This window comes from Mycolicibacter heraklionensis (assembly GCF_019645815.1).
GTDB classification, from domain to species: domain Bacteria; phylum Actinomycetota; class Actinomycetes; order Mycobacteriales; family Mycobacteriaceae; genus Mycobacterium; species Mycobacterium heraklionense.
In genome coordinates this window covers 3605457-3661252 of record NZ_CP080997.1, presented here as the reverse complement: position 1 = coordinate 3661252, position 55796 = coordinate 3605457, and the positions used below count along the sequence as shown (strand labels likewise).

Here is a 55796-nt window from a genome sequence, read left to right as displayed (position 1 = left end):
GCCAGGCGTGGGACCAGGCGCTCTCCGCGCCCGGTCCGGTGGTGCTGGAAGTCGTGGTGGACCCCGACATCCCGCCGGTGCCGCCGCACATCGAGAAGATGATCGCCAAGAACACTGCCAAAGCGATCCTCAAAGACCCGGACCGCGTCAGCGTGGTCACCAAGGGCGCGAAGCAGAAGATGCATGAGTTCACCGAATCGGCCAGGCAGTCGGTGCGCGACATCCGTAGCAAGAACGGCGGGTAGGCGCCGATGACCACCTTGGGCGTGCCCGGCACGCTGCGCCGCCGGCTGCCGAAACTGGACGGTGTATATGTGCCGCAAGAGGATTCGCATCTTCTCATCGAGACCATCGAACGCACCGGGTTGGCCCGCGGGGCCCGTGTGCTGGACCTGTGCACCGGCAGCGGCGTGGCGGCCATCGCGGCCGCCGAGCTGGGCGCCGACAGTGTCACCGCGTTCGATATCTGCCCGCGGGCGGTGCGCTGCTCTCGGCACAACGCGCGTGCCGCCGGCGTGGACATCACGATCCGGCAGGGACCGTGGAGTGGCGCGTTACGGTGCGCCCCTTTCGACCTCGTGGTGGCCAATCCGCCCTATGTGCCCTCGCCGCGAAACGGTGGACCCATCCCGTCCGCGGGCGGTCCGGAGTGGTCGTGGAACGGTGGCGTGGACGGGCGAGTTGTGCTGGATCCGCTGTGCCGGTCGGCAGCGGCGCTGATGCACAGGGGCGGTTCCCTGCTGCTGGTGCAATCCGCTCTCGCCGACGTCGCGCACTCCTTGCAGACCCTGCGGGAATCGGGTCTGTCTGCTGAGGTCGCTGCCGTCCGAAGCGTCCCGTTCGGCCCGGTGCTCTCGGCGCGCGCCGAGTGGCTGGAATCCACCGGCTTGGTGCCACCGGGCTGCCGCGTGGAACAGCTGGTGGTGATCAGGGCGGACAAGCCATGACCGGGCGGCAGCCGACGGTGGTGCAGCCCGTCCGCAACGGCCCGGTCTTGATCGCCGGACCGGTGCGCATCGAGACACCCGAGGGCGTTGTCGAATCAGATCGCTTCATGGTGGCGGTCTGCGCCTGCGGGCGCAGCCGCAATTACCCGCTGTGCGATACCAGTCACCGGTGCGCTACTCGCCGGTCTCGTAGTCGTCCTCGGGAAGCGGCACGCTGATCGCCTGATCGATCACATCGGCCGGGTTGGCGTCGACCTCGGCGATATTCTCCACGGCGGCGGGGTCCAGACCTTCGTCGTCGTCATCGGCCCCTATCCACTGTTCCGCGAGGTCTGCCTCTGGAATGGCTTCGGTCGACGGTAGCCCGTCAGGGTTGGTCATCACGACCCCTTTCGTTTCCGCGCTCGCGGCGCGCCCGAGGCCGCCCGGTCGGCGCGCTGGGCGGCCAACAGGGCATAGTCCGACTTCAGCTGGGTGTTGTCCGACCTTAGCCGAGTGTTGTCGGATTGCAGCTTGCTGTTGTCGGACTCCAATCGGGCGTTGCGCGCTTCCAGGCCGAGGATCTGTCCGATACCTGCCACATTGATGCCGATGTCTACCAGCTCGGTGATTCGTCGCAGCCGGGCGAGATCGTCATCGCTGTAGCGACGCGTCCCGCCCGCGGTGCGCGCCGGGGTCAGCAGACCGCGGCTCTCGTAGAGCCGCAAGGTCTGCGGACCGACACCGGACAACTCGGCAGCCACCGAGATGCCGTATACCCCAAGCCCGGATCGGCCATCCATTTCGTCGACCACTGCGCATCGCTTCCCGCTCGTCGGAAATTCCTCGTGCACCTCTTGCACGAACCTACCACGAGTGCTATATAAAAATCTATGTCGGCAGACATAGATGATCTGCCACAGATCTAGGAGGTGGAGATGATGTTGATGCGTACCGACCCGTTCCGGGATCTCGACCGCTGGACCCAGCAGGTGCTGGGCACCGCGGCACGGCCGGCGGTCATGCCGATGGACGCCTGGCGTGACGGCGACCAGTTCATCGTCGAGTTCGACCTGCCCGGGGTCGCGGAGGACTCCCTGGATCTCGATGTCGAACGCAATGTGCTGACGGTGCACGCCGAACGTCCGGGGCTTGATCAAAGCCGCGAGATGGTGTCCGCGGAACGGCCGCGCGGCGTGTTCAGCCGCCAGTTGTTCCTCGGCGACAATCTCGACGCCGACCAGATCCAGGCCAGCTATCAAGACGGCGTGCTGCGGCTGACCATCCCGGTCGCCGAGAAGGCAAAGCCGCGGCGCATCAAGGTCGCCGGCAGCCACGGCGAGCGGGCCATCAACTCCTGATTGCGAGGGGCCGGGCGGCGGCCTGCTACCCGGTGAAGGAGGTGAGCAACATGACCACCGACACGCTGGCCGCGGAGGTGCTCGACGAGGCGGAGAGCATCGTGCGCGCCGAATGGCTGCGCCTGTTAACCGCCGGGGCACCCGGAAACTGCACCGCGGCACCCACCGAAATGCCCGTCGCCCGGCCTCGTCCCCCGAAGCTCGCCCTTCGTGGCGCCCCTCCTGATCGGCATGATGCGCCACTACCAGCCAGTCGCCGGCATCGTTCGGCCACGCGGCGGCGCAACAGGCGAGTGTGGCCGACGCAGCGGTCTCCTCCGTGATGCCGCTGCCGACTTGGTCAAGCAGTTGCCGACGAGGGAGGTGATGGCCTTACGCGATTAACACCAGCGGACGGTGACTCTCGTGCGTCGCTCACGGCTATCCGACCATCGTGAGCGCGTCGACGCAGCCCGGTTCTGCGCGCGCATCGCCACCGATGTGGCAGCGAAATGACGTGGGCCGCGCACGATGTCACCGCAGGGTTCGACGGGGCCCTGCTGCCGTCAACGCTCTCTCTCCGGCAGCAGGCCTCGCCGGCCGAACGGCAAGTCGATCAGGTACGACCAACCCCTGCTTGGCCCTTGGTGGCGTTATGAGCAAGAGTCCCGACCCCTACGCAGTGCTGGGTGTGACAGCGGCGGCCACGCCGGCTGAGATCAGCCATGCCTTCCGCGCCAAGTTGCGCACGCTCCATCCCGACGCCGGCAATGCGGGCCGTCCGCCGACCGCCGACGCGGAGGAGCAGTTACAGCAGCTGCTGGGCGCCTATGCCCGGCTGCGCCAGGGTAGCCGCCACCAGGCCGGCGACGAGCGGCCTCCGCCGGCATCGTCCAACGCGAATCGACAGGGGCCGGTACAGGTCCCGGTCACCTACCGCGACGAGCCCGCACCGACACCACGGAAAGACCTGTGGGCCGGCCCGGTGCGCCGGCATCGCTGACAGCTATGGCCCGGGCGCGATCGCCACGCCTGGACGCTCAAGCGTCAGGTGGTCTCGATCTGGACGTTAACGAAGTCGAGGAGGGCGACCAACCGGCGCACTACTGCTCGATCGCTGCGCAGCACGGCCTTTCGGCCGTGGGCGGCACAATAGCGGTCGAGCAGGCAGAGCTGACGGTGCCCGACGAACTCCAGTTCCCGCGCGTCGATCTCAAGGGTGTCGTGCGACAACAGCGGCAGAACCCGCCGCAGGGTGGTGACGAACAGCGGCTCGCTCGCGGCGTCGAGGTTGCCCGCCAACGCGATCGCGTTGCGCCCAGCAGGCTGGGCGTACAGCTGGAATGGCACCGAACTGGGGCCGGCCGCCGGGTGAAGGCACACCAACCCGGCTGCGGCGTCACCGAGTTCGGCGACGTCGTAACCGCACATCGCCGCGACAGGCAGCGTGGCGATCCGGCGGTCTCCGAGGAACTCCAGTGCGGCCTGCGCTTCGCGCTGTGCGGGTGTGCGAACCACCGGCGTTGTATCGATGACGACCCGCAGCCCGTTGTAGCCCGCAGCGACGGCCCCGACTGCGGCCGCCGCGTAGCGCTCGGTCATGCGCTCGGCGTCGACGACGTCGCCCCGGAACAAGAAGTGCTCGGGAACCGTCTTGACGTGCACCTCGCCCGCATCACCGCCGAGCCCGGCAGCAGCCAGGCTGGCTCGCATGGTCACCGGATCGTCCTCTCCGACGTAGGTGACCCGCTGTCCCAGGTTCAAGCCGTCCGCGATGTACTCGGCCGCACGGTACAGGAATTCGCTCCGATCCCGGTATTCCCAACCCACGTGGCCGAATTCACCCGAGGGGTCCGCTCGATAGCCGGCCATCACGCTGACTTCCTCATCCGTAGGTGCGCCTGCACCGTGGTTCCGGAGGCTGTGGTGTGGATGCGCACCAGATCAGCGGTTGCGTTGACCACGAACAATCCGCAACCGTGATCGCCAAGTCCGAGGATCGGCCGCCGCCCGGCCAGCCGGTCGGTCAAGCGGCCGGAGTCACTTACCTGGCAGATCAATTGGTCCTCCGCCTCCCACAGCAGCAGGGTGCACGGTTCCCGTCCGTGCTGCAGGCTGTTGGACGCCAGCTCATTGACTATCAACTGCAGGTCCGCGATCTCGGCGGCGGCGAAACCGAACCAGCGTGCGTACTTGGCGGCGAATTGGCGGGCTCCGGCCAGGTCGGTAAGTCGGTGCAGGGTACAGCTTGCCGCCGTCGGGATGCTGGGCAGCGGTTCGTTGTAGCGCACCCAGGCGGCATCGGGAGCGAAGCCCGCGCTGGTGCGGTCCGGTTGCCCGACGTGGCCCAGCCATGGATGGGTGATCTCGGCGTCGACGAGGATATCTGAGTCCAGATGTGTTGCGTCGTAAGGGCAGAGAATGGTCAGACCCCGGCCGGTGAACGCCTCATTGACCAGGGCCTCATGCTGAACGCAGGCCGGATACTCCAGCTCCGACCGGCCGCTCCAGACCGGTTCGCCGACCATTCGCACCGGCCCCGATGGATGCCGGGCCGCGAAAGTGCCCAGCACGCCGCCCAATATGTGGGTCGGGTTGCGTCCGACTTGGCTCATGTCGGCCAGCGTCACGAATTCGACTGCGTCGTTGGGGAGTGCGGCGCGCAGCAGCGAGAGGTTGGGTTCAGGTACGGCCACCAAGACCGGGAGACCGTCGGCGACGCCCTCGGCGACGAATGGCACCAGGTAATCCAGATATTCCTGCGGCGACCGGTAGAACAGCGCGATATGCCTGAAGGAACCGCGATCAGCGTCGGCAGCGACGGTCATCGCATTGTTCGCGGCGTGCTTCGGTTGCGCTCACTACCTGATCAATACCAGTAGCGCCGCCCCGCGACCGGACGACCGACCGCGCCCAGAATCCAGAGTGCCGCGCCGACAACCAGCAGAATGACGCCGACCGTCCATAGGACGTTGATCTTGAAGATGAGCGCCAGAATAATCAGGACCACTCCGAGGGCAATCATCACCAATCCCTTCTCTCACACAATCAAACCAACCGCACCCAACGAAGAGGGCTGCGGCAGATGGCAATCGGACACGACCGGGTTGAGCCCGAAGTAGTTCAAGGGACCCGCCAGCGTAGTGACGGCGATGGTTCCGGCATTTGCGCAACTGGTTTGGCTGCCGTGGAAATAGTCACGCTGCCATGCGGCGAAAACACCTATCAGCAGCCAGAGCAGCACAATGGTTCCGGCCAATCCGCCGATTCGCATCCGTCCTCCATTCATCTGTACCCCGATCAGTTCCCCGTTCCACCGCTGTCGAAACCTGGCACCAAAAGCGCGCGTCGGGCGATGTTTGACCGCGGTGGCGGCAGGGTACTGCCGGGTTTTGGGGATGAAACGTCGGCGAGCGGAACGGAAATGCGCAGATGATGTTGCTGGAGACAGGCGGGTCCGGTGCGCGGGCAGGTAGTCACGCGGAGTGGATCGGCGAAGCCGGCGATATCGTCGATCGGATGCTGCGTAACGTCGCGCATGGTCGCTTCGAAAGGTCGCTATCGGCGATGACGGCGTTCGCCGCGGTTGTCACGACCGCCGAGATCTATCTCGAGCACTACAAGGCCGGCTTCGGTAACAAGTGGATGTGGAGCCCGGTTCTGGTCACGCCACCGGTGGTGGTCGCCGGGATCGGCGGGGTGTTCTCCCGCCGCTGGGCCAAACGCTGGCTGCCGTTGACCGCAGGCGTATACGCCGCCAATGGGCTGCTGGGGGAGTACCTGCATGCCCGCGGGGTGGCCCGCAAGCCCGGCGGCTGGAAGATGGCGTCCTACAACGTTCCGATGGGTCCGCCGATCGCAGCGCCCGGCTTGATGGCGATGGTCGGCGGGATGGGCTTGCTGGCCGCGGTGCTGCGCCGCGAACGCTGAGGCGCCGGCAGCCATGGCCGACACCTCCCGACCCGACCACCTGCCGAATCTCCGGGCCGATCGCCAACCCCCGCACCCGTCCTGGTTGCCCCGGCAACGTCGCGGTGTCACCCCGCAGATGATCGGGCGCTACCCGGACTTCGACGTGCTCGCGTCGAAAGACAGCTGGGACGAGGCCACCAGGAAGGTGGTGCTGGCCCGGCTGGAACCGCCGGGGCCGCTGCGGTTCTTCAGCGCCACCGAGGAACCCACCCTGCGGGCGTTCTGTGACATCGTGCTGGCCCAAGATGATGAACCGCGAGTGCCCGTTGCCGAGTTCGTCGATGCCAAACTGGCCGACGGTCAGCTCGACGGCTATCAATACGCCGACATGCCCGATGACCGGGAGACCTGGCGTCTGGTGCTGCGCGGCTTGGACGAGGCCGCCGGGCAGCGGTACGGCAAGGCATCGTTCGCCGCAGCCGAAGTCCCGACCCAACTGGCACTGGTCGACCAGTTCTCCCGAGGCCGGCTGCAGGGCGGCGCCTGGGTACAGCTGAACGAGATGCGGGCATGGTCGGTGTGCATGCGGATGGCGTTGTCCGCGTTCTACTCCCATCCCTGGGCGTGGAACGAGATCGGGTTCGGCGGTCCGGCCTATCCACGCGGCTTCATGCGGCTGGGTGGCCCGAGCGGGCCGGCGGCGGCGCGCGAACCGTTCGAAACCCGCGGTGCCATCGACAAGGACCCGGTGGAACTGGTGCTGGAAGAGGACTCGTAGTGGGCGACTTCTGGCGGGGCCTGCTCAAAGGATCGCTGGGCCCGCCCGACAATGACTCGCGGTTCCTGCTGGACGTGCAGTCGCGGGAGCTGCCCGGTGAGAAGACGATGCGCCGGTATGCGACCGATGACGAGGTTGACCTGGTCGTCGTCGGGGCCGGGGCCGGGGGATCGGTGCTGGCGCAACGACTGGCGCGGGCCGGCTGGCGCACCGTGATCATCGAGGCGGGCCCGTTCTGGCATCCCGACAGCGACTGGGTCTCCGACGAAGCCGGATCGCATCCGCTGTACTGGACGCAGAAGCGCATCATCGGCGGCGACGACCCGATCGAGTTGGGCAAGAACAATTCCGGCCGCGGCGTCGGTGGCTCGATGGTGCACTACGCCGGCTACTGCCCACGCTTTCACCCCAGCGACTTGCGCACATTCAGCCTCGACCGTGTCGGGGCGGACTGGCCGATCGACTATGAGGACATCCGACGTCACTACGAAGTGCTCGAGGCCGAACTGCCGGTAGCCGGACAGAACTGGCCATGGGGATATCCGCACCGCTACCCGTCGTCGCCGCACCCGATCTCCGCTGCCGCGTCCAAGCTGTGGGAGGGCGCGCGCAATCTGGGGATCGAGATGCGGGTGGGCCCGGTCGGAATCGTCAACGGCACCTTCGGAAACCGGCCGCACTGTATCTACCGCGGCTACTGCCTGCAGGGCTGCAAGGTCAATGCCAAGGCCAGTCCGTACGTCACCCACCTGCCCGACGCCCTGGCACACGGTGTGGAGATCCGTGCGGACTGCATGGCCGCCCGCATCGAACTCGATGACGCCGGAGCGGCGCGCGGCGTCGTCTACCACGACAACAACGGCGCCGAGCACCTGCAGCGCGCGAGGGTCGTGGCGGTTGCCGGCTACTCGATCGAAACCCCACGGCTGCTGCTCAATTCGACCAGTACCCGGTTTCCGCACGGGTTGGGAAACAACTCCGATCAGGTGGGCCGTTACGTCATGGTTCAAGGCGCGGCCCAGACCGCGGGCCGGTGGCCCGAGGAACTGCGGATGTACAAGGCTCCGCCGCCGCAGGTGAGCAGCGAAGAGTTCTACGAAACCGACACGGCTCGCGGATTCGCCCGCGGCTTCTCCATCCAGACCGTGTCGCCGCTGCCGATCGGCTGGTCAGAGCACGTGCTCGCCGACGGGCACTGGGGCCGGGCGATGCGTGAATACATGCGCGACTACAACCATTGGAGCACGATCGGCGTGCTCAACGAACTGCTTCCCCTGCCGGACAACCGGATCACCCTGGCCGACGAAGTCGACGGCAACGGGATCCCAGTGGCCCGAATGGATTACACCCGCTGCGACAACGACAAAGCGAACATGGCCTACTCGACCCAGGTGATCACCGACATTCTGCACGCGGCAGGCGCGCAGGACGTGCTGACCATCCAGCGCTACGCCCACCTGATCGGCGGTGCTCGGATGGGTACCGCACCGGAGAACTCCGTCGTCGATGCCGACCATCGGGTGTGGGGGGTGCCCAACCTGTTCATCTCCGACGGCTCGGTCTGCCCAACGCAGGGGTCGGCCAACCCGGCGCTGACCATCATGGCGCTGGCTTCCCGGCTCGCCGAACGGCTTGCCGGAAAGCGCATCTCGCAGAAGGGAGTCCAGCCATGACTCACACCGTCGTTGTCACGGGAGCCAGCGCCGGGATCGGCCGCGCCGTCGCGCAGCTGTACGGCAAACGGGGAGCCAACGTCGCCCTGCTCGCGCGCGGTGAAGCAGGGCTGCGGGGCGCGGCGCGTGATGTCGAAGACGCCGGTGGCACCGCCCTGGCCATTCCCACCGACGTCGCCGACTACGACGCGGTGGCGGCCGCCGCCGACCGTGCCGAAGCCGAACTCGGCCCGATCGACACGTGGATCAACGTCGCCTTCGCATCGGTCTTCGCGCCGTTCACCGAGATCGGACCCGCGGAGTTCAAACGAGTCACCGAAGTCTGCTACCTCGGCTTCGTCTACGGCACCATGGTTGCGTTGGCGCGGATGAAGCCCCGCGACCACGGCACCGTCGTGCAGGTGGGCTCGGCGCTGGGGGAGCGGTCAATCCCGCTGCAGTCGGCGTATTGCGGTGCGAAACACGCTGTCAACGGTTTCACCGAATCGGTGCGCTGCGAGCTGCTGCACGACGGTTCGAAGGTGAACGTCACGCTGGTGCAGATGCCGGCGGTCAATACGCCGCAGTTCTCCTGGGTGCTGTCCCGGTTACCCCGCCACCCGCAGCCGGTGCCACCGATCTATCAGCCGCAGCTGGTTGCCCGGGCGGTGCTGCGGGCCGCCGACCATCCCCGGCGCAAGCAGTACTGGGTGGGTGAAAGCACCGTCGCCACCCTGCTGGCCCAGCGATTCGCCGCACCGCTGCTGGACCGCTACTTGGCCCGTACCGGCTACGACTCGCAGCAGACCGGTGAGCGCGTCGACGGCGACAAGCCGTACAACCTTTGGCAACCGCTCGACGAACGGCCGGGCAGCGATCACGGAGCGCGCGGCGAGTTCGACGACTCCTCACACGCACACAGCCCGCAGATCTGGGCGTCCCGACACGCCGGACTGGTGGCCGGGGCCGCCACCGCGCTGGGGGTGGCAGGAGCCGGGGTGCTGGCCGCACGTCGTCCGCGTTGATCCCGACGCCTGAGTAAGACGCCCGGTGGTGCGGCGTCTAGGAACGGTTTCGGGCGGGTATTCGGCCGACGAAGACGAGGAAAGGATGTCGGCGATGACTGAAAGAAAAGGCCAGAAGGCCGAGGCGGACGTCGAATCCGACACCCACCAGGCGTGGTCGCGTGCCGGCAAGGGCGAAGATGGCAGCTACGTGGGGCGTACCAGTCCCGATGATGCAATCGATGTCGGAGAAACCGGCGCCGAAGCCAGGGGCGGTGACACGTAGGGGTTTGACATCAAGGCCCGATGGCTAACCTGCGCCCATTATGACTTCAGATACTGCAGGTGCCGGAATCGTCGTCGGTGTCGATGGGTCGTCGGGATCGAGGGCCGCTGTGCGGTGGGGAGCCCGGGAAGCGAAACGCCGTGCGTTACCGCTGACCCTGGTACACGCGGCCTCAACCCAGTTGTCCCCGCTGATGGCCCAGTGGATCGTGTTCGGCCAGCACGAATTGCCGCACCGGCGTGTGCAGCGGATCGTCGATGACGCCGTCGAAGTCGCCACCGACAGCGCTTCAGACGGCACGCCTTCGCGGCCGAACACCAAAGTGGAGTTCACCGACCCGGTCGACGCGCTGGAGGAGTTATCCCGGCAAGCCGATCTGGTTGTCGTCGGGTCGAGCAGCCGAAGACGGTTGCGGCACCTGCTTTTCGGCTCGGTCGGCTCGGCACTGACGCCGCGCTGCCACTGCCCGCTGGCCGTCCTGCAGGATGACGACCTCGAGGCGGCGCAGCCCGTGGGCGCCGAGGCGCCGGCCGACCCGACGGGATGGTGACTGGTTCGTCAGCGCCAGGTCAGCTCGCGTACGGCTGCCGAAATGGTTGCTGAGCCGCTACATCGGGTAACCAACCCGGATTGCATTCGCTGATTGGAGGTCTCATGCCCAAGACGACGAAGAGCGGCACCGCCAAACGCGGCGAGTTGCCCAGCACACTGCAGCGCTCCAGCGCCAAGGCGCAACGCACCTTCGCCAAAGCGCACGACGCCGCCGCCAAGGAATACGGCAGCGAACAGCGTGCGCACCGGGTCGCCTACGCCGCGCTCAAGCACAGTTTCGAAAAGGTCGGGGATCATTGGGAGCCCAAGAAGAAGCGCGGCCCCTCGGACAAGCGCGCGGCCGGCGGCGGCCCGAACAATTCCGGACCGTCCGCAGAGGGCGTCGATGCCAACGCCAGCAAGCAGCATCTGCTCGATGTCGCCCGCCGGCTGGACATTCACGGTCGATCGACGATGCGCAAATCCGAACTGGTCACGGCGATCAAGAAGCACAACCGCCGTGTCCGCGGTAAGTAGCCGGCTGACGGGGTTCATCGGCGAGACGCTGTCGTGGTGGTTGGCCACCGGCGCGGTGTGGGTGGTGACGCTCACGACGCGGACCGCCCAGGAGTTGGTTGCGGCGGCAGTGTGCACGCTGCCCTGTGCTGCGGCTGCCCACGCAGCACGGCGGGCCAACCGCGGTCGTTGGCGGTTTCGGCTTGGGTGGCTGCGCTGGGCGCCGGCCGTTGCCGGCGAGTTGCCGGCCCAGACGGCTCAAGTGTGGGCCTACATCCTGATCCCGTCACGGCGTCCTCAATCGGCGGTCGGCTCGGTGGTGTTGCCCGAGGAGCCGGCATCGGTCGCGGCCGCGCGCCGCACCGCTGCGAGCTTGGCGTTGGCCACCACGCCGGGAACCGTCGTGCTCGATGCGGCCGCGCGGACGGTGCGGGTACACCGGGCCGGGCAGCGTCCGGGCGCGCTGGAGCAGGCGGTGCGGCGGTGAGTGCGGGCGAGCTGGCCGCGCTGGCGCTGCTGGCCGGGGTGTTCGTGCCGGGCGTCTGGATGGCCGCTCGGGGCGCGGCCCGCCGGCGTCTGGTCGGCCTGGAATTCGCCGGTGTCGGCGCGGTCGCCACCCTGATGGTGCTGGCCGTCTCGTGGCGTCAGGACTGGACCCTGATCGTTGCACTGGTGTTGGCGCTGATCACCTTTCCCGGGACCCTGGTCTACACCCGGCTGCTGGCGAGCGAACCGTGATCGCCTGGCTGCTGGTCATCGCCGGCATATCGGTCATGGCCTGCTGCGCGGTCGCTGCCGCGGCCGTCGATGGTGTGTTGGACCGCCTGCACCTGCTGAGCGTGACCACCTCGGTCGGCTTCCCACTGACCGGGCTGGGCCTGATAGCGCAGCGCGGCTTCACCGAGGCCTCGGCGATGGTCTTGCTCATCAGTGTGCTGGTGTTGCTGACCGCGCCGGTGATGTCGGCAGCCACCGCCCGGCTGACCGCCCAGGACGCCGGGGTGGTGAAAGCCCACTCGCCATCATGACCACCCTGGTCCTGGTCTCGCTCACGACGGTCGGCATCACCGGAACCGTCGTCGCGCTGACCGGCGACCCGCAGCGGCAGGCGATCGTGCTGTCGGTGTTCGGCCTGGCCCTCACAATCTTGTTCGTACTGCTGCAGGCGCCCGACGTGGCGTTGTCCCAGTTGCTCATCGGCGGTGTGGTGGTGCCGTTGATGGTCATGCTGACCGTCCGGACGGTGCAGCGTCGACACCGGGAGATCAGCCGGTGAACCGCGCATGGCGCACGGCGCTGTTCCTCGCCGGCGCGGCCGGGTTGGGTGTGCTGCTGTGGCTGGGATTCGCCGAGCTGCCTGCGTTCGGCCAGGCGCATCACGGGTATCGGGATCTTGCGGTGCGGGCCGCCTTTTCGCACGCCACCGCCAACGTGGTGGCCTCGGTGAACTTCGACCAGCGTGCCCTGGACACGCTCGGCGAGGAGACCATCCTGGTCGCGTCGGTGACCGGTGTGATGGCCCTGCTGCGGCCCGCTGTCGAGGAGCGTGAGTATCACGACTCAGATGGCGTCCAAGGCCGCAGCACCGCCCTGGACGCCACCCGATTCGTCGGATACCTGCTGCTGCCGGTGACCCTGGCGGTGGGCATCGATGTGGTGGTGCACGGGCATCTGACCCCGGGCGGGGGTTTCCAGGGCGGCGTACTGCTGGCCGCGGGTCTGCATCTGCTCTATGTCACCGGAAGCTTCCGGGCGCTGGACCGGTTGCGCCCGGTCAACGTCTTCGACGTGGCCGAGGCACTGGGCGCAGCGGCGTTCGCCGGTATCGGCGTCACCGGCTTGATCACCGGCGGAGCATTCCTGCTCAACGTGGTACCGACCGGCACCCGGGGGCAGTTGCTGTCCGCGGGGACGGTGCCGCTGCTCAACGCGGCGGTCGGCATCGCGGTGGCGTGCGGCATGACCGTGCTGCTGGCGCAGTTCCTGGCTCAGGAGATCACTGTCGCTCCGCGACGGGAGAAGTCGTGAGCAGCTACATATACGGCGTGGCGGGCTGGCTGGTGCTGATCGGATCGTTCGGAATCGTCCGTAGCCACAACCTGATTCACGCGGTGGTGTGCTTGTCGGTGGCGCAGGCCGGTACTTACCTGCTGCTGTTGACGGTCGGTTACCAGCGTGGCGCGGCGCCGCCGATCTTCGTCGATTCGCCCGGACCGGCTGCAGTGGTCGACCCGGTGGTGCAGGCGATGACACTCACCGACATCGTCATTCAGGCCACCGTCACCGCGCTGCTGCTGGCGCTGGCCATCCAGGTCCACAAACGCCACCACACCCTGGACCCGGACCAGTTGTCGGCACTGCGGGGCTGAATCGCCGTGCCGGCCACCACCGCCGCCCTGCTGCCGCTGCTGGTCGCGGCACCGATCCTGTCGGCTTGCCTGCTGCTGGCGCTGCACGGCCGGGTGTCCCGCCCGGCGGCCAATGCGCTGGTGCTGGCCGTGTCGGCGGCCTCCACTGCGGCGGCCGGCGCCGTGCTGATCGCGGCATCCGGCCGCACGATGGTGGCCTGGATCGGCGACTGGCGCCCGCACGCCGGCCTGGCGGTCGGTATCGCTTTGGCCGCGGACCCATTCTCGGCGGGACTGGCGGTCCTGGTGGGTTCGCTGACCGTCTGCGCGGCCCTGCACAGTCGCCGCGGCCTCGACGAGGCCGGTACCCGCTTCGACGCGCTGCTGTTGATCTTCCTGGCGGCGATGAACGGCTTCGTGCTGGCGGCGGACCTGTTCAACCTGTTCGTGTTCTTCGAGCTGATGGGTGCGGTCGGCTACGCACTGACCGGAATCAAGATCGAGGACCGGTCGGCGATCCAGGGCGCGCTCAACTTCGGCATCATCCAGTCGCTCAGTGCCTGCCTGACGCTGATCGGCATCACCGTGCTCTACGGGCGCGTCGGCCAGTTGGGGATGGCCCAGCTCGGTGCGGCGCTGCGCGGCCCGCCCGACGCCCTGGTGGTGGCCGCCTTCGTGCTGGTGTCGGCCGCGCTGTTGGTCAAGGCCGCCATCGTGCCGCTGCACTTCTGGCTGGCCGACGCGCACGCCGTGGCACCGGCCGGGGTGTGCGTGTTGTTCTCCGGGGTCATGGTCGAACTGGGTCTCTACGGGCTGTGGCGGGTGTATTGGGAAGTGTTCGCGGGTGCGCTGCCGCCGGCGGTGGTCAGCCGGGTGTTCGTGGTGGCAGGTGCGCTGACCGCCGGTGTCGGCGCGGTGATGTGCCTGCTGCAGCGGCACCTCAAGCGGCTGCTGGCCTATTCCACCGTCGGCCACCTGGGGTTGTCGCTGGTGGCCACCGCGACGCTGACCTCCCACGGCATAGCGGGCGCTGCGGTGTACCTGATCGGCCACGCCGGGGCCAAGTCGGCGTTGTTTCTGATCGTGGGAGTCCTGTTGGACCGCCACCACAGTGTCGACGAATGGGAGTTGGCCGGACGCGGCCGGGGTCAGCCCCTGCTGGCGGCCTGCTTCGGCACCGCGGCCGTCGCGCTGGCCGGCCTGCCGCCGTTCGGCACGGCACTGGGCAAGTCCCTGTGCGAGGAAGCCGTCGGCAGCGGCTGGGGATCGGCGCTGTTCCTTGGGGTTTCGGCGTTCACCGGCGGTGCCGTGCTGCGGGCCGGCGTCCGGTGCTTCACCGGCATCGGCGGACGAACCGAGCCGTCCGACGACCCGCGCCGGACCCGAGGCGACGAGGAGCCCGATACCCGGCTGCGGCGTACTCCGCCCAGCATGTACCTGGCGATCGGACTGCTGCTGGCCGGTTGCCTGGCCGCCGGCGTACTGCCCGGGGTCGCGCACGGGGCGCAGAGCGCCGCAACACGTTTCGTCGACGCCGGCGCCGCGACCGCGGCGTCCATGCCGGGCTGGTCGGTGGCCGGAGCCGCAATGAGCGCCGTCGGTGCGCTCGCGGCGGCCGGGGTGGCGGCCGCCGGACTGTTCCGCTGGACTCCAGCGGTGCACCGAACTGCCACCACTGTTGCCGCACCGCTGTTCAGTGCGCTGCGTGCCGCGCACTCCGGACACATCGGCGACTACGTGGCATGGATGTTCACCGCGCTCGCCGCGCTCGCCGCCGCAATCGGATTACCGCTGACCTGATACACGGCATAGGGCGCCCGGATCAGCGGGCGGGCCACATTGCGCACCGCGACACCACCGGCGGTGCGGCCCTTCTCGATTCCGGCGTGGGCGTGACCGTGCACGGCCAGGTCGGCGCCGGCGTCGTCGATGGCCTCGGCCAGCAGACACGATCCCAGAAAGGGGTAGATCTCCGGGGGCTCGCCGTACAGGGTGTCGGCGACAGGGGAGTAGTGCAGCAGCGCGATCCGATAGTCCGTGCGCAGCGCACGCAGGCCGTCGCGCAGCTGGTCGGATGCGGCCTGGGTGGCGCCGACGAAGGCCTTCATCTCCGGTTCCCCGAAGGCGGTGGCACATCGGCCGGCGAAACCGCCGCCGAAGCCCTTCACACCGGCGACACCGACCCGCTGCCGCTGCACCTCGACGGTGTGGGTCTCGCCTTCCAGGACGGCGATCCCGGCGTCGCGCAGCGCCGCGGTGATCTCGTGCTGCTGATTCTGGTGATAGTCGTGGTTGCCGAGCACGCACACCACCGGCACCGGGCAGTCCATCAGTTCCTCGGCGACCACCCGGCCCTCGGCGGCGGACCCGTGACGGGTCAGGTCGCCGGCCACCAGCAGCATGTCGGCCCGGGTGTCGAGACCGTGCCAGTGCAGGGTGCCGCGCGAGTCCTCGCCCAGATGAATGTCTCCGACGGCCGCTACCCGAATCACCCGGTCACCTGCTCTGCGGGTTCGACCAGCTGCACCACCTCGATGTCGTTGATGACGTTGCGCGGACCGACGAGGCGACGCACCGCCGACTCGATCGTCGCTCTGCGTTGCGGGCCGTTGACCGACCCGGTCAAACACACCGAGTCGTCGTCGATGTCGATCCCGATGCCCAGCTCTCCGATCTCCGGGTCCTCCGCGAGCGTCCGGCGTACGACGGCGACCAGATGGGCGGGCGGCTGGTGCTGCGCGGGGTGATCGTCGTCGACGATGGACAGCCCACGCAGCAACTGCCAGAACGCCTCGGCGAACGGCGAATTCCGCAGACGCCGGCGCACCTGCGGCCAGTCCACCTGTTCCCGCAGGATTCGCGCGACGATCAGGAGCTCGGCGAAATCGCAGCGGTGGCAGTCCAGCACCGCAAGCTTCTGCACCATCAGGTCGGTGGCGGTGATGACTCGGGCGATCACCGAGCCGACCTGAACCGGCGGCGCGCCGGAAATGGTCTCGGCACTCACGGGAATCTCGCCGAGATGATGGATCAGGTCCACCAGCACCTCGCCGTCGAAGACTTTGAGCAGCCAGTCTTCCGGCGGCTGAACCCGCGACATACCGGCCTCGGCCAGGGCTTTCGCCGCCCGCTCGGCTTCGGACGGTTCGACCAGCAGGTCGATGTCGTGGTGGGAGTGCGGACCGCCGCGGGCATACACCGCCGCGCCGCCGGCCAGCGCGAACGGCACGTCGGCGCGATGCAGCGCGCCGACCACTCGGGTCAGGGTGGTCAAGAACGTGGACTCATCCATGCTCGCCCCTTCCGTCGGTCAGGCCGGCGATCGGTGTCTGATCAAGGTGCTCGAGCAGATCCTCGGCGTTGTCGAAAACGGCAGCGACACCGGCTGTTTCCAGTTCGGCGCGAGAGACGCCGCCGCTGAGCAGACAGATGCTGGGCACCCCGGCGCGCAGACATGCCTGCGCGTCCCAGACCGCGTCGCCCACGAAGACCGCGCGCTGCGCCGTTGCGCCGACCCGGTCCAGCGCAATCCCGATGATGTCCGGATTCGGCTTCGCGACGTCGACATCGGCCGACGAGGTGACGGCCGCGACCAGGTCGTCGCAGCCGAGCACTTTGCGCAGCACCGCCAACTCATCGTCGGGCGCCGAGGTGGCCAGCACCACCGCAAGGCCGAGGGCGGCCACGCGTTCCAGCAGCTTCCGGGCACCAGGCAGCGGCGACAGCAAGGCCGAGGACTGCAAGTAGTACTGCGAGTGCAGGTCTTTGAGCCGCTGGCGGACGTCGTCGGATGCGTCGTCGGACAACACGCGCACCAGCTCGGATCCGTCCATTCCGATGGCGCGGTGGATGCGCCACGATTCCACCTCGAGGTGGAGTTCGGCGAATGCGCGCCGCCAGGCGTACACGTGCAGATAGTTGGAATCGACCAGCGTGCCGTCGACGTCGAACAACACAGCCGAGTGGGCGCTCACGGTGTTCCTCTCTCGTTTGCCGATGTCCGGGCCGTTTGCGGATGTCCCGGCTGGGATACCCACCCACGGACTTCCCAAATACCGACGAGAGGAAAAGCGGTGGCTACCGAGGACCGTGATGCCAAGCAGCGACAGCTCGACGAGTGCCAGGTCGACCGGCAGTCCGGGTACCTGACGACTCAGCAGGGGGTGCGAGTCGACCACACCGACGACGCGTTGACCGTCGGTGAGCGTGGGCCGACCCTGTTGGAGGACTTCCATGCCCGGGAGAAGATCACCCACTTCGATCACGAGCGGATCCCCGAGCGGGTGGTGCATGCCCGCGGTTCGGGCGCTTACGGCTACTTCGAGCCCTACGACGACTCGCTTGCGCAGTACACCGCGGCACGGTTTCTGACCACGCCGGGTATCAAGACGCCGGTGTTCGTGCGGTTCTCCACCGTGGCGGGCTTCCGCGGCTCGGCCGACACCGTGCGCGACGTGCGCGGCTTCGCCACGAAGTTCTACACCGAGGCGGGCAACTACGATCTGGTGGGCAATAACTTCCCGGTGTTCTTCATTCAGGACGGCATCAAGTTCCCGGATTTCGTGCACGCGGTGAAACCCGAGCCGGACAACGAGATTCCGCAGGCCCAGTCCGCTCACGACACGCTGTGGGACTTTGTGTCGCTGCAGCCGGAGACCTTGCACGCCATCATGTGGCTGATGTCGGACCGCGCCCTGCCGCGCAGTTACCGGATGATGCAGGGCTTCGGCGTGCACACCTTCCGTTTCGTCAACGCCAAGGGCGAAGGGACATTCGTGAAATTCCACTGGAAGCCGAAGCTCGGAGTGCATTCGCTGATCTGGGACGAATGCCAGAAGATCGCCGGCAAGGACCCCGACTTCAACCGCCGGGACCTGTGGGATGCCATTGCGGCGGGTCAGTTTCCGGAATGGGAACTCGGCGTGCAGCTGGTGGCGGAAAGCGACGAGTTCAATTTCGACTTCGACCTGTTGGACGCCACCAAAATCATTCCCGAAGAACAGGTTCCGGTGCGCCCGGTAGGAAGGATGGTGCTCAACCGTAACCCGGAGAACTTCTTCGCCGAAACCGAGCAGGTGGCCTTCTGTACCGCCAACGTGGTGCCGGGAATCGACTTCACCAATGACCCGTTGCTGCAGTTCCGCAACTTCTCCTACCTCGACACCCAGCTGATCCGGCTCGGCGGGCCCAACTTCGCCCAGCTCCCGGTCAACCGGCCGATCGTCGATGTGCGCAATAACCAGCACGACGGCTACGGCCAGCACGCGATTCCGAAGGGGAAGTCCAGCTACTACAAGAACTCACTGGGGGGCGGTTGCCCGGCGCTGGCGGACGAAGGGGTGTTCCGGCACTACACCGAGAAGGTGGACGGCGCCAAGATCCGCAAGCGCGCCGCGAGTTTTGAGAACCACTACAGCCAGGCGCGGATGTTCTGGCGCAGCATGTCCGAGCCGGAGGCCAGGCACATCGTCGCCGCCTACGCCTTCGAACTGGGGAAATGCGAGACCATCGAGATCCGGCAGCGGGTGGTCGAACAACTCAACTTGGTCGACCACGGCCTGGCACGGCAGGTGGCCGAGAAACTGGGCCTGGCGGCACCCGATGAGCGGCCCGTCGACGAGGTGGTGCTGTCACCGGCGCTCTCGCAGCTGAGCGACGCCGGTGTTCCCGCCGGGACGGCTGCGCCCGGCATCGAAAGTCGCAAGATCGCAGTGCTGGCCGCCGACGGGGTGGACGTCGAAGGGGTCGAACGGTTCGTCGCGGCGATGCGGGAACGTGGCGCGATCGCCGAGGTGCTGGCGCCCATCGCCGGTGGTCAGCTCGCCGGCGGCTCGGGTGGGCAGTTGAGTGTCGACCGGGCCTTCACAACGATGGCGTCGGTGCTCTACGACGCGGTGGTGGTGCCGTGTGGGCCAGACGCCGTGCAGGCGCTCTCCGGCGACGGGTATGCGGTGCACTTCGTGACGGAGGCCTACAAACACCTCAAGGTGGTCGGGGCGTTCGGGGCTGGTGTCACGCTGCTGCCCAAGGCCGGCATCTCTGAGCAGCCGGCCGAGGACACCACGGTCGTGGTCTCTTCCGGTGTGGTGACGACGACGGCAGCCGCGGATGACCTCAACGACGAGTTCTTCGACGCGTTCGCCGCCGCACTCGCCGAGCACCGCGCTTGGAACCGCGCTGCCGACGCGGTTCCCGCCTAGGTCTCCTCGATCAGGGCACCAGGCGAAGTGGGCGGCCGGACCGCTGCACCTCGGCCAACGCGTCCGTCAGCGAGTCCACCAGCGGAAGCCGAGCGTGCGGATCGCAGATCCGCAGCAAGGTCGACAGCGCGGGACTCTGGACCACCTTCAGTTTCGTCTGTGCGCTGCAACATTGCGCACTGATCGACTGAAGAGCTGAAAACCCGGTGGTCCCAATAAATGTCAGTTCAGAGAGATCCACCACCAGCCATTCGCAGCATTCGGCGCAGCGTTTGGCGTAGTCCGCGAATGAGCTGGCGTTCGCCGCGTCGATCTCCCCGTTCACGGCGACGACGGCTCCGGTGCGACCCCAGTGGACAGTGAACTTGGCGGTGTGATTCCGCCAAACTTGAGTGGCTTCCGTTGCGGGAGTGGCGAAAGCGTTCTGAGTAATCTTGCTGATCGTCATGTTGTGGCTCCATCAGTCGACGAATCGTGCTGTTGGATCACGTCAACGTAATCACTTCCGGGTCTGCGTTTACGCGGTGACGTTTCACTGCGGCTGTGAACTCAACCGGAGGAACCAGACGTTACCGAGGTCCACTCCGATTGGCCAAGAGATACCCGACAATTTCTGGAAAATCCCAGTGAAACCTTAAGTTTCAAATTGTGAGCAGAGACGAGCGTCCGGCCGACCAGGCCGAGGTCATCAAGTCGGAGAGCCGATTTTCCACAGCGTCGAGAGCTCGCATACCGAATACGACATCCGTCTCCAATTGCGGAGCACCGTCCAACAGGTCGCCGATCACGTCGGTGCGCACCACCTGTTCGTGTACCGCATCGGCCTCGACGTGCTCGGCGTAGAACGCCACGCACGGCTCCGGCGCGCCCATCCGCCGCAGCGCGGAAACCAGGCGACGTGAGCCGGGCGGGGAGGTGATCTCGGTGGCCGCGAAGTGTCCGGCGGCCGCACCCCGCCAGCGGCGGTGCAGCCCGAACAGCGACATCAGGTTCACTACCGCCAGCGACTCGGCGGGAACAACGTCGAGGTAGGCGAGGTAACCGGCATCCAGCCCGGCGGCGGTGAGCAGGTCGGCGAAGAGCTGCTGGTGCACCCGCGGCCCTCGCCCGGCGCCGTACTCGTCGTATTCGACCGCGACGAACGACGCCTTGGCCTGGCCGGTCAGGCGCGGGATGAGCCAGGCGTGCGGATCGCCCTCTTTGAGGTGGTACAGCGATCTGTGCACGAAGTACTCGCGCGCCTGCTCCCAGGTGCCCTGATCGCGCAGGAACCACGAGGGCCCGGTGCCGTGTACGGGCTCGGTTGCCGCAGCATCCATTTCGGCACTGGCCGTCGCATCCGGGGGGATCACTCCGACATCCCGGCGGACGCGATCGAGGAACGCGTGCTCCAGTTGTGCACGCAGCTCCAGCAGGGTGGCGTCCCACTCCCAGCCCGGGTCCACTCCGGCGAACCCGCGGTAATGCAACTCGTAGCAGACGTACAGCGCCAGTTGCAGGTCGCGGCCATAGGGGTCGGCATCGGCGGTCGGGGGAATGAACTCGTGGGCCGCGCCGGCGGGCCGACGCACCAGGCCGCACACCGCCGCGGACAACGGCCCGCACGCGACGGGCAGACGCGGCTCGGTGTGGATCGTTGCGCTGGACACGCTTGCGGGTACCCCGCGCACGGACTGCGCCAAACGGCGCCGCGTCGTTTCGGCGGTCGGCCGTTGGGTATCCCGAGCAGCATGACACGCTTCGGCTACACCCTGATGACCGAGCAGAGCGGGCCGGCAGAGCTGGTCCGGTACGCCGTTGCCGCCGAAGAACGCGGTTTCGACTTCGCCGTGTGCAGCGATCACTTTTCGCCGTGGTTGGCATCGCAGGGCCACGCTCCCAATGCGTGGGCCCTGCTGGGGGCGGTCGCGCACGCCACCCAGCACATGGGTCTGTACAGCTACGTGACCTGTCCGACGATGCGCTACCACCCAGCGATCGTGGCCCAGCAGGCAGCCACCGTGCAGATCCTCGCGGAGGGCCGGTTCACCCTGGGCCTGGGCAGCGGGGAGAACCTCAACGAGCACATCGTGACGGGAGCCGGTTGGCCGAACGTAGCGCGCAGGCAGGCCATGCTCGGCGAAGCCATCAAGATCATCCGCGAGCTGCTGATGGGCGAGACGGTCGACCACGACGGCGACTACTTCCAGGTCGACCAAGCGCGGCTGTGGGACCTTCCGGACATCCCGGTCGCGCTGGCCGTAGCCATGTCGGGACCCAAGGGCGTGGACAGATTCGCCGCGGCCGCTGATCACCTGATCGCGGTGCAGCCCGACCGGGATCTGGTCCAGTCCTGGCATGCCGCACGGCAGGCGGCCGGGCTGGCCGGCGGTGGGCGAGTCATCGGTCAGCTGCCGGTGTGCTGGGACCCCGACCGGGATACGGCGATACAGCGCGCCCATCGGCAGTTCCGTTGGTTCGGCGGCGGATGGCTGGTCAATTCCGAGCTACCGACACCGGCCGCGTTCGCTGCCGCCACCCGCTACGTGCAGCCCCGGGATGTCGCCGGCGCCATTGCATGCGGACCGGATCTGGATGCGATCGTCGATGCGGTCGGCGCCTACCGGGACGCCGGATTCACCGACATCGCGCTGATCCAGATCGGCGACCAGTCCCAGGAGGCATTCCTCAAGGAGGCCGCAGAGCCGCTGCTGGCGGCGCTGCGCGACGCCCCGTAAGGGTTTCGGGGGCGAGCGCCGAGGGTACAGGGGCCTCATGGACGACACCGATGAGGGAATCGATCGCAGGCGTACGACCCAGCCGCGGGCCGGACTGGTGTTCAAGGACCGCCGCGAGTTGCCGGGATTGGTCATGCTGCTGATGGCGGCACTCGCATTGGTGGGTTTCATGAGCGCTGCCGCGCAGCACGACGCCGGGTGGACGCTCGGTTTCGGAATCTCAGTTCTGGTGCTGGCAATCGGCGGCTTGACCTGGGTTTTCATCGGTCGAAACCGCACCACCCACGCCGGCAATCACCGGCGTCAGACCTAACGCGCCCGCGGCGAACCGGGACACCGCCTGTGCCCCGGTGAGTGCCGCCTGGTCATGCCCGGAGCGATGGCGGCTGCCGATCTCACCCGAGGCCGGATTCAGCGTCACCTCGGCCAACAGTTCGCCCGTTGTCGGCTCGCAGACCGCCCAGAAGTAGCGCGAGTCATCGGCCCAGCCGGAGGCTGCCTTCGCGACGTAGTCCGGGTCGGATTCACCCAGATCGGCCAGGGTGGGACGGTCGTCGACTCGGTCGTCAGCCCGTGGCATCCGCAGATACCACGGGCCGGCGTTGATCTCGACGGGTTCGATGTCGCTTACTTGATCTCGCAGAGCACGGTGCCCTGCGTGATGGCCGAACCGGCCTCTGCCGACAGGCCGGTGATGACACCGTCCTTGTGCGCGGTGACCGGGTTCTCCATCTTCATGGCCTCCAGGACGACGACCAGGTCACCGGCGGCGACCTCCTGGCCCTCCTCGACGGCCACCTTCACCACGGTGCCCTGCATGGGTGCGGTCACGGCGTCACCGGACGCCGCCGCACCGCCATGCGCGCCACGCTTGCGGGCCTTGGGCTTCTTCCGGATGACTCCGGCGGCACCGCCGCCGCCCGCACCGCCGCCGCCCAGCGCCAGGTCGCCCGGCAGGGACACCTCCAGGCGCCGTCCGCCGACCTCGACGACCACCTTCTGCCGCGGCTGCGCGTCCTCGTCGTCGAGCGGCTCGCCACCGGTGAAGGGTTCGATGTTGTTCTCGAACTCGGTCTCGATCCATCGGGTGTGCACCGAGAAGCCGTTCTCGTCACCGACAAAGGCCGGGTCGCGAACCACCACGCGGTCGAACGGGATGACCGTGGCGAGCCCCTCCACGTGGAACTCGTCCAGGGCGCGCCGGGCGCGCTCCAGCGCCTCGGTGCGGGTCGCGCCGGTGACGATCAGCTTGGCCAGCATCGAGTCGAACTGGCCGCCGATCACCGAACCGGTCTCCACGCCGGAGTCCATCCGGATGCCGGGGCCGGTCGGCGGGTCGAAGCGGGTGACCGGGCCGGGGGCGGGCAGGAAGCCGCGACCGGCGTCCTCGCCGTTGATGCGGAACTCGATCGAGTGGCCGCGCGGCGCGGGGTCCTCGGTGATGTCCAGCGTCTCGCCGTTGGCGATCCGGAACTGCTCACGCACCAGGTCGATGCCGGAGGTCTCCTCGGTGACCGGGTGTTCCACCTGCAGACGGGTGTTGACCTCCAGGAAGCTGATCAGGCCGTCCTGGCCGACCAGGTACTCCACGGTGCCGGCGCCGTAGTAGCCGGCCTCCTTGCAGATCCGCTTGGCGGACTCGTGGATCTCCTTGCGCTGCGCGTCGGTCAGGAACGGCGCCGGGGCCTCTTCGACCAGCTTCTGGAAGCGGCGCTGCAGCGAGCAGTCGCGGGTGCCCGCGACGACGACGTTGCCGTGCATGTCGGCGATGACCTGCGCCTCGACGTGGCGCGGCTTGTCCAGGTAGCGCTCCACGAAGCACTCGCCGCGACCGAACGCGGCCACCGCCTCACGGGTCGCGGACTCGAAGAGCTCGGGGATCTCCTCGATGGTGCGGGCCACCTTCATGCCGCGGCCACCGCCGCCGAATGCGGCCTTGATCGCGACCGGCACGCCGTACTCCTTGGCGAAGGCCACCACCTCGTCGGCGTCCTTGACCGGGTCCGGGGTGCCGGGCACCAGCGGAGCCTTGGCACGCGCGGCGATGTGGCGCGCGGTGACCTTGTCGCCGAGGTCGCGAATCGACTGCGGGCTCGGCCCGATCCAGATCAACCCGGCGTCGATGACGGCCTGGGCGAAGTCGCCGTTCTCGGAGAGGAAGCCGTATCCGGGGTGGATGGCGTTGGCGCCCGACTGGGCGGCGGCGTCGAGGATCTTCTCGAACACCAGGTAGGACTCGGCCGACGTCTGCCCGCCCAGCGCGAACGCCTCATCGGCAAGCCGGACGTGCGGTGCGTCGGCGTCGGGCTCGGCGTACACGGCCACGCTGGCCAGTCCGGCGTCGCGCGCGGCGCGGATCACCCGGACTGCGATCTCTCCGCGGTTGGCGACGAGCACCTTGGAGATCTTCGAGCTGGCATCGTTTGCCACTGGCCCTCCTGACGGCATGTTTAAGAAAGGTCTTTAAGAATCTAGCTTCAGGCAGTGTAAGGCGCGACCGCTGAACCTGTTCCAGGTGCCCCTTACGCGGCGCGTAAATGCCGCTTGATGCGGGTCAACATGGCCGACATCCCGCGCAGGCGCAGCGGGCTGATCAGTGCGGCCAGCCCCAGCCGGGACGCGAAATCCTCCGGCACGCCCAGGATGACGTCGGCCGGCTCGCCGTCGAGGCCGGCGGCCCAGATCGATGCGAAGCCGCGCGTCGTCGGCGCCTCTACAGGCGCGCTGAAATACAGCCGAACCCGCTGTGGGTCGGCGGCATCCACATGCAGGAACAACGGCGACTGGCACTCCGGTACCGGTTCCATGGCGGATTCGGTCAGCTCGTCGGGCAGGTCGGGCAGTTCGTCGGCGAATTCGAGCAGCAGCTTGAGCTTGTCCTGGCCTTCGACTTCGGCGAAGTCGGACACCACCTGCGCCAATCCCTCCGGCAGGCTCATCAGCCGACGAGGCTCCCAGGGGCCCCGGGCAGCTCTCCGGGCTCGGGTCCGTCCACGATCGGCACGCGAACGGTGTTGCCCCACTCGGTCCAGGAACCGTCGTAGTTGCGGACATCGTCGAGGCCGAGCAGGTGGGTCAGCACGAACCAGGTGTGGCTGGAGCGTTCCCCGATGCGGCAGTAGGCGATCGGCTTGTCGCCGGGCTTGAGGAAGCCGTAGAGCTGTTCCAATTCCTCGCGCTTGCGGAACCGGCCGGCGTCGTCGGCCGCCTTGCTCCACGGGATGGACACCGCGGTCGGGATGTGGCCGCCGCGCAGCACACCCTCCTCCGGGTATTCCGGCATGTGAGTGCGCTCGCCGGTGTACTCCTGCGGCGAGCGGACATCGATCAGTGGCACCTGGCCGATATTGGCCAGCACGTCGTCCTTGTAGGCCCGGATCGGGGCGTCGTTGCGCTTCACGACGGGGTAGCCGGTCGTGGTCTTGCTCGGCACGTCCAGGGTGGTCTCGCGGCCCGAGGACACCCACAGGTCGCGCCCGCCGTCGAGCAGCCGCACGTCTTCATGGCCGAACAGGGTGAACACCCACAGCGCGTAGGCGGCCCACCAGTTGGACTTGTCGCCGTAGATCACCACGGTGTCGTCGCGGGAGATGCCCTTGCGGTTCATCAAGTCGGCGAACTGCTCACCGGTGATGTAGTCGCGGACCGGCGAATCGTTGAGGTCGGTGACCCAGTCGATCTTGACTGCGGTGGGAATGTGGCCGATGTCGTAGAGCAGGACGTCCTCGTCGGACTCCACCACGACGAGGCCGGGCGTGCCCAGATTGCCCGCGAGCCAGTCGGCTGTCACCAGCCGTTCGGGGTGAGCGTAGGACTGCAGGGCGGGGGTGGGGTCGGCAGGCACTGGCACGATGCCGAGCCTACCGGGCGATAACCGTTGTGCCACTCCCATGCCGGGAAATCTCTCCGGCGTCAGGTGGGCGTGACCTGGGTCAGGTGACGGGGTTGGCCGCCCACAGCGCAGCGACCGAGAGTCCGGCCGGGCGCAGCAGCCGGCGCAGCATCGGCAGGCTGATCCCGATGACGCTGGAGGGATCGCCGTCGACGCCGTCGACGAACCAGCCGCCCAGACCGTCCAGGGTGAATCCGCCGGCCACCCGCAACGGCTCGCCGCTGGCCAGGTAGGCCTCCAGGTCGTCATCATCGGGCCGACCGAAACGCACTGTGGTAACAGCTGTTTCGGTGATCTGATGAGTGACCTCGTTGTTGCGCAACCGGATCAGGCTATGGCCGGTGTGGAGCTGGCCGGAATTGCCGGCCATCTCGCGCCAGCGGCTGCGAGCCTCGTCGACGGTCGGCGGCTTGCCGCACAGCTTGCCGTCGATGTACAGCATCGAATCACAGCCGATCACAACGCAATCGGTGCTCACCGGAGGCTGAAGTGTGGAGGCGACCTGCTCCGCCTTTGCGGCGGCCAGAGCACCGGTCACATCATCCGGGGAGGCAGTGGCGGGCAGGCCGGCCATCACGGCGTCCTCGTCGACACCGGAGACCACCACCAAGGGATCGACCCCAGCGCCGCGCAGGACAGTCAGCCGGCCCGATGATGCCGAGCCGAGGACCAGCCGCGTCACCGACGCGTCACCGGCGCATGTGGGTGCGCTCCAGCAGAGTGATCCGCTGCCAGCTGAACAGCGGAAGCCGCAGCTTGTCCACCGGATGGCCCCACATATTGCGTTCCCGCGTGCCGGATTCGGCGCCCCCGCCTCCTGCCGCGCCGAGCACCGCGACCAGCGCCGCGATCTCCTCGGCGGTGGGGTTGCCACGCAGCACCTTGATGTGCGGCTCGGCGGCAGCAGGAGTCTCCTCGACCACAGTGGTGGCTTCGTTCTCTTCGCTCACAAGCGCGCTCCGCTCACAGTGCCTTCGCTGCTCGCGTCACTCGTGTCATTCGCTGCGCTCACTCCACTCGTTCCGCTCACAGGGGAATGTTTCCGTGCTTCTTGGGCAGCGGCTGGACGATCTTGCGTTCCAACAGCCGCAGCGATGTCGCGATGTAGCCGCGAGTGTGCGACGGCGGGATCACCGCGTCGACATAGCCGCGCTCGGCGGCGACGTAGGGGTTTACCAGCGTGTCCTCGTACTCCTGCTGGAGCTGGAGTCGCAGCGCGTCGACGTCGTCGCCGTTCTTCGCGGCCTCGTTGAGCTGCTGACGGTAGACGAAACCGACCGCTCCGGAGGCGCCCATCACCGCGATCTGGGCCGTCGGCCACGCCACGTTGACGTCCGCGCCCATCTCCTTGGACCCCATCACGCAGTACGCGCCGCCGTAGGCCTTGCGGGTGATGACGGTGATCTTGGCGACGGTGGCCTCTCCGTAGGCGTAGAGCAGCTTGGCGCCGCGCCGGATGATGCCGTTGTATTCCTGCTCGGTACCGGGCAGGAAGCCGGGCACGTCGACCAGCAGCACGATCGGGATGTTGAAGCAGTCGCAGGTCCGGATGAACCGGGCGGCCTTCTCCGAGGCGTTGATGTCCAGGCAGCCGGCGAATTGGGTGGGCTGGTTGGCCACGATGCCGACGGTGCGGCCCTCGACGCGGCCGAAGCCGACGATGATGTTCTGCGCGTAACCGGCCTGGACTTCCAGGAACTCGTCCTCGTCGAGGATCCGGGTGATGACCTCGTGCATGTCGTACGGCTGGTTCGGCGAATCCGGGATCAGCGTGTCGAGCTCGAGATCCTCGGCGGTCAGGTTGTCCTCGATGGCGCCCTCGGGTGCCGGCACCGGGAAGTGCGGCGGGTCGGCGTAGTTGTTCGGCGGCAGGTAGCTCAGCAGGTCGCGGACATACTCGAAGGCGTCCTGCTCTCCGGAGGCGACGTAGTGCGCGGTGCCGGACTTGCCCATATGGGTGTGGGCGCCGCCCAGCTCTTCCTGGGTGACGTCCTCGCCGGTGACAGTCTTGATCACGTCGGGGCCGGTGATGAACATCTGGCTGGTCTGGTCGACCATCACGATGAAGTCGGTCAGGGCGGGGGAGTACACGTGACCGCCGGCGGCCGCGCCCATGATCAGCGAGATCTGCGGGATGACGCCTGAGGCCAGGATGTTGTTGTGGAAGATCTTGCTGTACAGGCCGAGCGAGACCACACCCTCCTGGATGCGGGCGCCGGCGCCGTCGTTGATCCCGATCAGCGGCCGGCCGGTCTTCATGGCCAGCTCCTGGACCTTGACGATCTTCTCGCCGTAGACCTCGCCGAGGCTGCCGCCGAACACGGTGGCGTCCTGGCTGAAGATGCAGACCTCGCGGCCGTCGATGGTGCCGTAGCCGGTCACCACGCCGTCGCCGAGCGGACGCTTCTCGGCCAGGCCGAAGTTGGTGCTGCGGTGCTTGGCCAGCGCGTCGAGCTCGACGAATGAGCCCTCGTCAAGCAAGGCGTAGACCCGTTCACGAGCGGTCAGCTTGCCCTTGGCGTGCACCTTCTCGACCGCGGCCTCACCGACCGGGTGCAGAGTCTCCTCGGTCCGACGTTTGAGGTCGGCGAGCTTGCCCGCGGTGGTGTGGATGTCGACGACATGCTCGGCTTGCGCCTCTACGTGGGCCTCACCGGAGTGCTCAGTAACACTGGTCATAAGAAAGGATCTTAAAGTGTGGGCCCTCGGATCGCCCGACCGGACCGGTTAGGGAACGTCGTCGTCTTCGCTTTCCCGCAGCAACCTCTCTGGGTGGTGGTAGTGGTTGGTGCGGGGTTGGCCGCCGTGGGGGTACCTCCCGCTTGCGGGGGAGTGGGGTGGGGGCAGGGTTTGGGTGGTTCCGTCGTGGCGTTTGCGGGTTTTCCAGCCGCCGGTGGTGATGAGTTGGTGGTGGGGGCCGCAGCGCAGGGTCAGGTCGGTGATGTCGGTGCGTTTGGTGGTGGCGTAGTCGTGGTCGTGATGCACTTCGCAGTAGTAGCCGGACACCGGGCAGTTGGGGTGGGAGCAGCCGCGTTCTTTGGCGTAGAGCACGATGCGTTGTCCGGGTGAGGCCAGGCGTTTGGTGTGAAAGAGCGCCAGTTCTTTGGCGCCGTGATAGATCCGCAGGTAGTGATGGGCATGCGAAGCCAGGGCGATCACGTCGCGCATCGGCAGCCAGCTGCCGCCGCCGGTGTGGGCTTTGCCGGTGCCGGTTTCCAGGGCGGCCAGGGTGGTCGAGACGATGATGGTGGCCGGTAGCCCGTTGTGCTGACCGAGGTCTCCGGAGGCTAGTAGGGCGCGGGTCATGGCGGTCAGGGCGTCGTGGTTGCGTTGCGGCGCGCTGCGGGTGTCGGCGTCGATCGCGGCTTGGGTGGGGGTGCCGGCCACGCAGGGGGTGGGGTCGTTGGGGTTGCACATGCCGGGGGCGGCCCAGCGGGCCAGGACCGCATCCCAGGTGGCGCGGGCTTGTGGGTCGAGGTAGCCGCTGATGGGGGTCATGCCGTCGCGGTCTTTGGGGGCCCAACACGATGCCGCGGCGTTGGGCCCGGTCCTCGTCGGAGTAGTTGCCGTCGGGGTGCAGATGGTCGGCCAGGCGTTGGGCGAGTTTGGCGAGTTCGTCGGGTCGGCATCGGGTGGCCAGGTCGGACAGGTGCGCTTCGGCCTGGGTCAGGGTGCTCGCGTCGATGTCGGCGGGCAGGTAGCGGAAGAAGGAGCGGATCACCGCGATGTGCTCAGCGCCGGCCTGTCCCTGGCGTTGGGCGGTGGCCAGGCTCGGCAACACCGGCTCCAACGGTTCGCCGGTCATGGCCCGGCGGGGCCCTAATTCGGCGGCGTCGGTGATACGCCGCCCGGCTTCCCCGCGGGTGATGTGGAGTTCGTCGGCGAGCGCCCAGCGGGGTTTGCCGCCGATCTCGACCGGATCCGCGGCGGCCACCTGATTGACCAGGGGATGCTCCACCGCGGGAAGCCGCCGCCGCAGCTTCTCGCAGCGCCGCAGCAACGCCAGGCACTCCCGCGGCGTCAACGCGTCGAAGTCCAGGTCCAGCGCCCGATCCAGATCAGCCGAGAGCGCGTCGAACACCTCGACGACCGCTTCCCGACCATTCGAACACATGTGCTAATCGTAGCGACGCCCACTGACAAGAAGCCTGTGCCAAAACTGCTGTGACGCAAGTGAATGCAGTGGCGGAACCGGACGTTTGGCGCCCGTAGTCAGGCGGCTGCTGTGCCGGGCTCGGGTGGCGCGGTGACTTCCTTGACGAACTCGCCGATGTAGCGGATGGCCCGCCGTCCCTCGGGGAGCACATCGGCCGCCAACGGAAAGTCGTGAATCTGGCCTTCCCACAAATGCAGATCGCAGCGCACTCCGGCGGCAGCCAGCCGTTGCGCCATGGTCTCGGCGTCGGGCAGCAGTAGCTCGTCAGTACTTGCGTGGATGGCGACCGGTGGCAGTAACGACAGGTCGGCGTCCATCGGCGACGCGGCCCGGGCGCGTAGCAGGTATCGGGTGAAAGCCATCAGTGCCTCACACGGGAACATCGCGCAACGCCGGGCGTTGCGGTGCTGAAGCTTTGCGGTGGGGTCCGCATCGGTGAACGGTGAAACCGTCGCTATTCCAGCAGGTTTCACCAGATCCAACTGGGCGGCTGCCAGGGCGGTCATGAAGGCCAGGTATCCGCCCGCGGAGTCGCCGGCGATCACGATCTGCTCCGGGTCGTAGCCCCTTCGAAGCAGCCAGCGCAATCCACTCAGGCCGTCCTCGACGGCGTCGGCGATCCGGTGCGCGGGCAACATCCGGTAGTCGATGTTGAGAACGCTGGCATCGGCCGCTCGGGACAATCGAGTCACCAGTGAGCGGTGGGTGTTCAGCCCGCAGGTCATAAACGCCCCGCCGTGCAGATAGAGAATGGCCCGCTGCGTCGAGACGTCCGCCGCCTGAACCCGTTCGGCCACACAGTAACCCAGGCGGAAGCGCTCGACACGCGCCGCTCGGCGGAGCGGGACCATCCCGGCCAGTCGGTCGACCGATCCGAGCGGCCAGGCCAAATCCGGCCGAACGGCCCACGCGCGCACCAGGTTCTTCACGACGAACCGGCTGGTCAGCGTCACAGCGACTGATTGTGCGCTGTGGCGGCGGTGAATTCGCCGCGTCAGCCCGCTGGTGACCATGTCGATCGCCTCCTCACCTGTCCGATTACCCGCACGTCGGGCGTTTCAACCGGTGTGGCTGCAGCGCCGGTGAGTAAGCTGGCGAAATGAGTCTTGCGCCACGGCCGCCGCTGGATGTGACCGCTCTGCGGAACGGGTTGACCGGGCCGAATGGGCCGTGGCGTGCCGTGGATGTCGTCGAGGACACCGGTTCGACCAATGCCGATCTGTTGGCCCGCGCCGCAGCGGGCGAAAACATCGACGGCGCCGTGCTGCTGGCCGAACATCAGACGGCTGGTCGTGGGCGTCACGGTCGACAGTGGAGCGCCCCGGCGAGCAGCCAGCTCGCGCTGTCGGTGGGAGTCGCCGCGGACACGGTGCCGACATCGGGCTGGGGTTGGCTGACGCTGGCCACCGGGGTCGCGGTCGCCGATGCGATCGCCGAATGTTCGGGCCTGCAAGTCGGCCTGAAGTGGCCCAACGACGTCATTGCGGGCGACGGCAAGCTGGCCGGCATTCTCGCCGAGGTCGCCGCGCCACAGCAGCTGATCGTGGTGGGACTCGGGCTCAACGTGTCCATGACCGCCGAGGAGGCGCCGGATCCCGCAGCGGTCTCGTTGGCCATGCTCGGCGCCTCGGTGGTTGACCGAAACACCCTCGCCGACAAGGTCCTTCGTCACCTCGCGGTTCGGATCGCGGCATGGCGTGCGGTCGGTGGGGCAGACGACGCCTTGGTGTCGGACTACCGGCGGCACAGCTGCACGCTGGGGGCCCAGGTGCGTGCCGACATGCCGGGAGACCAACGAGTGGAGGGCCTTGCCGAGGCCATCGATGACACTGGCCGCCTGGTGATCAACACCGGGGATGGCACCGTCACGGTCTCGGCCGGCGACGTCACCCGACTGCGGCCCAACGGTTAGGGCAGCCCGTGGGTTACCCGGAGAACGTTCTGGCCGAGGACGAGCAAGTGGTGTTGCACCGCCACCCCCACGTCAAACGGTTGATCCTGCCCGTGCTGGCGCTGTTGCTGGTCACCGCCTGCGCCGCGTTCGCCGCCGGGTTCGTCAACTCGCGGGCCTGGGACCCGACCGCTAAGAACGTCGTCTTCGGGGTGATCTGGGCGATCTGGCTGGTGGTCTTCGGCTGGCTGACACTCTGGCCGTTCCTGAGTTGGCTGACCACGCATTTCGTGGTCACCGACCGGCGCGTGATGTTTCGGCACGGGTTGTTGACCCGCAGCGGAATCGACATCGGCCTGGCGCGCATCAACAGCGTGGAGTTCGTGCATGGGTTCATCGACCGGATCTTGCGTACCGGGACGCTGATCATCGAGTCGGCGTCACAGGAACCGTTGGAGTTCTACGACATCCCGCGCGTGGAGCAGGTCCACAGCCTGCTCTATCACGAAGTCTTCGACAGCCCGTCCGCCGGCGGTTGATGACGGGCCGGACGCCGGAACAGCGTCACCACGCCGGTGTCCGGACCGCTCTCCAGCGAGTCCTCGATCGCCTCGGCCAGGGCGCCGGTCTCGATCGTCGCGGCCTGCGCGGCGTCGGTGCTGCGGGCGAACTCGTCTGGAAAGACCCAGCGGCGGAACGCCCAGAACCGGAACGCCATCTGCAGCAGGTTGCCGATGATGTAGGCCGAGACGAAGTCCGAGAGGTTCTCGACGGTCAACGACACCATGGGCACCCGCAGCTGCAGCACGTAGCTGGAGAACCACAACGGGGCCATGGACAGCACCACGCCGACGCCGCTGACCCCGAAGAACAGCAGTGCCTCGTGGTGGCGCTCGCGGCCGCCCCGGTCTTTGAAGCTCCACTCGCGGTTGAGGATGTAGGAGGCGATCACCGCGACGATCCCGGAGATGACCTTGGCGGTGACGGGCTTGGGCGACAGGATCGTCAGCTTGAGGGTGTAGAACAGCGCCGAGTCGATCACGAAGGTGGTCGCGCCGACAATGGCGAACTTGATCAACTCATGGTGGCGCTCGGCCAGCGGCCGGATCACCCGCGGCAGGCGGGCGATCGTGGCGTCGGTAAAAGACACAAGTTGCCAGTGTACGGACTCGGCGCGATCTGCGCCTAACGACTGCATAACGACCCTCGTGGCCGGACGTGACACGATATTGCCCGTGCCGAACCCCCCAACCACTGCGCCGCCTGCCGGTGGACGCAGCCCGCTCGTCGCCATGGTGGGTGGCGGTCAGCTGGCGCGGATGACCCATCAGGCCGCGATCGCGCTCGGGCAGCGGCTGCGGGTGCTGGCCGCGGCGGCCGACGAGCCGGCTGCCCAGGTCACCCCGGACGTTGTGCTGGGCTCCCACACCAACCTCGACGACCTGCGCCGGGCCGCCACCGGGGCCACCGTGCTCACCTTCGACCACGAGCACGTCCCGGGCGAGCTGCTGGACCAACTGGTCGCCGAGGGCATCAACGTTGCGCCTCCGCCGGCGGCGCTGCTGCATGCGCAGGACAAGCTGGTGATGCGCCGGAAGCTGTCGGCGCTGGGGGCGCCGGTGCCGCGGTTCGCCGCGATCGAGACGCCCGAGGACCTCGACGACTTCGCCGCGCTGACCGGTGGCCCGATGGTGGTGAAGGCGGCCCGGGGCGGTTACGACGGGCGGGGGGTGTCCCTCGTCGACGACGCGGCCCAGGCCCGGGCGGTCGTCGCTGACTACCTGGCCGCCGGAGTGCCGGTGCTGGCCGAAGAGCGGGTCGCGATGCGCCGGGAACTGTCGGCGCTGGTGGCCCGGTCACCTTTCGGCCAGGGCGCGGCCTGGCCGGTGGTCGAAACCGTGCAAGAAGACGGTATCTGCGTGACGGTGATCGCGCCTGCCCCCGATCTTTCGGATGAATCAGCCGCTGCTGCACAACAATTGGCGCTGAGGTTGGCCGATGAGCTGGGCGTGGTCGGGGTGCTGGCTGTCGAGCTCTTCGAGACCTCCGACGGGCAGTTGCTGGTCAACGAGCTGGCGATGCGACCGCACAACTCGGGGCACTGGACCATGGACGGTGCGGCCACCAGCCAGTTCGAACAGCATCTTCGCGCGGTGCTGGACTATCCGCTCGGCGCCACCACACCGGTGGTTGCGGTGACCGTGATGGCCAACGTCCTGGGCGCCCCGCAAACGCCGGCGATGACGATGGACGAGCGGCTGCACCACCTGTTCGCGCGTTATCCCGATGCCCGAGTCCACCTCTACGGCAAGGACGAACGGCCGGGCCGCAAGATCGGCCACATCAACCTGCTCGGTGAGGACGCGAAGGACTCGGCGAACCTGCGCGAGCGGGCCGAAAGCGCGGCACACTGGTTGTCGCACGGGGAATGGAGCGATGGATGGGATCCGCATGAGTGAACACAGGCCCGGTCCCCGGGTCGGCGTCATCATGGGCAGCGACAGCGACTGGTCGGTGATGGAAGAAGCGGCGCTCGCGCTGGCCGAGTTCGAGATCCCGTTCGAAGTCGGGGTGGTCTCGGCGCACCGCACCCCGCAGCGGATGTTCGACTACGCCCGCGACGCCGCCGGCCGCGGCATCGAGGTGATCATCGCCGGGGCGGGCGGCGCCGCCCACCTGCCCGGGATGGTGGCTTCGGCCACACCGCTGCCGGTGATCGGAGTGCCGGTCCCGCTGGCCCGCCTGGACGGGCTGGATTCTTTGCTGTCGATCGTGCAAATGCCGGCCGGGGTGCCTGTGGCCACTGTTTCTATCGGTGGTGCGCGCAACGCGGGTTTGCTCGCGGCGCGTATTCTGGGCTCGGCCGACGCGACGTTGCGGGCCCGCATGGCGGCTTTTCAGGACCAGCTGGCGCAGAGCGTGCTTGCGAAGGACGCGATGCTTCAAGGTAAAGTTACCGGCGAGTAGCTTAGGAGGCTGTGATGGCTGGGTGGGCCGGAAATCCGTCGTTTGACCTGTTCAAGCTCCCCGAGGAGCACGACGAGTTGCGGACGGCGATCCGCGCGTTGGCGGAGAAGGAGATTGCTCCGTACGCCAAGGAAGTCGATGAGCAGGCCCGGTTCCCCGAAGAGGCCCTGGCCGCGTTGAACGCGTCGGGTTTCAACGCGGTGCACGTGCCTGAGGAGTACGGCGGTCAGGGTGCGGACTCGGTGGCGGCCTGCATCGTGATCGAAGAGGTCGCCCGGGTGTGCGCCTCGTCGTCGCTGATCCCTGCGGTGAACAAGCTGGGCACCATGGGGCTGATCCTGTCGGGTTCCGACGAGCTCAAGCAGCAGGTACTGCCCGGGTTGGCGGCCGGCGAGGTGATGGCGTCTTACGCACTGTCGGAGCGCGAGGCCGGCAGTGACGCCGCGGCGATGCGTACTCGTGCGAAAGCCGATGGTGATGACTGGATCCTCAACGGGTCCAAGTGCTGGATCACCAATGGTGGCAAGTCCAGCTGGTACACCGTGATGGCGGTGACCGACCCGGATCTGGACGCCAACGGGATCTCGGCGTTCATGGTGCACATCGACGACGAGGGCTTCACGATCGGGCCCAAGGAGCACAAGCTCGGCATCAAGGGTTCACCGACCACCGAGTTGTACTTCGAGAACTGCCGCATCCCCGGTGATCGGATCATCGGGGAGCCCGGCACCGGGTTCAAGACCGCGCTGCGCACCTTGGACCACACCCGCCCGACGATCGGTGCGCAGGCGGTCGGTATTGCCCAAGGTGCGTTGGATGCGGCGATCGAATACACCAAGGATCGCAAGCAGTTCGGCAAGAACATCAGCACCTTCCAGGGCGTGCAGTTCATGCTCGCCGATATGGCGATGAAGCTGGAGGCCGCGCGGCTGATGGTCTATTCGGCCGCGGCGCGCGCCGAGCGGGGTGAGACCGGCTTGGGCTTCATCTCCGCGGCGTCGAAGTGCTTCGCCTCCGATGTCGCGATGGAGGTCACCACCGACGCGGTGCAGTTGTTCGGTGGGGCGGGCTACACCACCGACTTCCCGGTCGAGCGGATGATGCGTGACGCCAAGATCACCCAGATCTATGAGGGCACCAACCAGATCCAGCGCGTCGTCATGAGCCGGCACCTGCTGCGCTGACGCGGTCTGATGACCTCTGATCTGTGAACCGGAGGGGAGCGGCAGCCCTAAGATTGGCTGTCGGCGCTGTCCGTCCCACCTAGGAGAGGCTTCATGCCAGGACTTCTGCCCGAGGTCGACCCCGACGGTTTGCTGGAGTACTCCGTCGTCTACACCGACCGGGCACTCAACCACATGTCCGCACGCTTCCAGGACGTCATGAACGATGTCTCCGCGATGCTGCGCGAGGTGTACCACGCCGACGCGGCAGTCGTCGTACCCGGCAACGGGACGTGCGGAATGGAGGCGGTAGCACGCCAGTTCGCCAACGGTGCTGAGGTGCTCGTGGTCCGCAACGGGTTCTTCAGCTATCGGTGGAGCCAGATCCTGGAGACCGGCCGTATCACCGACCGCATCACCGTGCTCAAAGCACGGCCGACGGGCGACGGCGACCAGGCGCCCTGGGCTCCCGCGCCCATCGACGAGGTCGAGGAGGCGATCGCGCGGACCCGGCCGGCGGTGGTGTGCGTCCCGCACGTCGAAACCGCCAGCGGAATCCTGCTGCCCGACGACTACCTGGCGCGCATCGGCACGGCGACGGCGGCCGTGGGCGGCCTGTTCGTCCTGGACTGCATCGCCGCCGGCGTGGTCTGGGCCGATATGGCGGCGCTTGGGGTGGACGTCTTGGTGACCGCGCCGCAGAAGGACTGGAGTGCCGAGCCGGGCTGTGCCATGGTCTGCCTGTCCAACCGGGCACTGGAGGTCATGGAGCGCACCCAGAGCACCAGCTTCGCGCTGGACCTGAAGAAGTGGCGAGAGATCATGGTGGCCTACGAGAAGGGCGGCCACGCCTACCACGCCACGATGCCCACCGGCGTGATCAGCGGCCTTCGCGACGCCATGGCCGAGACGCGCGCCCGGGGCTTCGACGCGGTGCGCGAGCAGCAGTTCGCCTTGGGACGCAAGGTACGTGCGTTGCTGGCCGAACGCGGCTTCCCCAGCGTGGCCGCACCGGGATTCGAAGCGCCTGGCGTGGTGGTCAGCTACACCACCGACCCCGACATCCGCACCGGGAGAAAGTTTCTGGCCCAGGGCCTTCAGACCGCGGCGGGAGTGCCCCTGCAGTGCGACGAGCCGGCGACGTTCAGCACCTTCCGGGTGGGGCTGTTCGGTCTGGACAAGCTGGCCGACATCGAGGGAACGGTGGCGCGACTGAGCGCCGCGATCGACCGGATCACCTCGGCCTGATTCGATGTCAGAAGGTAACTCCGGCACGTCGAGCATCTACCTCGCCGCCGCCGAGGGTGGCACCGGAAAATCCGTGCTCGCGCTGGGCCTGCTGCACCTGTTGGCCGCCTCGTCGGCCCGGGTCGGCGTGTTTCGCCCGGTCGTGCGATCGCTGGACGAGCCTGACGGCCAGCTCGAACTGCTACTCGCGCATGCCACCGCCACCATCGACGATCACAGTGCGTGCCGTGGCGTGACCTACCAGCAGGTGTTCGCCGACCGGGAGGCGGCGCTGGGTGAGATCGTCGCGCGATTCCACGAAGTCGCCCGGTGCTGCGACACCGTACTGGTAGTGGGCAGCGACTACACCGACGTCGTCAACCCGAGTGAGTTGAGCTTCAACGCCCGTGTCGCGGTGAACCTGGGCGCGCCACTGGTGCTGGCAGTCAACGGCCACAACCGCGACCCGCAGGACGTCGCTGAGATCACCGAACGCTGCCTGGCCGAAGTGGCTGCGGTACATGCCCATCCGGCAGCGGTGATCGCCAACCGTTGTGACCCGGACCGGCTGGCCGATGTCACCCGGGCGATCTCGGGACGCCTGGCCGGCGCGGGCATTCTGGCGTTCGCGATCCCCGAGGTGGCGCTGCTGTCGGCTCCGACGATGGCCGAACTCTGCACTGCGCTGGAGGGCACCGTCTACAGCGGCGACCCGGAGTTGCTGCGCCGGGAAGCGCTGAGCGTCATGGTCGGTGGCATGACCGCTGAGAACATTCTCGATCGGCTGAGCGAGGGCCAGGTGGTGATCGTGCCGGCCGACCGCTCCGACGTGCTGCTGGCGTTGGTGAACGCCCATGAGGCGCAGGGCTTCCCATCGCTGGCGGGAATCATCCTCAACGGCGGCCTGCTGCCGCACCCGGCCATCGACAAATTGGTCAAGGGACTGCGGCCAACCCTGCCGTTGATCGCCACCAGCCATCGCACCTACGACACCGCCGAAAAGGTGTCGAACACCGGCTCGAGGATCACCGTCGACGCGCTGCGCAAGATCGACACCGCGCTCGCGCTCATCGCGGAACATATCGACGGCGCCGAGCTGGCCGAGCGGATCCGGGTGCCGGCATCGTCCGTGATCACCCCGCAGATGTTCGAGTATCGGCTGCTGGAACGGGCCCGAACCGACCGCCGTCACATCGTGCTGCCGGAAGCAACAGATGACCGGATCCTGTTGGCGGCCGGGCGGTTACTGTCCCGCGGGATCGTCGATCTGACCCTGCTCGGCGTGGAAGGCGCGGTACGCCAGCGCGGTGCCGAGCTGGGCGTGGACCTGGACGCCGCGCGGGTGATCGACCCCGAGACCAGCGACCTGAGGGATACGTTCGGCGCCGAATACGCTCGACTGCGTGCTCACAAGGGCATGACCGAGGACCGTGCCCGCGAGATCATGCGCGACATCTCCTATTTCGGCACCATGATGGTGCACCTGGGGATCGCCGACGGAATGGTGTCGGGTGCCGCACACACCACAGCCCACACGATCAGGCCGGCGTTCGAGATCATCCGGACCGCGCCGGGGGTGTCCACGGTGTCCAGTGTGTTCCTGATGTGCCTGTCGGACCGGGTGCTGGCCTACGGGGACTGCGCGGTGGTGCCCGATCCGACCGTCGACCAACTCGCCGACATCGCCATCTCCTCGGCGGCTACCGCGGCCGCGTTCGGCATCGAACCCAGGGTTGCGCTGCTGTCTTACTCGACCGGCGAGTCCGGTACCGGTGCAGGTGTGGACAAAGTCCGTGCCGCAACGCAATTGGTGCACGAGCGCCGGCCGGATCTGCTCGCCGACGGTCCGATCCAATACGACGCCGCAGTCGACGAGGGGGTGGCCGCGGCCAAGATGCCGGACTCGCCGGTGGCGGGGCGGGCCACCGTGCTGGTGTTCCCGGACCTCAACACCGGCAACAACACCTACAAGGCGGTGCAGCGCAGTGCCGGTGCCATCGCCATCGGTCCGGTGCTGCAGGGACTGGCCAAACCCGTCAACGACCTGTCCCGGGGCGCGCTGGTCGACGACATCGTCTACACCGTGGCCATCACCGCGATCCAGGCGCAGGAAGTTCCTCGGTGACGGCAACCGCGTCCGGTCTGGTGCTGGTGCTCAACTCCGGCTCGTCGTCGATCAAATTCCAATTGGTCGACCCGGTGGCCGGGACCGCGCTGCTGTCCGGACTGGTGGAGCAGATCGGCGAGGACGACAGCCCGGTGGCCGACCACGCCGCCGGGCTGCGGCTGATCCATCGCCAGCTCGTCGACTCCGGTATCGACCTGGCCGCCGTTCGCGCCGTGGGGCATCGGGTGGTGCACGGCGGCAACCTGTTCCACGCACCCACACTGATCACCGACGAGGTGGTGGCCGAGGTGGCGCGGCTGGCCGAGCTCGCGCCGCTGCACAATCCGGCCAACGTGATCGGGATCGAAGTGGCCCGTGCCGACTTTCCCGACGTCCCGCACGTGGCGGTGTTCGACACCGGCTTCTTCCACTCCCTGCCGGCGGCCGCGGCCAGCTATGCCATCGACCACGACGTCGCGACCCGATACGGCATCCGCCGCTACGGATTCCACGGCACCTCGCACGAATACGTCTCTGCGGAGGTCGCCGCCGTGCTGGGCGGTGACCCCGGCGAGCTGAACGTCATCGTGCTGCACCTGGGCAACGGGGCCTCGGCTTCGGCGGTGCAAGGCGGGGTGGCCGTCGAGACATCGATGGGGCTGACTCCGCTGGAGGGCCTGGTGATGGGGACCCGCAGCGGCGACATCGACCCCGGCGTGCTGTTCCACCTCAACCGCACCGCCGGGATGGGTGTCGATGAGCTCGACGAGCTGCTGAACCGCCGCTCCGGGCTCAAGGGGCTGTGCGGGGTCAACGATTTCCGGGAGTTGCTGGAGCAGCGGGAGGCCGGCGGCGCGCTGGGCGAGGCGGCCGGGCTGGCCTACGACGTCTACGTCCACCGACTGCGCAAATACGTCGGCGCCTACCTGGCCGTGCTGGGCCGAGTCGACGCCATCGCCTTCACGGCCGGGGTGGGGGAGAACGCGCCCAGCGTGCGCGAAGACGCGCTGGCCGGCCTGGGTGGGCTGGGCATCGTCGTGGACCCCGAACGCAACCGCACCGGCAAGGGGGCCCGGATCATCTCGGCCGACGCATCGCGCACCACCGTATTGGTGGTTCCCACCAATGAAGAGCTGGCGATCGCGCGGGCCGCCTGGCAATTCGTGTGAGCACGGACTGGACAACTGACGGCGAAGTCGAGTAGTCCGACTCATCCGATTTTCGCCCGCGATGCGGCATCGTTGCCTGCGTGACCGAACCACATGCCGTACTGCAGCGGCTTACCGCGGAATGCCACGCATTGTCCTGGCAGCTCTACCGGGTCTCGACTGAACTCGCCGAACTGGATCGGCAGCTGCACACCGCGGCAGCCCCAGTTGCCCCAGCTGTCCCGATGGCGCCGGTGGCCCTGCCGGTGGCGCCGGCGGCCGTGCCGGTGCGGCCGGGACCGCCGGCGACCGCCGCGGAACCGAAACCTGTTACCGCAGTCGGTGACTCGGGGTGGATCGGCAGACTGCTGGCTGTCGCGGGAGTCGCGGTGACGCTGGTCGGCGTGGTGCTGCTGCTGGTGCTGGCCGCCCAAGCCGGCATCCTGCGCCCGCAGATCCGGGTGGCCGGTGGCTTCGTGCTCTCGGCGGCGCTGGTCGGCGCGGCGTGCCGGTTGCGTAACCGGCCGGGCGGACGGACCGGGGCCATCGCCTTGGCCGCCACCGGGATCGCCGCGGCCTACCTGGACATCATCGCGATCACCGCCTATTACCACTGGGTGCCGGCAGCCGTCGGGCTGGTGGTCGCGGCTACGGTCGGCGGGGCCGGCCTGGTACTGGCCCGGCGCTGGGACTCCGAACACCTCGGGGTGCTGGTGCTGGTCCCGCTGATCGGCCTGGCCCCGATCCTTACCGGCGACGTCGACCTGCTGCTCATCGGTTTCCTGCTGGCGCTGTCGGCGGCGGCGCTGCCGGCGCAGCTGGGCAAGGACTGGACCGGGATGTTCGCCGCCCGCGTCGCAGCGGCGACGCTGCCCCTGTTGGCGGCGCTGATCGCCATCAGCGGTGACGACCACCGGTGGCTGATCGGCGGAGCCTGCGCCGTGGCCGCGGCGCTGGCCGTCGTCAGCGGGCTGTTGGTGCTGCCCACCACCACCAGGCCGGGCGCACTCGCGTTGCTGACCGCCGCCGGAACTCTGCCGGCGTTGGCGGCCAGAGCCGTGCTGGACCCGGTGCCGGCCACGGTGCTGGCAGCGACGCTGTCGGTCGTCATGCTGGCGATCGTCCTCGCTCACCGGGCACTGCAGCCGGTCGTCGTGCAGGTCTTTTCGGCACTGTCGGCGGGCGCCGCACTGATCGCGGTGACCACGGCATTCCACGGCTCGGTGCTGGCCCCGGTGTTACTGGCCATGGCCGTCGTCGTCGCGGTCGCCGGCCGACACAGTCGCGTGGCCCGTTGGTGCGCAGCCGGTTTCGGGTTCGCAGGCGCCGTCGTCTACCTCGGCTACGCGTCACCGGACAAGCTGATCACCGCGACGGCGATGTCGACCGCGGACGTAGTGTCCACGCTGGTCGCCAGCCTGCTGGTGATCATGCTGGTGGTCGTCATGGCACGCGCATACGCCGTCGCCGACGGCACCAACCCCGCCAATGCGCCGATCCTGGCGGTGGCCGGCGGGGCACTGATCGGCTACGCCGTCACCGCGTTCACCGTCACCGCCGGCGTCGCGATCGGCGGTACCGGCGGCGGGTTCCTGACCGGCCACATGGCGGCCACCCTCTGCTGGATCGCGATGGCGGCCGTCCTGCTGCGCTACGCGTTGCGCCTAGCCGACCGCGGGGCCCGCACCTGGGCGATCACCGCCGGCCTGGCGCTCACCGGAGCCGCCACCGCGAAGCTGTTCCTGTTCGACCTGGGCACCCTCGACGGCATGTTCCGGGTCGCGGCGTTCATCGTCGCGGGCCTGCTGTTGCTGGGCATGGGCACCGGTTATGCCCGCAGCCTGGCGCAGCAGGACGAGAGGTGACCGACAATTTCGTAGCCGTCAACACCGGGTGGCAACCGCATCCGGCAGTACCAGGTCCGGCTACGGCGGGTAGCGGTACAGTTTCGTCCTGTGAAATTCGGCCGATCGACCGTGCTGGCGGCCCTGCTGGTTGTTGGCGCACTGACGGTTTCGGCCTGCGGCGGCGGCTCTGCTCAACTGCTGTCCGCCGAGGACCCGGCGGCCGGCGTGGACTGCGGGGGTAAGCAGGAACTGCATGCCGGCGGCTCGACCGCCCAGGCTAACGCGATCGAGCAATTCGCTTACGCCTATTCCCGGGCCTGTCCCGGGCAGGCGCTGGTCTACAACGCCACCGGCTCCGCCACCGGAGTGGACGACTTCATCGCCAATGAGATCGACCTGGCCGGCTCCGAGCTGGCCATGGACCCCGCCAAGACGCAGCCGGAACGGGCCGCGGAGCGGTGCGGTTCGCCGGCCTGGGACCTGCCGGTGGTGTTCGGTCCACTCGCCGTCACCTATCACGTCAACGGGGTGAACACCCTCAACCTGGACGGGCCCACCCTGGCGAAGATCTTCAACGGAACGATCGGTAGCTGGGACAACCCCGCGATCAAGGCGCTCAACACCGGCGTCGCGTTACCGGCGCTGCCCATCCATGTGGTGTACCGCGGCGACCGATCGCCGAGCACCGCCAGCTTCCAGAAGTACCTCGAGGTCGCTTCTGACGGTGCCTGGTTTGCCGGCGCCGGTGACATGTTCAACGTCGGCATCGGTGAGGCCGGCACCGGCAACAATGGCACCGCGGCGGCGCTGCAGACGACCGACGGATCCATCACCTACCACGACTGGTCGTTCGCGGTCGGCAAGCAGCTGCCGATCGCGCAGATCATCACCGCGGCCGGCTCGGCTCCGGTGGGCATCTCCGCCGACTCGGTCGGCAAGACCATCGCCGGGGCGAAATTCGTGTCCGACGCGAACCCGAACAACGACCTGGTGCTGGAGGCGGCGTCCCTCTACCGGCCCGCCGAACACGGCGCCTACCCGATCGTGTCGGCGACCTACCAGATGGTCTGCTCGAAGTACCCCGACGCCGCCACCGGCACGGCGGTCAAGGCGTTCCTGCAGGCTGCGATCGGTCCAGGCCAGGATGGGCTGGACCAGTACGGCTTCATTCCGCTGCCGGCGTCCTTCAAATCCAGGCTCCTGACGACGGTCAACGCGATCTCGTGACCGTTTGCGGCGTTGGCGCCGGTTAGTCTGGTAGCCAATCTTTCGCCGCAGTGCGCGGCACTGTGGTCGAAGGGAGCGTCGTCGGTGAACAATCCCGAGCCGGGTTCGCGGACCGGATCGCGGTTCGGCCCCTATCAAGTGGGGCGGTTGCTCGGCCACGGCGTCGTGGGTGATGTCTACCGGGCCGAGGACACCCGCAACGACGAGACCGTGGCGCTGAAGCTGATCTCCGAGTCGCTCTCCGCCGATGAGGCGTTCCGCAGTCGGCTGGAGGACGAGGCTGAAGCCGCCGGTCAGCTGACCGAGCCCCATCTGGTGCCGATCCGCGCCTACGGCGAGATCGACGAGGTGCTCTACCTGGAGACGGGCCTGATCGACGGCACCGAGCTGGCCACCGTCTTGGCCGACGGAGGTCCGCTGAGTCCGCCGCGTGCGGTGGCCATCGTCCGGCAGGTCGCCGCGGCACTGGACGCGGCACACAACGCCTATGTCGTCCACCGCGACGTCAAACCCGAGAACATTCTGCTCACCCCGGACGACCTGGCGTATCTGATGGACTTCGGGGTGGCCGCGGCCATCGCCGAACCGGGCGCACGGGCCAAGCCGGCGCTCGGCACCGTCGCCTACATGGCGCCGGAGCGTCTGACCGGCGAGCAGGTCACCCACCTCGCCGACATCTACTCGCTGGCCGCTGTGTTGGCCGAGGCGCTCACCGGGGTGCGTCCGTTCTCCGCCGAAACCGTCGACGAGGCGATCGAAGAACGCCGCACCGCCGAGCCTCCGCAACCGAGCAAGCTGCGCCCGGGGCGGGTGCCGGCGGCCATCGACGCGGTGCTGGCCCGCGGGCTGGCTCGTAAACCCGAGGAGCGCTACAGCAGCGCCGGTGAGCTCGCCGCCGCCGCCTACCAGGCGCTGACCGAACCCGAACGCCACCAGGTGTCCCGGATCCTGCGGCGTGGCGAGCCGGCACTGCACCTGCCCGGCGGCCTGGAACCCGAGCCCCGATCCGAGGGCCGTGCCCTGTCGGCCGGCGTGAGCCGAGCCGGATGGGCATCGTCGGACACCGGATTCGGTGCTGCTTTGGGCGCCGGTCTGGGCGGCCCGCCCCCGGCGCCGTTCCCGATGTCCCCCCTGCTGCGGAGCGACCTGCAGACCGAGATCCCGGTCATGCCCACTCCGTCCCGGCGGTGGCGGCTGCCCCGCAAGCCGGTGCTGGCGGCGGCCGCCGCGATCGCCGTGGTCACCGTCGTCGCCGGCGTCGGGCACCTGGTGTCGAAGCCCTCGTCGGCGATACCGGTGGCCGCGCCCCCGCAGGACGTGTTGCCCTTCGCCGACCTGGACTACCGGCTCTCACCGGGCGGGGTGGCGCTGGACGGCGACGGCAATGTCTACGTCACCAGTGAGGGCATGCACGGGCGGGTGGTGCGACTGGCCGCCGACTCGACCGCCTCGACGGTGGTGCCCTTCAGCGACCAGTACCAGCCGCGCGGCGTGGTGGTCGACAGCATCGGCAACGTCTACTTCTCCGATGTCAACAGCCGGGTGGTCAAGCTCGGGGCGGAAGACGACACCCACACGGTGTTGCCGTTCGCCGGCCTGGACGACCCCGACGGGGTGGCGGTGGACTCCGACGGCGGCAACGTCTATGTCGCTGACCGCGGCAACGACGCGGTGTTGCGCCTGGACACGGTCACCAACGCCCAGACCACAGTGCCGTTCGTCGGCCTCAACAAGCCCGACGGGGTGGCGGTGGACTCCGCCGGCAATGTCTATGTCACCGACACCGGCAACAACCGGGTGCTCAAGCTGGTGGCCGCTACCAACGAACAGGTGGTGTTGCCCTTCACCGGGATCGTCGCGCCGTGGGGTATCGCGGTGGACGAGGCCGGCGACGTCTACGTCACCGAGCACAACCGCAACAAGGTTGTGAAACTGGCAGCCGGTGCCGCAATCCCGGTGGTGTTGCCGTTCACCGGTCTCAACGCCCCGTTGGACGTCGCGGTCGACAAGCACGGCAATGTCTACGTCGCCGACCGCGGCAACGACCGCGTCGTCAGGGTGGACGCGAACAGCTAAGGGCCGCCTGAGGGGCCGGCGCTGTGACGGCTGCCTCACCGAAACGCCAGGTAGCATTTTTTGGGTGGACAGCAGCGTCGTGGGCCCCGCAGCGGGCGTCACCGATCCGGTGACCGACGCCCCGGCCACGACCATCGGGCACCACGATCACGATCATGATCACGCCGGGCATACCCATCGCGTTCATGTCGTTCACGACGGGGGTTGGCACCGCGCAGCGATCTGGGCTCGGCGGCTCGCCTGGGTGAGCCTGGTCCTGGTGGGAATCGAAGGAGTGGTGGGCCTGTGGCAGGGCCTGACCGCCGGTTCGATCGCCCTGACCGGCTGGGCGCTGGGCGCCATTCCCGAGGCGCTGGCCGGTGCCGTGGTGATCTGGCGGTTCACCGGCGCCCGCACGCTGTCCGAGACGGCGGAGCGGCGCGCTCAGATCGGCGTGGCGATCTCGTTCTGGATCAACGCCCCCTATATCGCCGCGGAGTCGGTACACCACTTCTTCGGCGACCAGCGCAGCGAAGGCACCGCCATCGGGATCGCGGTCACCGCCGCGGCCGCGCTGGTGATGCCGATTCTGGGCCGTGCCCAGCGACGGCTCGGCACCCGGCTCGGCTCGGCGGCGACCGTCGGTGAGGGAGTGCAGAACTATCTGTGTGCGATCCAGGCCGCCGCGGTGCTCGTCGGGCTGACCCTCACCACGCAGTGGTCCGGCAGCTGGTGGCTGGACCCGCTGATCGGTCTGGGGGTGGCCGCCGTCTCGGTGTGGCAGGGCTTCCGTTCCTGGCGCGGCGAGGGCTGTGGCTGTTGACGGCCGTTGAAGGCTACCGACGCTAAGTCCCGACTGCCCTGGAGCTGGTGGTGGTGCTCGACAGGAACAGTCGGGACGTCGACAGATTACGGCACGGACGGCACGGACGCCATCGGCGTCGCCGCCTCGGCGCCCAGTCGGTAGCGAATCAAGCGTGAGCTGTTGGCGACGACGGCCACCGACGACGCGTTGTGCAGGATCGCCGCGAGCACCGGTGACAGCGCACCCCCGGCGCCGATCAACAGGCCGGCGGCGTTGACCGCGATCGACATGCCGTAGTTCTGCCGGATCACCTCGACGGCGCGCCCGCCCAGGTCCCGGACGTCGAGCAGCCGGCGCAGGTCGTCGTTGGCCAGGGCCACGTCGGCGGTCTCCACCGCAACGTCGGTGCCGGCCAGACCCATCGCGATCCCGATGTCAGCGGCGGCCAACGCCGGAGCATCGTTCACGCCGTCACCGACCATGCCCACCACGTAGCCCTCGTCCTGCAGCTCGCGGACCACCTGCAGCTTGTCCTCCGGCAGCACCTCGGCTCGCCATTCATCGATGCCGAGTTCGGTCGCCACCGCTGCCGCGGTCTCGGGGTGATCGCCGGTGAGCATGACGATGCGGCGAATGCCTTTGGCACGCAATGCCTCAAGTACTTCGCGTGACTCTGGGCGTACCTCGTCGCGCAGGCTGATCAACCCGACCAGGGTGCCGTCGACTGCCAGCAGCAGCGGGGTCTCGGCCTGGGCCCGCAGTTTGGTGACCCAGGCCGCCGCCTTCTTGGAGATGCGGACCTTCTCCGAGCGCAGCAGGTTCGGGCTGCCCAGCAGCAGGGTGCGGCCGTCGGCCCAGGTGCGGATGCCCAGCCCCACCAGGACTTCGCACTCCTCGTGCGGCGGGATAACGATGTGGCGTTCCTCGGTGGAACGGATCACCGCTTCGGCCAGCGGGTGACGCGAGTGCAGCTCCGAGCTGGCGGCGTAGGCAAGAACCTGCTCGGGCTGCCAATCCTTGTGTATGGCAACAATATTGGTCACCACGGGACGGCCCACGGTCAGCGTGCCGGTCTTGTCGAACACGATCGCGTCCACCCGGCCGGCCTGCTCCAGATGCGAGCCGCCCTTGATCAGGATGCCGCGCCGGGCGCCGTTGCCGATCGCCGCGCTGATCGCCGTCGGCGTGGCCAGCCCCACCGCGCACGGGCAGGCGATCAGCAGCATCGTCATCGCGCGACGGACATCGCCGGTGAGCACCAAGGTGATAGCCGACAGGATGAACGAGGCCGGCACGAAGCGGCCGGAGAAGTTCTCGCCGACGGTCTGGATCGGTGCCCGGTCGTGCTGCGCCTGCTCCACGCGGCTGATGATGCGGCCGATCACGGTCTGGTTTCCCACCGCGGTGGCCCGGACCACCACCCGGCCGCGCACCACCACCGAACCGGCATGCACGCGCGCCCCGGCGATCACGCTGACCGGCAGGGTTTCGCCGGTGATCGCGGACTGGTCGACGATGGCCTCCCCGTCGACGATCTCGCCGTCGACCGGGATCGCCACGTGGTCGTGGACGATCACCTCGTCGCCGATCTGCACCGTGTCGATCGGCACCTGAACCTCAGTACCGTCGGCCAACCGGACCCAGGCGGTGTCCTGGTTGCCGCGCAGCAGATCCGAGATGGCGCGGCGGGTGCGGCGCAGCGTCAGATCCTGCAGGTACTCACCGATGTTGAGCAACCACAGCACGGTCAGCGCGACCACGTTCTCCCGGAGCACCAGGCTGGCCACGGTCGCTGCCGTCACCAGTGCGTCGGTGCCGGCCTTGCCGGACCGGATCGAGCGCAGCGCGCCCCGCAGGAAGGGATAGCCCATGAAGACCGTGGCGCCGGTCGCGACGAGTTGGCCGCTGGGCCCGAGCAGCGGCGGCCGGGCCAAGACGTAGCGGCGCATGCCCAGCAGTGCCAGCGCCGCGCCGCCGATCACCATGCGCAGCACGTCGGTGTTGCTGACGTCGGCCGAGCGGGGCGTGCGGGCGGGGATCAGCTCGGCCGCGACGGTGGCCGCAGAACCGATTGCCGCGAGGATCTCCGCGGTGTCGCTTCGTTTGGGGGAGTACCAGACCACGACCGAGCCGGTGCGCGGATAGGCGTGCACGGTGCGTACGCCGTTGACGCGGCCAGCGGCCTCTTCGGCGGCCACCGCACGCCGTGAATCGCCACGGACCCACGGAACCTGCACCCGCATCCGGCCGGCCGCGTCGGAAACGACGGTCAGCTCATCGTCGGCGGCCACCGTTGCTATGGCGCCGCTGCTGTTCATCGCTGCGCTCCCCATCGTCGGCGCCGGGCGATCAGTGGTCGTGGTCGTGCTCGACGGCCGCTGCCGGCGGGGTGGCCTCCTCGCCGATACGCTCGCGAGCTTCGGCGACCACGTCGGCGACCTTCAGTCGCGCCGACTCGGCAACCTCCTCGGCTCGCCGGGTTCCGCGCAGACTCCACTCAGTGGCCGTCACCGCCGCCTCGTGCAGCGGAGCTTTCGCCAATGCCCGGCGCGCCACCTCGTAGGCGCTCACTCCGACCAGCCCGGTGAACACCGTCGACGCCGCTTTCGCCAGCAATCCCTGCACCGCCATGAGCCTCTCCTGTTCCTCTCGCTGCCACTCGCAGAAACATTATCATATCCGCATATCAGCATGTATATGTCGCGGTGGCGCCAGAATCGGGCCGCGGTGGCGCGCCGAGCAGTGCCTCAGAAGAGCGGGAGCAGATCCGCTGGTTCACCGATGCCCAGAAGCGGGCTGATCGCTTGCAGGACGGCACCGATCTCGACCATGCCCGCCAGGCTGCCCAGGCCGACCGTGGCCGCGATCGGCAGACCGATGGCGTCGAGGAGGTCACCCGACATCAGTTCCTGGATGAACAGGCTGATGTCATAGGCCGGCAGGCTGGTCAGCAGCGCGTTGATGACGTCTGCGGTGGGCAGCAGGCCGGAATACGCCGACGAGAGCACGCCGGAGAACGTGTTGACGATATCGAGCAAGCTGGGTAGCGAATCCGTCGCGTTGCCGTTGGCGATCTCGTTCACGATGGTCGGCAGCGACAGCGACTCTAGGTCGTGAATGAAATCTTGGACGCCCTGCTGAGCGCCGTTGACCAGGGCGGTGAACACATCGGCCGGGTTGATATCGGTCGGAAACAGTGCGAACGGGGTGGACACATTCGCGGGCCCGTGGTCCCAGCCTTCATCGATGCTGCCGTAGCCCAGGTTGACCAGCACGCGCAAGGCCGGCTGCAGCAGGTCGGCAAGTGGGTCTCCCAACACCGGGATGGCGCGCAGCGGTACCAGTAGCGGCAGATTCTCGGTGGGAATCATGAAGTATCGGGTGGCGCCGGTGTAATCGTCGGTTACCGGCAACTCGACGGTGGCCGCCAACTGCTCGGCGGTCAGCGAGCCGTAGGAAGTGTGCACAAAGGCGATGCCCAGGAGTGCGTTGATGTCCGACAGCAGGTTGATCGGGTAGCGCGGGAAGTCGGCGAAGCCGTCGTATTCGGCGGTGTAGATCGCGGTCGCCCAGGGTGTGTCGGCGGGCTCCGCTCCGCTGAAGGTGATCCCAAGGCTGGGGATGCTCAGCGGCGGCAGACTCGGATCGCCGAAACGTGACAGCAGGCCGCCGTTGGGATTGCTCTCGTTGCCGAGCAGGACGAATGACAGCTGGTCCGCGGTGGGCTGCTCGCCCAGCGGCAGTGCCAGCAGATCGCGCATCTGAAGTGCGGAGATGACGGAGCTCTGCGAGACGCCCACCACGACCAGGTTGTTCCCGGCCGCGATCTGGCCCTTGATCGTGCTGTCCAGAATGGTGAGCCCCTGCGTCACCGACGGATCCAGTTCGAGGACCTTGATGCCGGTCAGCGGGTACAGGCCTTCGGGGGTGAACAGCGAGTGGGTGGCGTCCACGGGGAACTGTGGCTGACCGGCGAAAAACGGCGTCGCTGGATCGACGTAACGGTGCATCAGCGCCGCCATGCCACCCGCTGAGGGGATCGGGTCGCCGCTGCCGCCCATGATCCACGCCTCGGTGCTGAGCAGATCCGCTTCTGCCAGCACCGTTATCACCCCGGTAGTGGCCCCGGGGCTGATCGCCGCCGAGATGCCCACGGCGGTGGCGAGCATCGGTGCCACTACCTCAGGCCACCGAACTGCGCGACGGATCATTGCGGCCCCCTCGATATCTCAAGGACTCTTGGACTGGAATAAGTAAATGCTGTGACAAAAGCTACATAAAATTAATACCTGCTGAGCTGAACGTCAATCAGTTTCTACTGCCCGAAATCCGTATTGGCTCGGCGGTTCAGCGAGGCTCGACGGAGGAGAGGGGAAGCTGGGGCCGCCGTATTGGCCCGGCGGTTCAGTCGAACAGGCGGGTGACCTTCTCGCTGGCCCGGCGGCGCTCCTGTAGGCCGGGATCGGGGTTGGCGACCTGCACCAGTGACCCGCCCACGGCGAACACCGTCAGCATGTTCTCGATCAGCTCGGTCGGGTTGTTCCAATCCCTGGTCGACCACACCCGATCCGACGACGTCAAACCCAGTGTCGCCGCGCACTTCTCGCACGACGCCAGCACGTCGTCGGCCGATGATCCGGCTAGGGCTGGGCCGGGGGCGCGTTCGGCGATGATCTGGTCGCCGTGCACCCGCACTGCGGTCGCATAGTCGGTGACGCCCACCGGCAGGTCGGGGGCCGGCTTGCCGAACGGGTCCAGCGACAGCACGACCACCTCGCCGCCGGTGGCGGCCACCGCCGCGTCGGCTTCATCGAGTCGGTCGGCGGTGCACAGCGCGACGTCGGCGTCTGCGTCCGATCCGGTCAGCACTTCGGCCCCGATCCACCACGCGCCGAACAGCACCGCCGCCGTCTGCCAATGCGCGGGCAGCAGCACCGCGATGCGACTTCCGGCGCCGGCGCCGAGCTCGTCGCGCAGCAGGTTGCCGGTCTTGGCGGCCCAGTTCGCCAGCGTCGCCGCGGACAGCTCGATACGTTCCCCGGTCGCGTCGTCGTAGTAGGTGATTCGTGGCCCCACCGGGTCGGCGCGCAGGAGAGGATCAAGGATCGCCGAGCTGAGGTTGATCACCGCAGCGACGTTAGTTCACGCACTGGGGGTCGTTGGAACCCGCGGTCAGAATCGGTGACGCAACGGGGATTTGGGGCGCCTCGCCGTCGTCGTAGCTGGAGATGCCGGCCACCTGCGCGCTGGCGCCCCCGGAGCCCATGCCCGATCCGGGCCCGGTGTAGTCGTTGGCCAGCACGACGCGCACCGAGCCTGTCGGGACCGACTCGACTGCCACCACCGGCAGTCCTCCGAGGTCCCTGGCCACCGCCTGTGCGCCGGGGTCGTCGGCCGAGGCGGCCTGCACCTGACTGGTGGGCACATGCTCGGACTCGTTGTTACCCACCGATCCGGTGCCGAATCCCTTGGCGTTGAGCACCCCCGAGACCGCGGCGGCCAGGCCGTTGATGTCGGTGTCGTTGAGCACGCTGGCGGTGGTCTGTTCCGGGTTGTAGGCCAGCAGCTCGGTCTTGCCCTCGTCCTGATCGTGCAGCAGCCCGGCCACCCACTCGGCCACCTGGCCGGGGTCGACGCGCACCACACTCTGCATGCCGTCGTCGCTCCAGCCGGACTCTTCGAGCACCGGGATGGTGGCGAACGCCACCTTGCCCGCGGCCAGGTCTTGGGCCTTCGTGACGAAGTCGATCACGTCCCAGCCGGCCGAAAGCACCACCGACCGTTGTACTGCGGCCTGCAGCCGGGACAGGGTGCCCGGGCTGGACAGCGTCTTGCCGGAGATGACCTGGTGCGCAAGCGATGCCATCACCACCTGCTGGCGACGGACCCGGTCCAGGTCGCCGTGCGGGAGCTCGTGGCGCTGTCGCACGAAGCTCAGCGCCTGGGAGCCGCCGAGCCGCTGCCAGCCGGCCGGGAAGTCCGCGCCGGAGAGCTCTTCGTACACCGGCTCCTTGAGGCAGACGTCGACGCCGCCGAGGGCATCGGTGATCAGCGCGAACCCGAGCAGTCCGATCTCGGCGTAGTGGTCGACGGTGACTCCGGTCAGGTCGGCCACCGTTTTGATCAGGGCCTCGCGGCCCGCCTCGGTACCGCGCGCCTGCGCCTGGACCGGATCCATCCCGGATTCCACGAGCGCGTCGGCGGTCTCCAGGCGGGTGGCGCCGTACACGCCGTTGATCTTGGTCTTGTCCAGGCCCGGTGCCGCCACGTAGGAGTCGCGGGGGATCGAGATCGCGGTGGCCGACTTCCCGTTGTTGGGGATCCGGACCAGGATGATCGTGTCGGTGTTGGTGGCCTCGTCGTCCCCAACGCGCAGAGAGGCCAGCTCTTCGGGGGTCAGCGGATTGCCGTGGGCATCGGTGCGGCTGTCCATCCCGACCAGCAGGATGTCGACCGCGCCGTCGGATCCGCCATTGCCCAGCGCCAGCGACGAGACGTGGAAGATGCCGTCCTCGAAGGACCGGACCTGGCTCCAGGCCACTCCGGTACCCAGGACGATGGCGACGGCTGCCACCGTGGCAATCACACGAACCACACGTTGCGCAGGCATCACTTCAGATTACTTGCGTAACTGCTGTATCGGCGGTAGCCGAGTGCGGCGTGCCAGACCGCGTGCCAGACCGGCGGTTTAGCGAGCTTCGACGGAGGAGAGGCGACGCTGGAACCGCCGCATAAGCTCGAGCTCATGCGGATTGTGATCACCGGCGCCGGCGGCCAAGTCGGCACTTTCCTGGCGAAACGCGCCGCCGAGACCGGTTGTGACGTGCTGGCACTGTCCTCGGCGCAGTGCGACATCACCGATGCCGCCGCGGTGGACGCGGTGGACCTGCGGCCCGGTGACGTGCTGATCAACTGTGCGGCTTACACCCAGGTCGACGCCGCCGAGACCGACTCCGAGCGGGCCCATGCCGTCAACGCGGCCGGACCGGGCCACCTTGCGGCCGCCTGCGCACGGGCCGGCGCGCGCCTGATCCATATCTCCACCGACTACGTCTTCGACGGCGACTTCGGTGGCGGCCCGCCGCGCCCGTACGAACCCGGGGATGCCACCCGGCCGCTGTCCGTCTACGGCCGCACCAAACTGGCCGGTGAGAACGCGGTGCTGGCAGGCTCGCCGGACGCCCTGGTGGTGCGCACCGCCTGGGTTTACACCGGGGCCGTCGGTGGCTCCGACTTCGTCGCGGTGATGCGCGAGCGGGCCGCCGGCGATGCCGGTGTGGAGGTGGTCGACGACCAGATCGGATCCCCGACGTATGTCGGCGATCTCGTCGAGGCGCTGTTGGCGCTGGCTGCCTCACCGCCGAGCGCCCGGGTGTTGCACGCCGCCAACGCCGGGGCGGCGAGCCGGTACGAACAGGCCCGCGCGGTGTTCGCCGCGGTCGGCGCCGACCCGGACCGGGTGCGGCCGGTCAGCAGTGCAGCGCATCCGCGCCCCGCGCCCCGGCCCGCCTACTCCGCGTTGTCGGGTGCCGAGTCGGCGCGGGCCGGCCTGGCACCGCTGCGCCGGTGGAGCGATGCACTGTCCGCGGCCTTGGCCAGATAACCTCTACGCCGTGAGTGAGGCCCTACCGGTGGTGACGGTGACCTATTCGCCGGGATGGCATTTGGACCGCTTCCTGGCATCGCTGTCGCTGGCGACCGATCGCCCGGTGCGGGTGGTGATGGCCGACAACGGTTCCACCGACGGTGCGCCCGAGGAAGCCGCGCAGCGCTATCCCAACGTGCAACTGCTGCATACCGGGGCCAACCTGGGCTACGGCGGCGCGGTGAACGCCGGGGTGGCCCTGCTCGACGCCGAGGACGGCGAGCGCAGTGAATTTCTCATCGTGGCCAACCCCGATGTCCAGTGGGGGCCGGGCAGCATCGAGGCGCTGTTGGATGCGGCGGCCCGGTGGCCGCGGGCGGCGACCCTGGGCCCGCTGATCCGGGAACCGGACGGCTCGGTGTATCCGTCGGCGCGCCACCTGCCCAGCCTGATCCGCGGCGGCATGCATGCCGTCGTCGGCCCGGTGTGGCCCAACAACCCCTGGACCCGGGCCTACCGGCAGGAACGGCTGGAACCCAGCGAGCGGCCGGTCGGGTGGCTCTCGGGCGCCTGCCTGCTGGTGCGCCGTGCGGCGTTCGACGCGGTCGGCGGCTTCGACGACCGCTACTTCCTCTATATGGAGGACGTCGACCTGGGCGACCGGCTGGCCAAGGCCGGCTGGCTCAACGTCTACGTGCCGTCGGCCGAGGTGTTGCACCAGAAGGGCCACGCCACCGGCAAGGACCCCGCGCGCAACCTGGCCGCGCACCACCGCAGCACCTACACCTACCTCGCCGACCGGCACACCGGCTGGTGGCGGGCCCCGCTGCGCTGGAGCATGCGGGGTGCGCTGGCGGTGCGCTCACACTTGGCGGTGCGTAACGCCCGCCGCAAACTGACGAAGGGACAACCGTGACACTGAGCCAAGTCGACGCGGTCATCCTCGTCGGCGGCAAGGGGACCCGGCTGCGGCCACTCACCCTGTCGGCACCCAAGCCGATGCTGCCGACCGCGGGTCTGCCCTTCCTGACGCACCTGCTGTCGCGGATCGCCGCGGCCGGAATCGAGCACGTGATCCTCAGCACGTCGTATAAGCCGGAGGTGTTCGCCGAGGAGTTCGGCGACGGCTCCGCGCTGGGCCTGCAGATCGACTACGTGACCGAGGAGGAGCCGCTGGGCACCGGCGGCGGTATCGCCAACGTCGCGCCCAAGCTGCGCTATGACACCGCGATGGTGTTCAACGGTGACGTGCTGTCCGGGGCGGATCTGAGCGAGTTGTACGACTACCACCGCGAGCAGGCGGCCGAGGCGACGCTGCACCTGGTGCGGGTCGGTGACCCTCGTGCCTTCGGCTGCGTCCCCACCCAGGACGGGCGGGTCACCGCATTCCTGGAGAAGACCGAGGACCCGCCGACCGACCAGATCAACGCCGGCTGCTACGTGTTGTCCCGCGACGTCATCGACCGCATCCCGCGCGGACGCCCGGTGTCGGTGGAACGCGAGGTGTTTCCCGCGC

At 68.1% G+C, this 55796-nt stretch carries 61 protein-coding genes and 1 pseudogene (2 of these 62 cut by a window edge); 36 read left to right on the top strand and 26 right to left on the bottom strand.

The window, feature by feature from the left end; translation table 11 throughout:
* The 3 genes in view from K3U94_RS17370 to K3U94_RS17360 are tightly spaced (at most 6 nt apart) and all read left to right on the top strand, a layout consistent with a single transcriptional unit that may run on beyond the window.
* Nucleotides 1–245, top strand: partial view of a thiamine pyrophosphate-requiring protein gene (locus K3U94_RS17370; RefSeq protein WP_220694511.1) — the final stretch only. The gene continues 1576 nt to the left of window position 1, outside the view; only the last 245 of its 1821 coding nucleotides appear in the window; its start codon lies beyond the left edge, outside the window; it ends in the stop codon at nt 243–245.
* Nucleotides 246–251: 6 nt separating this feature from the next.
* Complete coding sequence (locus K3U94_RS17365; protein ID WP_220694510.1) at nt 252–947, top strand: HemK2/MTQ2 family protein methyltransferase; 696 nt, start codon at nt 252–254, stop codon at nt 945–947.
* Entirely contained in the window at nt 944–1165 is a 222-nt protein-coding gene (locus K3U94_RS17360) for a CDGSH iron-sulfur domain-containing protein (protein ID WP_082134005.1), read from the top strand. Before K3U94_RS17365 ends, K3U94_RS17360 begins: the two co-directional genes overlap by 4 nt.
* Here the strand turns inward: K3U94_RS17360 and K3U94_RS17355 are convergent.
* Entirely contained in the window at nt 1122–1328 is a 207-nt protein-coding gene (locus K3U94_RS17355) for an Rv3202a family protein (RefSeq protein WP_220694509.1), read from the bottom strand. The genes K3U94_RS17360 and K3U94_RS17355 overlap by 44 nt on opposite strands.
* On the bottom strand, nt 1328–1729 hold the full coding sequence (locus K3U94_RS17350) for a MerR family transcriptional regulator (protein WP_109519538.1): 402 nt from the start codon (nt 1727–1729) through the stop codon (nt 1328–1330). The genes K3U94_RS17355 and K3U94_RS17350 overlap by 1 nt, the downstream gene beginning before the upstream one ends.
* Nucleotides 1730–1864: 135 nt before the next feature.
* Here K3U94_RS17350 and K3U94_RS17345 point away from each other — a divergent pair, with 135 nt between their 5' ends.
* Nucleotides 1865–2287: an Hsp20/alpha crystallin family protein gene (locus K3U94_RS17345; protein ID WP_047318879.1), complete on the top strand. Its 423-nt coding sequence runs from the start codon at nt 1865–1867 to the stop codon at nt 2285–2287.
* Between the two features lie 634 nt (nt 2288–2921).
* Nucleotides 2922–3269 carry a J domain-containing protein gene (locus tag K3U94_RS17340; RefSeq protein ID WP_220694508.1) on the top strand — a complete coding sequence of 116 codons (348 nt, stop codon included), beginning with the start codon at nt 2922–2924 and terminating at the stop codon, nt 3267–3269.
* 44 nt (nt 3270–3313) lie between these two features.
* Here the strand turns inward: K3U94_RS17340 and K3U94_RS17335 are convergent, their stop codons facing one another.
* The 4 genes from K3U94_RS17335 to K3U94_RS17320 are packed head-to-tail and all read right to left on the bottom strand — an operon-like array spanning nt 3314 to nt 5540.
* Nucleotides 3314–4138: an MEDS domain-containing protein gene (locus K3U94_RS17335; RefSeq protein ID WP_220694507.1), complete on the bottom strand. Its 825-nt coding sequence runs from the start codon at nt 4136–4138 to the stop codon at nt 3314–3316.
* Nucleotides 4138–5094: an anti-sigma factor RsbA family regulatory protein gene (locus K3U94_RS17330; protein WP_220694506.1), complete on the bottom strand. Its 957-nt coding sequence runs from the start codon at nt 5092–5094 to the stop codon at nt 4138–4140. The genes K3U94_RS17335 and K3U94_RS17330 overlap by 1 nt, the downstream gene beginning before the upstream one ends.
* 41 nt (nt 5095–5135) lie before the next feature.
* On the bottom strand, nt 5136–5291 hold the full coding sequence (locus K3U94_RS17325; RefSeq protein WP_220696846.1) for a DUF6131 family protein: 156 nt from the start codon (nt 5289–5291) through the stop codon (nt 5136–5138).
* Nucleotides 5292–5306: 15 nt separating this feature from the next.
* Complete coding sequence (locus K3U94_RS17320) at nt 5307–5540, bottom strand: hypothetical protein (RefSeq protein WP_082134006.1); 234 nt, start codon at nt 5538–5540, stop codon at nt 5307–5309.
* 245 nt (nt 5541–5785) lie between these two features.
* Between K3U94_RS17320 and K3U94_RS17315 the strand changes: the two genes are divergently transcribed.
* The 14 genes from K3U94_RS17315 (at nt 5786) to K3U94_RS17250 (ending at nt 15093) form a co-directional block, all read left to right on the top strand.
* Nucleotides 5786–6196, top strand: a complete 411-nt coding sequence (locus K3U94_RS17315) for a hypothetical protein (RefSeq protein WP_412178190.1) — start codon at nt 5786–5788, stop codon at nt 6194–6196.
* A 13-nt stretch (nt 6197–6209) separates the two neighbouring features.
* Nucleotides 6210–6956, top strand: a complete 747-nt coding sequence (locus K3U94_RS17310; protein ID WP_220694505.1) for a gluconate 2-dehydrogenase subunit 3 family protein — start codon at nt 6210–6212, stop codon at nt 6954–6956.
* The gene (locus tag K3U94_RS17305) at nt 6956–8629 is read left to right on the top strand and encodes a GMC family oxidoreductase (RefSeq protein ID WP_220694504.1); all 1674 of its coding nucleotides are present in this window, start codon (nt 6956–6958) and stop codon (nt 8627–8629) included. Before K3U94_RS17310 ends, K3U94_RS17305 begins: the two co-directional genes overlap by 1 nt.
* Complete coding sequence (locus tag K3U94_RS17300; RefSeq protein WP_220694503.1) at nt 8626–9633, top strand: SDR family oxidoreductase; 1008 nt, start codon at nt 8626–8628, stop codon at nt 9631–9633. Before K3U94_RS17305 ends, K3U94_RS17300 begins: the two co-directional genes overlap by 4 nt.
* 94 nt (nt 9634–9727) lie before the next feature.
* The gene (locus K3U94_RS17295) at nt 9728–9898 is read left to right on the top strand and encodes a hypothetical protein (RefSeq protein ID WP_167344269.1); all 171 of its coding nucleotides are present in this window, start codon (nt 9728–9730) and stop codon (nt 9896–9898) included.
* Between the two features lie 40 nt (nt 9899–9938).
* Entirely contained in the window at nt 9939–10448 is a 510-nt protein-coding gene (locus tag K3U94_RS17290; RefSeq protein ID WP_220694502.1) for a universal stress protein, read from the top strand.
* A gap of 104 nt (nt 10449–10552) precedes the next feature.
* A complete protein-coding gene (locus tag K3U94_RS17285; protein ID WP_047318758.1) occupies nt 10553–10966 on the top strand; it encodes a ChaB family protein in 414 nt (137 codons plus the stop codon).
* Nucleotides 10950–11432: a Na+/H+ antiporter subunit E gene (locus K3U94_RS17280; RefSeq protein ID WP_220694501.1), complete on the top strand. Its 483-nt coding sequence runs from the start codon at nt 10950–10952 to the stop codon at nt 11430–11432. The genes K3U94_RS17285 and K3U94_RS17280 overlap by 17 nt, the downstream gene beginning before the upstream one ends.
* A complete protein-coding gene (locus K3U94_RS17275) occupies nt 11429–11683 on the top strand; it encodes a monovalent cation/H+ antiporter complex subunit F (protein WP_220694500.1) in 255 nt (84 codons plus the stop codon). Before K3U94_RS17280 ends, K3U94_RS17275 begins: the two co-directional genes overlap by 4 nt.
* Complete coding sequence (locus K3U94_RS17270; RefSeq protein WP_220694499.1) at nt 11680–11973, top strand: monovalent cation/H(+) antiporter subunit G; 294 nt, start codon at nt 11680–11682, stop codon at nt 11971–11973. The genes K3U94_RS17275 and K3U94_RS17270 overlap by 4 nt, the downstream gene beginning before the upstream one ends.
* Nucleotides 11970–12221, top strand: coding sequence for a Na(+)/H(+) antiporter subunit B (locus tag K3U94_RS17265; RefSeq protein ID WP_047318761.1), 252 nt, complete (start codon nt 11970–11972; stop codon nt 12219–12221). Before K3U94_RS17270 ends, K3U94_RS17265 begins: the two co-directional genes overlap by 4 nt.
* A complete protein-coding gene (locus K3U94_RS17260) occupies nt 12218–12973 on the top strand; it encodes an MnhB domain-containing protein (protein WP_047318762.1) in 756 nt (251 codons plus the stop codon). Before K3U94_RS17265 ends, K3U94_RS17260 begins: the two co-directional genes overlap by 4 nt.
* Nucleotides 12970–13314, top strand: coding sequence for a sodium:proton antiporter (locus tag K3U94_RS17255; RefSeq protein WP_047318763.1), 345 nt, complete (start codon nt 12970–12972; stop codon nt 13312–13314). The genes K3U94_RS17260 and K3U94_RS17255 overlap by 4 nt, the downstream gene beginning before the upstream one ends.
* A 6-nt stretch (nt 13315–13320) precedes the next feature.
* Nucleotides 13321–15093 carry a complex I subunit 5 family protein gene (locus K3U94_RS17250; RefSeq protein WP_220694498.1) on the top strand — a complete coding sequence of 591 codons (1773 nt, stop codon included), beginning with the start codon at nt 13321–13323 and terminating at the stop codon, nt 15091–15093.
* Here K3U94_RS17250 and K3U94_RS17245 read toward each other — a convergent pair.
* Genes K3U94_RS17245 through K3U94_RS17235 form a run of 3 tightly spaced genes read right to left on the bottom strand, consistent with a single transcriptional unit; the run spans nt 15027 to nt 17267 of the window.
* Nucleotides 15027–15785 carry a metallophosphoesterase family protein gene (locus K3U94_RS17245; RefSeq protein WP_220694497.1) on the bottom strand — a complete coding sequence of 253 codons (759 nt, stop codon included), beginning with the start codon at nt 15783–15785 and terminating at the stop codon, nt 15027–15029. The two genes, K3U94_RS17250 and K3U94_RS17245, sit on opposite strands and share 67 nt — an antisense overlap.
* Nucleotides 15782–16585 (bottom strand): nucleotidyltransferase, encoded by an 804-nt coding sequence (locus tag K3U94_RS17240; protein ID WP_220694496.1) that lies wholly within the window; start codon nt 16583–16585, stop codon nt 15782–15784. The genes K3U94_RS17245 and K3U94_RS17240 overlap by 4 nt, the downstream gene beginning before the upstream one ends.
* Nucleotides 16578–17267 carry an HAD family hydrolase gene (locus K3U94_RS17235; protein ID WP_220694495.1) on the bottom strand — a complete coding sequence of 230 codons (690 nt, stop codon included), beginning with the start codon at nt 17265–17267 and terminating at the stop codon, nt 16578–16580. The genes K3U94_RS17240 and K3U94_RS17235 overlap by 8 nt, the downstream gene beginning before the upstream one ends.
* 99 nt (nt 17268–17366) lie before the next feature.
* Here K3U94_RS17235 and K3U94_RS17230 point away from each other — a divergent pair, with 99 nt between their 5' ends.
* Nucleotides 17367–19493 carry a catalase gene (locus K3U94_RS17230; RefSeq protein WP_220694494.1) on the top strand — a complete coding sequence of 709 codons (2127 nt, stop codon included), beginning with the start codon at nt 17367–17369 and terminating at the stop codon, nt 19491–19493.
* Nucleotides 19494–19503: 10 nt separating this feature from the next.
* On the opposite strand, the gene K3U94_RS17225 is transcribed toward K3U94_RS17230, so the two are convergent.
* Nucleotides 19504–19941: an STAS domain-containing protein gene (locus K3U94_RS17225; protein WP_047318767.1), complete on the bottom strand. Its 438-nt coding sequence runs from the start codon at nt 19939–19941 to the stop codon at nt 19504–19506.
* A gap of 193 nt (nt 19942–20134) precedes the next feature.
* Nucleotides 20135–21142, bottom strand: coding sequence for an iron-containing redox enzyme family protein (locus tag K3U94_RS17220; RefSeq protein WP_220694493.1), 1008 nt, complete (start codon nt 21140–21142; stop codon nt 20135–20137).
* A gap of 81 nt (nt 21143–21223) precedes the next feature.
* Here K3U94_RS17220 and K3U94_RS17215 point away from each other — a divergent pair, with 81 nt between their 5' ends.
* Nucleotides 21224–22210 carry a TIGR03557 family F420-dependent LLM class oxidoreductase gene (locus K3U94_RS17215; protein ID WP_220694492.1) on the top strand — a complete coding sequence of 329 codons (987 nt, stop codon included), beginning with the start codon at nt 21224–21226 and terminating at the stop codon, nt 22208–22210.
* 220 nt (nt 22211–22430) lie between these two features.
* Here K3U94_RS17215 and K3U94_RS17210 read toward each other — a convergent pair whose 3' ends face one another.
* The 9 genes and pseudogenes from K3U94_RS17210 to K3U94_RS17170 form a co-directional block, all read right to left on the bottom strand.
* Entirely contained in the window at nt 22431–22832 is a 402-nt protein-coding gene (locus tag K3U94_RS17210; RefSeq protein ID WP_082134009.1) for a GNAT family N-acetyltransferase, read from the bottom strand.
* Between the two features lie 5 nt (nt 22833–22837).
* Nucleotides 22838–24640 carry an acetyl/propionyl/methylcrotonyl-CoA carboxylase subunit alpha gene (locus K3U94_RS17205; protein ID WP_047318770.1) on the bottom strand — a complete coding sequence of 601 codons (1803 nt, stop codon included), beginning with the start codon at nt 24638–24640 and terminating at the stop codon, nt 22838–22840.
* 92 nt (nt 24641–24732) lie between these two features.
* Nucleotides 24733–25149, bottom strand: a complete 417-nt coding sequence (locus K3U94_RS17200; RefSeq protein ID WP_047318771.1) for a SufE family protein — start codon at nt 25147–25149, stop codon at nt 24733–24735.
* Entirely contained in the window at nt 25149–26060 is a 912-nt protein-coding gene (locus K3U94_RS17195; protein ID WP_047318772.1) for a sulfurtransferase, read from the bottom strand. Before K3U94_RS17195 ends, K3U94_RS17200 begins: the two co-directional genes overlap by 1 nt.
* An 82-nt stretch (nt 26061–26142) precedes the next feature.
* Nucleotides 26143–26784 (bottom strand): Maf family protein, encoded by a 642-nt coding sequence (locus K3U94_RS17190; RefSeq protein ID WP_220694491.1) that lies wholly within the window; start codon nt 26782–26784, stop codon nt 26143–26145.
* A gap of 7 nt (nt 26785–26791) precedes the next feature.
* A complete protein-coding gene (locus K3U94_RS17185) occupies nt 26792–27052 on the bottom strand; it encodes an acyl-CoA carboxylase subunit epsilon (RefSeq protein ID WP_047318774.1) in 261 nt (86 codons plus the stop codon).
* 76 nt (nt 27053–27128) lie between these two features.
* A complete protein-coding gene (locus K3U94_RS17180) occupies nt 27129–28781 on the bottom strand; it encodes an acyl-CoA carboxylase subunit beta (RefSeq protein ID WP_047318775.1) in 1653 nt (550 codons plus the stop codon).
* Nucleotides 28782–28829: 48 nt separating this feature from the next.
* Nucleotides 28830–30216 (bottom strand): annotated as a pseudogene (locus K3U94_RS17175) (HNH endonuclease signature motif containing protein).
* 98 nt (nt 30217–30314) lie between these two features.
* On the bottom strand, nt 30315–31271 hold the full coding sequence (locus K3U94_RS17170) for an alpha/beta hydrolase (RefSeq protein WP_220694490.1): 957 nt from the start codon (nt 31269–31271) through the stop codon (nt 30315–30317).
* Nucleotides 31272–31357: 86 nt separating this feature from the next.
* Between K3U94_RS17170 and K3U94_RS17165 the strand changes: the two genes are divergently transcribed.
* Both K3U94_RS17165 and K3U94_RS17160 read left to right on the top strand, forming a co-directional pair.
* Entirely contained in the window at nt 31358–32170 is an 813-nt protein-coding gene (locus tag K3U94_RS17165; RefSeq protein ID WP_220694489.1) for a biotin--[acetyl-CoA-carboxylase] ligase, read from the top strand.
* Nucleotides 32171–32178: 8 nt separating this feature from the next.
* A complete protein-coding gene (locus tag K3U94_RS17160; RefSeq protein ID WP_220694488.1) occupies nt 32179–32688 on the top strand; it encodes a PH domain-containing protein in 510 nt (169 codons plus the stop codon).
* On the opposite strand, the gene K3U94_RS17155 is transcribed toward K3U94_RS17160, so the two are convergent.
* Nucleotides 32652–33299, bottom strand: a complete 648-nt coding sequence (locus K3U94_RS17155; RefSeq protein WP_047318780.1) for a GtrA family protein — start codon at nt 33297–33299, stop codon at nt 32652–32654. The genes K3U94_RS17160 and K3U94_RS17155 overlap by 37 nt on opposite strands.
* A gap of 142 nt (nt 33300–33441) precedes the next feature.
* Here K3U94_RS17155 and K3U94_RS17150 point away from each other — a divergent pair, with 142 nt between their 5' ends.
* The 10 genes from K3U94_RS17150 (at nt 33442) to K3U94_RS17105 (ending at nt 46713) form a co-directional block, all read left to right on the top strand.
* Nucleotides 33442–34608 carry a 5-(carboxyamino)imidazole ribonucleotide synthase gene (locus K3U94_RS17150; RefSeq protein ID WP_230987637.1) on the top strand — a complete coding sequence of 389 codons (1167 nt, stop codon included), beginning with the start codon at nt 33442–33444 and terminating at the stop codon, nt 34606–34608.
* Nucleotides 34601–35116, top strand: coding sequence for a 5-(carboxyamino)imidazole ribonucleotide mutase (purE, locus tag K3U94_RS17145; protein ID WP_047318782.1), 516 nt, complete (start codon nt 34601–34603; stop codon nt 35114–35116). Before K3U94_RS17150 ends, purE begins: the two co-directional genes overlap by 8 nt.
* A gap of 14 nt (nt 35117–35130) precedes the next feature.
* A complete protein-coding gene (locus K3U94_RS17140; RefSeq protein ID WP_220694486.1) occupies nt 35131–36300 on the top strand; it encodes an acyl-CoA dehydrogenase in 1170 nt (389 codons plus the stop codon).
* Between the two features lie 93 nt (nt 36301–36393).
* Nucleotides 36394–37527: an aminotransferase class V-fold PLP-dependent enzyme gene (locus tag K3U94_RS17135; RefSeq protein WP_220694485.1), complete on the top strand. Its 1134-nt coding sequence runs from the start codon at nt 36394–36396 to the stop codon at nt 37525–37527.
* A gap of 4 nt (nt 37528–37531) precedes the next feature.
* Complete coding sequence (gene pta, locus K3U94_RS17130) at nt 37532–39631, top strand: phosphate acetyltransferase (protein WP_220694484.1); 2100 nt, start codon at nt 37532–37534, stop codon at nt 39629–39631.
* Nucleotides 39628–40782: an acetate kinase gene (locus tag K3U94_RS17125; protein WP_220694483.1), complete on the top strand. Its 1155-nt coding sequence runs from the start codon at nt 39628–39630 to the stop codon at nt 40780–40782. The genes pta and K3U94_RS17125 overlap by 4 nt, the downstream gene beginning before the upstream one ends.
* 80 nt (nt 40783–40862) lie before the next feature.
* On the top strand, nt 40863–42626 hold the full coding sequence (locus K3U94_RS17120) for a DUF2339 domain-containing protein (RefSeq protein ID WP_220694482.1): 1764 nt from the start codon (nt 40863–40865) through the stop codon (nt 42624–42626).
* A 90-nt stretch (nt 42627–42716) separates the two neighbouring features.
* Nucleotides 42717–43835 carry a phosphate ABC transporter substrate-binding protein PstS gene (pstS, locus tag K3U94_RS17115; protein WP_220694481.1) on the top strand — a complete coding sequence of 373 codons (1119 nt, stop codon included), beginning with the start codon at nt 42717–42719 and terminating at the stop codon, nt 43833–43835.
* Between the two features lie 84 nt (nt 43836–43919).
* Nucleotides 43920–45911 carry a serine/threonine-protein kinase PknD gene (locus K3U94_RS17110; RefSeq protein ID WP_220694480.1) on the top strand — a complete coding sequence of 664 codons (1992 nt, stop codon included), beginning with the start codon at nt 43920–43922 and terminating at the stop codon, nt 45909–45911.
* Between the two features lie 133 nt (nt 45912–46044).
* On the top strand, nt 46045–46713 hold the full coding sequence (locus K3U94_RS17105; protein ID WP_220696845.1) for a cation efflux transmembrane domain-containing protein: 669 nt from the start codon (nt 46045–46047) through the stop codon (nt 46711–46713).
* Between the two features lie 86 nt (nt 46714–46799).
* Here the strand turns inward: K3U94_RS17105 and ctpC are convergent, their stop codons facing one another.
* The 5 genes from ctpC to K3U94_RS17080 form a co-directional block, all read right to left on the bottom strand.
* Nucleotides 46800–49013, bottom strand: coding sequence for a manganese-exporting P-type ATPase CtpC (gene ctpC, locus K3U94_RS17100; RefSeq protein ID WP_220694479.1), 2214 nt, complete (start codon nt 49011–49013; stop codon nt 46800–46802).
* Between the two features lie 31 nt (nt 49014–49044).
* Nucleotides 49045–49326, bottom strand: a complete 282-nt coding sequence (locus tag K3U94_RS17095) for a DUF1490 family protein (protein ID WP_047318791.1) — start codon at nt 49324–49326, stop codon at nt 49045–49047.
* Between the two features lie 116 nt (nt 49327–49442).
* The gene (locus tag K3U94_RS17090) at nt 49443–50864 is read right to left on the bottom strand and encodes a PE-PPE domain-containing protein (RefSeq protein ID WP_230987635.1); all 1422 of its coding nucleotides are present in this window, start codon (nt 50862–50864) and stop codon (nt 49443–49445) included.
* A gap of 235 nt (nt 50865–51099) precedes the next feature.
* Nucleotides 51100–51822, bottom strand: a complete 723-nt coding sequence (locus tag K3U94_RS17085; RefSeq protein WP_047318793.1) for a TIGR03089 family protein — start codon at nt 51820–51822, stop codon at nt 51100–51102.
* Between the two features lie 10 nt (nt 51823–51832).
* Nucleotides 51833–53308: an LCP family protein gene (locus K3U94_RS17080; protein WP_230987180.1), complete on the bottom strand. Its 1476-nt coding sequence runs from the start codon at nt 53306–53308 to the stop codon at nt 51833–51835.
* A gap of 132 nt (nt 53309–53440) precedes the next feature.
* Between K3U94_RS17080 and rfbD the strand changes: the two genes are divergently transcribed.
* The 3 genes in view from rfbD to manB are tightly spaced (at most 10 nt apart) and all read left to right on the top strand, a layout consistent with a single transcriptional unit that may run on beyond the window.
* Nucleotides 53441–54298 (top strand): dTDP-4-dehydrorhamnose reductase, encoded by an 858-nt coding sequence (rfbD, locus tag K3U94_RS17075; RefSeq protein WP_220694476.1) that lies wholly within the window; start codon nt 53441–53443, stop codon nt 54296–54298.
* A 10-nt stretch (nt 54299–54308) separates the two neighbouring features.
* Nucleotides 54309–55196, top strand: coding sequence for a glycosyltransferase family 2 protein (locus tag K3U94_RS17070; protein WP_047318796.1), 888 nt, complete (start codon nt 54309–54311; stop codon nt 55194–55196).
* A protein-coding gene (gene manB, locus K3U94_RS17065) for a mannose-1-phosphate guanylyltransferase ManB (RefSeq protein WP_220694475.1) crosses the window boundary here: on the top strand, nt 55193–55796 show its 5' portion. Its footprint extends 470 nt past the window's final position; only the first 604 of its 1074 coding nucleotides appear in the window; it begins with the start codon at nt 55193–55195; the stop codon falls past the right edge of the window. Before K3U94_RS17070 ends, manB begins: the two co-directional genes overlap by 4 nt.

Bases quoted from the DNA above. Each gene is read 5' to 3' on its own strand.
- K3U94_RS17365 (WP_220694510.1), top strand. From the start codon at position 252: ATGACCACCTTGGGCGTGCCCGGCACGCTGCGCCGCCGGCTGCCGAAA.
- K3U94_RS17360 (WP_082134005.1), top strand. From the start codon at position 944: ATGACCGGGCGGCAGCCGACGGTGGTGCAGCCCGTCCGCAACGGCCCG.
- K3U94_RS17355 (WP_220694509.1), bottom strand. From the start codon at position 1,328: ATGACCAACCCTGACGGGCTACCGTCGACCGAAGCCATTCCAGAGGCA.
- K3U94_RS17350 (WP_109519538.1), bottom strand. From the start codon at position 1,729: ATGGATGGCCGATCCGGGCTTGGGGTATACGGCATCTCGGTGGCTGCC.
- K3U94_RS17345 (WP_047318879.1), top strand. From the start codon at position 1,865: ATGATGTTGATGCGTACCGACCCGTTCCGGGATCTCGACCGCTGGACC.
- K3U94_RS17340 (WP_220694508.1), top strand. From the start codon at position 2,922: ATGAGCAAGAGTCCCGACCCCTACGCAGTGCTGGGTGTGACAGCGGCG.
- K3U94_RS17335 (WP_220694507.1), bottom strand. From the start codon at position 4,138: ATGGCCGGCTATCGAGCGGACCCCTCGGGTGAATTCGGCCACGTGGGT.
- K3U94_RS17330 (WP_220694506.1), bottom strand. From the start codon at position 5,094: ATGACCGTCGCTGCCGACGCTGATCGCGGTTCCTTCAGGCATATCGCG.
- K3U94_RS17325 (WP_220696846.1), bottom strand. From the start codon at position 5,291: ATGATTGCCCTCGGAGTGGTCCTGATTATTCTGGCGCTCATCTTCAAG.
- K3U94_RS17320 (WP_082134006.1), bottom strand. From the start codon at position 5,540: ATGCGAATCGGCGGATTGGCCGGAACCATTGTGCTGCTCTGGCTGCTG.
- K3U94_RS17315 (WP_412178190.1), top strand. From the start codon at position 5,786: ATGCTGCGTAACGTCGCGCATGGTCGCTTCGAAAGGTCGCTATCGGCG.
- K3U94_RS17310 (WP_220694505.1), top strand. From the start codon at position 6,210: ATGGCCGACACCTCCCGACCCGACCACCTGCCGAATCTCCGGGCCGAT.
- K3U94_RS17300 (WP_220694503.1), top strand. From the start codon at position 8,626: ATGACTCACACCGTCGTTGTCACGGGAGCCAGCGCCGGGATCGGCCGC.
- K3U94_RS17295 (WP_167344269.1), top strand. From the start codon at position 9,728: ATGACTGAAAGAAAAGGCCAGAAGGCCGAGGCGGACGTCGAATCCGAC.
- K3U94_RS17290 (WP_220694502.1), top strand. From the start codon at position 9,939: ATGACTTCAGATACTGCAGGTGCCGGAATCGTCGTCGGTGTCGATGGG.
- K3U94_RS17285 (WP_047318758.1), top strand. From the start codon at position 10,553: ATGCCCAAGACGACGAAGAGCGGCACCGCCAAACGCGGCGAGTTGCCC.
- K3U94_RS17265 (WP_047318761.1), top strand. From the start codon at position 11,970: ATGACCACCCTGGTCCTGGTCTCGCTCACGACGGTCGGCATCACCGGA.
- K3U94_RS17240 (WP_220694496.1), bottom strand. From the start codon at position 16,585: ATGGATGAGTCCACGTTCTTGACCACCCTGACCCGAGTGGTCGGCGCG.
- K3U94_RS17225 (WP_047318767.1), bottom strand. From the start codon at position 19,941: ATGACGATCAGCAAGATTACTCAGAACGCTTTCGCCACTCCCGCAACG.
- K3U94_RS17215 (WP_220694492.1), top strand. From the start codon at position 21,224: ATGACACGCTTCGGCTACACCCTGATGACCGAGCAGAGCGGGCCGGCA.
- K3U94_RS17200 (WP_047318771.1), bottom strand. From the start codon at position 25,149: ATGAGCCTGCCGGAGGGATTGGCGCAGGTGGTGTCCGACTTCGCCGAA.
- K3U94_RS17180 (WP_047318775.1), bottom strand. From the start codon at position 28,781: ATGACCAGTGTTACTGAGCACTCCGGTGAGGCCCACGTAGAGGCGCAA.
- K3U94_RS17170 (WP_220694490.1), bottom strand. From the start codon at position 31,271: ATGGTCACCAGCGGGCTGACGCGGCGAATTCACCGCCGCCACAGCGCA.
- K3U94_RS17165 (WP_220694489.1), top strand. From the start codon at position 31,358: ATGAGTCTTGCGCCACGGCCGCCGCTGGATGTGACCGCTCTGCGGAAC.
- K3U94_RS17150 (WP_230987637.1), top strand. From the start codon at position 33,442: ATGGTGGGTGGCGGTCAGCTGGCGCGGATGACCCATCAGGCCGCGATC.
- purE (WP_047318782.1), top strand. From the start codon at position 34,601: ATGAGTGAACACAGGCCCGGTCCCCGGGTCGGCGTCATCATGGGCAGC.
- K3U94_RS17140 (WP_220694486.1), top strand. From the start codon at position 35,131: ATGGCTGGGTGGGCCGGAAATCCGTCGTTTGACCTGTTCAAGCTCCCC.
- K3U94_RS17135 (WP_220694485.1), top strand. From the start codon at position 36,394: ATGCCAGGACTTCTGCCCGAGGTCGACCCCGACGGTTTGCTGGAGTAC.
- pta (WP_220694484.1), top strand. From the start codon at position 37,532: ATGTCAGAAGGTAACTCCGGCACGTCGAGCATCTACCTCGCCGCCGCC.
- ctpC (WP_220694479.1), bottom strand. From the start codon at position 49,013: ATGAACAGCAGCGGCGCCATAGCAACGGTGGCCGCCGACGATGAGCTG.
- K3U94_RS17095 (WP_047318791.1), bottom strand. From the start codon at position 49,326: ATGGCGGTGCAGGGATTGCTGGCGAAAGCGGCGTCGACGGTGTTCACC.
- K3U94_RS17090 (WP_230987635.1), bottom strand. From the start codon at position 50,864: ATGCTCGCCACCGCCGTGGGCATCTCGGCGGCGATCAGCCCCGGGGCC.
- rfbD (WP_220694476.1), top strand. From the start codon at position 53,441: ATGCGGATTGTGATCACCGGCGCCGGCGGCCAAGTCGGCACTTTCCTG.